A 57,538-nucleotide genomic window follows, 5' to 3' on the forward strand; every position below is an offset into this window, starting at 1 on the left:
AAACCTGGAATCGTTATCCGACCGATGCCATTGCGTTCCCCGAGTTTTGGCTCGACACCTTGGGCCAATTTGATGCCGCCCCCGACTCCCTCGATCTTGAGCAAGTTCAGGATGAATTGCTCGAACGCATGAGCCGCTTACTCGGACAGTCCTACCGCATGTTGGCTCTTGAGCTGAGCGATACACAACGGCTCATCCGAACGCCTGTCACGCCCTCAGAGAACACCTATCCGCCAAGCTCTGCTGAAACCACGGCAGACCCTCTCTCACCCAAATCAACTGAGACCAGAACCCAGACCGAAACAGCGCAAGAGGAGCAGCTCATGCTGCCCGAAACAAATGTCGCATCAGCAGTCAACCCTACGTCACGTGTCCAGCAGATCCGCGAACAGATTGATCGCGCCACTGCCTCCGAACCAGCACAGACCGTCGCAACCTGCCCGACCGAAGACATCTGGATCATCGCACCCACACTGGATACCCCCGAACAACTGCGTTTAGCCATTACCGGCCTGACTCGGGAAATGGCGGCCTATACCGGACATCCCGAGAGCATCATCGACCAAAAGCACGGCCTGGGTTTCGCCCTCAGCATCGAGCAGCTTGATCTTGCAGACCCTCGTGCGGCCGGCGTCCACCTGCTGCTCTTGGCCCTGCTGCGTGCCCAAGACGAAGTGAACTGGGCGGATCGCAAGCAATTGCCCTCAGCCCTGTTCGGGCAACTGCTATTGGGGGTTTATCAACTCCCGCTGGCAGATCGTCCAGCCGTGGACGTAGGACTGGAGCGACTGCCCGACTATCTGTTAATCAAACTGTATCGCCTCATTCGCTTAGCCCGGCGCCTGATCGACTTAACGCTTACCCATGAAGACGATTCACCAATGGAGCTGCCATGAACCTGTCCTTCAATGTGCTCAACCAGGCCATGCTGACCCAGGTCCTTCACGAGTTGCGCCTGGGTAATCTGCAACGCTGCAAAGCACTCGGACTGGGTGAAGAGGACATCTACCTGTTGCAATCATTACCGCCGACCACACTGTCACGCCTGGCACATGCCACCGTTCCCTGGGTTGAGGTCAAGATTGATTCGCCGGTATTGCATCGGTTGATCGACCAGGCCGAACGTGACGAACAGAACGAGCGCCTGATCAACCGAGCGCTCAAGCTCGGTGCCAGCAGTACCATCATGTATCAGTACTTCGGTTTGGCGCATTCGGAAACCGCCCTGCGCCGACGTCTGCTCAAGATAGAAACCCGTAAGGGCCGCCCCCAGAACTTGAGCGAAGCGCAGGAACATGCACTCTGGCAGCGTTGGTGCCAACTACGCGCTGAGGACGGTGCTGAGGATCAGCTCGACGCCATGATGATGTTGGCAGAAGAGCAACAGATCAGCTTGACCATCGTTTGGCAGCAGATCGACCATTACAGCAACGGAACATGAACACTACCCCTTCCAGTCGCTGGCAGCGTGTTCTGCAGCAATGCACCCAACAACTAAGTGAACGTTGGCCCGCACGCCTCACCACTGAACATCCTTCCAACCAGGCCCTGCAGGCGGGCTTTTTGTTCAGTGGCCAATCTCACGAAGTCGTGCCGCGTCGACTACTGCTGGATAGTCGGCTAACGCCATTGGAACGGAATGCCTGGCAAGTATTTCGACTCATGCTGCAAGGCCAGAGCGTGATCACTCCGCGCTATGAAGATCTGCAGCCTTACTTGTCGAGCGTGCCCTACGGTGCGTCAGCCTCCCGTGAAACCATCGCTCGCGTGTTGACGATGCTCAGGCTGACTCGCTGGCTCAGTTTGGTGAGTCGTGGCCGCGATCAGCTCAGCGGGCGCCTACAAGGTTCTCTGTACGTCCTGCACGATGAACCGTTAACGCCCGCCGAAGCCATGGAGCTGGATCAGGATTATCTGGAGCTGGTCGGACATGCCCTCTCTCACGCGACCAAGGCTGTGCGAATTGTCGCTCGGCATGTTTTGGAAGAAATTCGTCAGGACACCGATATCGATTTGGGTCGACTCCCCACCCGGCTCGACAGTTGGGGCGACCATTGGACAAAACAAGGATTGAATAACGCGCCAAATGAAGCGTTACACGATTACGAACTGGGTGGCGACCACCTCGTTCGGAATCGTGTGGAACCACGTTCGGATTCCGAACCGGGTCTGAACGCTAAGGTTTCCGGCAGCGTTCGGAATCCGAACACTGCCTGTACTGTATTAAAAGAAAGTAGTTGTACTGTACCGCGCGCGACCCCAGCGGTGGACAACCTGCACTGGCCTGATCCGCTGCACCTGAGTCCGAGCGAGCGGCAGGCCGTCACCGTGACGCTGAACAAGCTGAAACCAGCGGATCGGCAGGCGGTGCTCAACGAAGCTGGGGCGCGATGTGCGGTAGGAAGCGTTCGCAAACCGGCGGCGTATCTAATGGGCCTGATACAGCGGGCGTTGAAAGGCGATTTCCGCCCATGGGCAGGTCAGGCTGAATCGTTACCCATTGCAGAACCGCCACCCGCTCCCCCGCGCCAGCTTAGGAAAAAGGGCGAACCCGCCTCTGCCCTCGCCCAAGCGTGCCTGGATGAACTGCGCCAGCTGCGCAGCAAACGCTCTGGACGTCAGTAGATTTGATGCCACTGGCATCACTGTCGAGCGTGTCAAAAATTAACCGTCTCGAACCAAACCGAACATACCGCATTCAGCTTTTCGGCTGTCCTTGACCTTCATCTGTCGCAACGTCTCCGCCCATGCCTATGCGAGGACAACACCGTGGCCGATCACTATCAGCTCAACCTGGGCTCATTGCGCAGCAGTATCACCCTGACCCTGCATACCCACCACGCCGCCCGGATCTGGCAAGGCCGGACCGCACGTGAAGGAGTGCACTCGATCATGGGCATGGCCGGCTACATCAGTGTCACCAACCTGATCAAACAAACTGCGGCCCAGGACGACCCCTATGCCGATTGGGCCATTGTGCAACTCGAAGAAAAATTGATGCAGGCCAAAGCTGGGATGCTGGAACTGACCCGGCAGTTGGACCGGATCAGACAAGACCTGCCGACGCAGATCGACATGAGCGATAACCTCAATATCCACCCCGTCACTTTACCCTTGTACATCGGCAGTCAACTGGGGTTTCTCGCCGTCTACCTGCTGACTGACTACGACACGCTGGTGCGGCATACCCTGTTGGCCCATCACACCGCCTTGATCGGTCGCCGAGACATGGAAGCCTGGATCGACGACGGCGCCCATCTGCTGCGCAGCCTGTTCGGTCAGGCGCAGCGCTACCGGCATGCTGGCGTTACCCGTGATGATATGGCGGCGAACAACGCTCGTGCTCTGGCGGCCATGGAGAAGTTTGGATTACCCCCTATGGACATCCTTGAGGGGCATCGCCGCTCCCAGTTCGCGCCACCTATCATTCGTCGTGGTGCTCTGCCAGTGGATAACGCTGACGCGTTGGCAGAGGAAGCTGTCGAGCCATCTGCGACAGTCGATGAGCCGGAGGACGAAGTATGAACCCCCTGATCGCGACTCAACCAATGCCCATCGAAACATTAACAACGGATGCCTATCGACAGCTCGAACACGCTGCCTCCCTAAAAGGCCTTTTAAAACCTTTTAAGGGTAAGGGGGAGCTGGAATACCTGGCGCAGGTGGCGAGGGAAACCGAGGCGCAGTTACGTCGTCTGATGGAGGCTGTGGCGCAGCAGGCCGGACAACCGACTTACTCGCTGCTGGATATTCGATTGGTGCTGCAGAACACCAGTGCGGGCAGCACCTTTTTGCGATGGCGCACCCGTGATTTCGCCCGTATGGGCGTTGCGGTCTGGGAACGCCAAGCCTCCAACAAGGCCCTGCCGCAAGCCGTACGCGAGGGATTGCACCGTTTCGAATGCGAGCGCATTGCACTGAACTTGCAGATGAGCGTGCTGCATTCGCTCTACCGTCAGGCTTCAACCTGCGCGATCAAAATGGCCAGCGCCGAACGGCTGCTGCGCCAATTCATACCAGCAGCGGAGATATCACGATGAGTACTTTTTTCGTCGGCGAAGGCAATATCGGCAGTGCGCCAGAATTCCAGGAGTTTCCATCAGGCAATGACGAGCCACGGCGCTTGCTGCGCCTGAATGTGTACTTCGACAACCCCGTGCCACGCGATGGCAGCTATGAGGATCGAGGCGGCTATTGGGCGCCGGTCGAGCTCTGGCACCGCGAGGCTGAACACTGGAGCGCGCTGTACCAGAAAGGCATGCGTGTACTGGTCGAAGGCCGCACAGTGCGTGATGAGTGGGAGGACAGCGAAGACAATGCGCGGGTTACCTTCAAGATCGAGGCGCGTCGTGTCGGCATCCTGCCTCATCGCGTGCAGAACGTGGTCATGCGGGAGCGCGCCAGTGAATCAGCCTCATCTGCGGCTCACGTCGGGCAGGCTACAGACCAGGCCAGTTCGCCTGCGGCGAAGTCCAAAAGGCGCAGAGGGCAGCCACCATCGACATGACTGACTTGAGGCATAAAAATTGCGCCTTTTCTCGAGATTTCTGGTCTGCCACTACTCGCTGCTCGTGAAGCACTGTCGTCCACGCGACAAGGAAGTAGCAGCCCCGCCCCATTCAAGACCGCCCTCACCGACTAATATGAGGAGTCTGCCATTCAGGTTTCTCATAGCTCGCCACTGCTGTTGCCAACGAGGCTGCTCCGAACTCAACCCGGAGCAGTTCTATGCGTCTCTTTCTCTGCGAGAAACCCTCCCAAGGTCGTGACATCGCCAAGGTCCTCGGGGCCACACGGCGTGGCGATGGCTGCCTAATCGGTACCGAGACAACCGTCACCTGGTGTGTCGGCCATTTGGTGGAGGCAGCACCGCCTGAAAGCTATGGCAAGCAATTCAAAAGCTGGTCACTGGATCATCTACCGATCATTCCCGCTCAGTGGAGGGTTGAGGTCAAACCCAAGACTGTCGCGCAGTTCAAAATCATCAAACACCTGCTCAGCGAAGCTACCACCGTCATCATCGCCACCGACGCCGATCGCGAAGGTGAAATGATTGCCCGCGAGTTACTGGAGCTCTGCAACTATCGTGGCTCTGTTGAGCGCCTCTGGTTATCCGCACTCAACGAGGCGTCGATTCGCAAAGCACTGTCCTCGCTGAAGTCTAGTCAGGAGACCTTCCCGCTCTATCACTCAGCCCTGGCGCGCAGCCGTGCCGACTGGCTTATCGGCATGAACCTCAGTCGTTTGTTTACCCTCCTAGGACGGCGGGCGGGCTATGACGGCGTACTGTCGGTTGGACGCGTCCAAACGCCCACTTTACGCTTGGTGGTTGATCGAGATCGCGCGATTGCCAGCTTCGTCTCGGTGCCGTATTGGGTGGTGGATGTGCACCTGTCCTCAATGGGGCAACCATTCCAAGCGTCGTGGAAACCGCCAAGCTCAGGACGTGACGAAGCCGGGCGCTGCCTGCAGCAGGCGCTTGCCAGTCAGACCGTCCAAGCGATTTCTAGCAGCAAGACCGCCACCGTAGTCTCGCTGAAGACTGAGCATTTCCGCGAAGCGCCACCCCTGCCCTTCGACCTGAGCACACTGCAAGAAGTCTGTTCACGCAAGCTGGGACTCGGCGCTCAGGAAACCCTGAACATCGCCCAAGCCTTGTATGAAAACCACAAAGCCACCAGTTATCCGCGCAGCGATTGCCGTTATTTGCCAGAGAGCATGTTCAACGAGGTAGCCTCGGTATTCGAGGCCCAGCTCAAAATGGATCCCGCGTTACGCCCAGCGCTCGGAAGCGTCGATCGATCATTGCGCTCACGAGCATGGAACGATGCCAAGATCACCGCGCACCACGCCATCATCCCCACCACCGAGCCGGCGAACCTTGCGCGGATGTCTGAACAAGAGCGCCAAGTCTACGAACTGATTCGTAGCCACTACCTAGCGCAATTTCTGCCGCATCACGAGTTTGATCGAACCGAGGTCGAACTGGAGTGCGGCGCCGAGCGTTTGAATGCTGTTGGCAAACAGATCCTCGCCCAAGGCTGGAAAGGCTTACTCTCCGACAACGCCGAAGACGATGAACCTAGTCAAAAGACCCAAGTGTTGCCCGCCCTACAACAGGGTAGGCAGTGCGCAGTGGACGATGTCGAACTCAAGTCCATGCGCACCGCTGCGCCCAAATCGCTCACCGAGGGCGAACTGATCAAAGCGATGAAAAACGTCGCCAAGCTGGTCAACGACCCGCGTCTTAAACAGAAACTTCGGGATACCACCGGTATCGGCACCGAAGCCACGCGAGCAGGCATCATCAAGGGTTTGATTGATCGCGGTTACCTGCTGAAGAAAAAACGCGCCTTAATGGCCTCCGCAGCGGCCCATACGCTGATCGAAGCGGTACCCGCTGCAGTCGCGGATCCGGGTATGACAGCGATCTGGGAGCAGGCTCTGGATGAAATCGAAGCGGGACGTCTAATGTTGGATGAATTTGTTGCCAAGCAGGCGCAATGGATTACGCAGCTGATCGCTAACTGCAGAGCGCTCACTTTGTCGGTACCGGTCGAAGCCGGGCCGGCTTGTCCCATTTGCAATGCCTCAATGCTCAGACGGAAGGGAAAATCAGGACCGTTCTGGTCATGCTCCCACTACCCGGACTGCAAAGGCACTCAGCCGATCAGCAAAGGTTCGCGACACCCATGACGTGCCATTGGTGATCACCAAAATCTTGGAGTTGATGGATAGGGTCAGTGCGTCATCAATGGAGGCTGATCTTTATCCAAGTCATTTAGCGGTTGTCCGATTTCACGGGCCAAAGCGATGCCTGTCGCGATCCATATCTGCCCCAGTTCGTTGAACGCTTTCAGGTGAGCAGGATCTTCATTAAGCCAATGAACAAGGCTGTCGAGGTGTGCGGGGTTATCAGGGCAATCATGGATCTTGATGAACAGCTCCAGTGTTCGATCCCAAATCAGATCCATTTCGTTCTCGCGCTGCTCATCCATGCTCAACCTTGCCTTCATTTGGTCCTATCAGACTGCTCAGTCTCACTGGTCACTACGGGCTCTGATTCCTGGAGGAACATATGTCACGTCGCGACAAACAGGCATTTCAGTCAATAAAACAACCCTATAAGTCGATACTCAACCGTTAAGGTTGTTCATGTCAATGGGGCTTTGCTCAACCATTCGGGTTGAATTGGAGAACTCATCACTTGGCACATAAACATCCAACCCAAGCCCAAATCGGCCGAATGATCGCGAAGCACCGCACCCAGCGTAATCTGACCCAGGAAGAGGTGGCTGAACGCCTGGGGATTGGCAGTGAAGCCATCTCGCGCCTGGAACGGGGTGTGGTGGAGCTCTCCGTGGTCAAGCTGATGCAGTTGGCGGATATTTTCGACTGCCGGATGGATGAACTGCTGACGGAGTCGAGCAATCGTCCCAATGACCAGGGTCAGATGATCGCGGGTCTGCTGAACGGTTTGAAACAAAGTGACCGTGCCTTTATCCTGGCTACCGTCGAACAATTGGCTGCTCATCTTGCCAACAAATAAGCCATTCACTCGTATTCGATCTAGAGGCCTTGAGGGTTGCCCTCAGCCTTGACGTCACCCTTGCCACTCTGCTGTAGTGCCTTCGGATCATCGCCAACGGCGACCCAAGACCGATGCGCTCCGGGTAGCTCGGTCGGACTCCTAGAGTTCGGGGCCTTCTCTATCAACGGGATTTCATTCCTGTTTGTGCTCGACCTGATCAATTTGGCGGATGACCGCTGTTGCCTCCGCCAGGCAACAGCGGTCATCCGCCACGGCGATCATATTCAGTCCCGGAGTCCACCGGGGAAACACTGGGCACCCTTTGTACGCGGATGCGTGCCAGCATGTTCCGACCCAGGCCACGACAAGGGTCGGTTGGCTAATCATGGCGCAGTTAAATCAAGGTTTGCGAGGAGCTTGTCGACTGCGTCAGACCGCCTAAGGTGGCTTTTCTGTTCCTCGCCTGGCACCCCGCCAGGCCCACTCTTCACTTTTTTCAGTCCAGTAACTGCCACTGCATTCCGGCCATAAAAAATCAGCTTGCGGCGTCTTGACCCTTCCCTGTGTCAGGCTTATACAAAGGGCGTGGTTCGCTGTCGTTGACAGCCCAGCCCAGGTAGCTTGAACCTTCAAGGCTACGCCACGCTTGTGGTGGTTTACACAAGTGCGATCAGCATTCGGAGGCTCGCACGATTACCGCTTCAGCGGTGATGAATGCCCACTATCCCCAGATCCGCAGACCAATACTGCGGATCCTCTTTTGCTGCATCGCTATTCCCCAGGCGCATCGTTCTGATTGTCATCGGCTGCCGGTGGAGAGTCGTTCATCGATCAATTTCACCTTACCCACCCTGACGGGGGCTCACTTCCCCGTCAGGGACTGTGCGTCGCCGTTTTCCCTTGAAACAGGAGAACTACCATGGCCCACGCCAACCAATCCCAAGAAGCGACCACCTACTTCAACCTGCACACCGTCGGTATCGGTTACCTCAACCGTGTTCGTGAAGTCCAAGTCCGCCGCGGCCAGCCGTTCATGGCCTGCGATATCGCCGCCCTGCACGGTGCCTCCGATGCGGTCGAGTACACCCGTTTCGACTGCAAAGTCGCGGGGGGCGAAGCTGAACGCTTGATTCGTCTCTATACGGACGCCGTCAAGGCCGAGAAAAAGGTCTTGCTGTCGTTCCGTATCGGCGACCTGTGGATCGATCCGTTTCTCTACGAGAAAGGTGATAAACAAGGTCAACCAGGCGCCAGTCTGAAAGGTCGTTTGCTGTTCATCGACTGGATCAAGGTCGACGGCACATTCGAGTACAAAGCGCCCGCCAGGCAGGAAGCACCAGCACCTGCTGAGCAAGCGCCCACCAGTGAGTAATCCCCACCATCGGCTGATGCCGACGCTGAGGAGATCGACAATCCAACAGAGGCTCGGGTTGAACCTGACTCTCCACCCACTCCCCGCACGGCCCGTCGTGATGCCCTCCGTACCGTTCAGTCCGTCTGAACAGTCCACGATGTTCCTCATCAAGGCGCTCCCTCGAGCGCCTTTTCTTCAATCAGCACAGGAGAACCAACATGGATTCCTTCTGGCTTTGCGATGACTGCCTGTTCGCTGTGGCGTACGAGGACTACAGCACGTTATCGCTCTACTACACGATGGATGAAATCGAGAAGCGCATCGCCCGCATCCATCGTGGACTGATTCGGTTAATGCCCATCAGTGCCGACTTCGATCCCGAAGCCGGCTGGGGCATAAAAGCCTTTTCCCCATTGCCCTGCGACAGTTGTGGTTCACACCTACACGGTCAACGCCATCGATTCACTCGCCTGTAAACAGCGCGTCACCTGCTAATGCCCACGACTCCACACCCACCTTGGGGATACCACTCCCCTCGGGCGTGTCCCCCTGATTGTTCCCTTCGGAGGTACCGCCATGAACACCCAACTCACACTGATTGAGACCTCGGATTTCGAGGCTGATCGTATCGTCCAAGAAAACCAGGTGATCGACGAAGCACTGCAGATTCTGGATCGTCGGCTGTTCGCCCGCGGCCCTAACCTGACGTCCCCTGGCGCTGTGGCCTCCTACCTAAAACTGCATCTTGTGCAACAAGAGCATGAAGTCTTCGGTGTGGTATTTCTCGATGCCAAACACCGGGTGATGGCGTTCGAAGTCCTCTTTCACGGCAGTATCGATGGCGCCAGCGTTTACCCCCGCCAAGTCGTCAAGCGCTCCCTCGCGCATAACGCTGCGGCCGCCATTTTTGTTCACAACCACCCTTCAGGTTGTACAGAACCCAGCCAGGCGGATCGCGTCTTGACCGCACGGTTGAAAGAGGCCTTGGCCTTGATCGAAGTGCGCGTACTGGATCACTTCATCGTGGGTGAAGGTCGTCCACTTTCCCTTGCCGAACATGGCTGGCTTTAACCCTCACAGGCGTCTTCGGGCGCCTTGTCCATTATCATTCTGGAGAACCTTCATGAACCCCACACCCCAAGATCCAGCCCTGCCGACAGCCTCCAACCCATTTGCTCACGGCTACGACAACCTTCACATCGAACGACTGCTACTGATCACCTACGAAGACGACTGCCCTCCCTGCTTTCGACCCGTACACGACTCACAGGCCCATCTTCCCGACGATGAACTGCAACTGTTCCCCTGCCTGTTCAATGACGATTTCGCCTTGATCAGCGAAGGCCAATCCATTCCGAATGATTTGGATGAACGCTGCCAGTCCACCGGCCTGGTGCGCCAAGTGATTTACGCCGTGATTGGCGAAGTGCTCAACGAACGGCATCACCTCGGTGATCTGTACTCCCTGGAAGAGGCCCAAGCCATGGTCCATCGCTTGAGCTTCGAAACGGGACACTACAGTCGGGCTTGGGAAATCAGTACCGCGCACCTTCCCGAAGAAGCGATGCTTTATCTGGAGGAGTGGGTCAGTCACTTCGCTCTGCGGCAAACCGGCCTCTTGTTCGAGCTTTTTACGCTGCCAGATTGCTGCGGTATCGGTTGCAAACTGATCGGCACGCCATGGACGGACGAGAACTTGCTGAACATTGAGGGCAATCGTTATTCGAGCTTGAGACAAGAACAACTCGACGCAGGCACACCGAAAGCCTTGGTCAACGTACTGTATTTGGCGGCATTGGCGGATCTGCGATTGTTGATCTTCGACCCCGACGCTGCCGTTTTGGATGGGCTCGCCATTTTTGATGAATAGCAGCGCGTTCGGCTTTAACACGACCCGCCTTGAATCAACTTTCTCACTGAATTGCTCCTTCACCTCATGTCAGGTTCTGCACTGAATCTGACATGAGGTTTTTTCCATGGAGCGTTTTTTCACGCCTGTCTGCCTGCTGGGTTTGCTGAGCGCCTGCACCGCGCAAATCCCCAACCCATTGCCGACCAATCCAGAGATCGACAGCGGCTCCAATCGGGCCCAGCACTCGAGGGGCACAACTGAAGAAAGTCATCCGCCAGAACTTCGCTATGGCCGCTATACGCTGGTCAGCACCGAGCCCGCCACGGAACAACGCGATCTTCTCGCCCAGATCATCGACGTGAGTATCCCGTCCAACCTGAATCCTTCGGTACAGGAGGCGATGCACTACGTGCTGCAGCGCTCGGGCTATTCGCTCTGCCCTGCTGCCGACCCAGTGAAGGTACTTTTTACCCGGTCTCTACCCGCAGCTCATTACCGGCTCGGCCCGATCTCTTTGCGACGCGCGCTACAAGTGCTGGCTGGCCCCGCCTGGCAACTCACGACCGATGAGGTCAGCCGTTCGGTCTGCTTCGAACAGCAGAAACCGGAGGCCGGCATCGTGCGGGTCACACCCGTCTCGTCCCATCAGTCGGAAGCACGTCCATGAAAGCCTCGACGTTTCAAAGCCTCATTGTCGGCTTACTTTGCCTGGCGGCCGCCGGGCTGAGCGGTGGTTTGTATAACCAGTATCAACGCATGGCTGAGCTACAGAGCACGAACACGCAATACCGACAAACCCTGGACACCCTGCAACGTGATGCAAGCGCCCTCAAGGACACACAGGAAAAACTGCAGTACGCGCTGAAGGACCTGAAGCAGGTGGTCGATTCCGGCGAGCAACAGACCAATACCCTCGATCCGATGTTGGATCAATGGGCACAAGAGATACAGGAGCTGCGCGATGGTTTGGCAGCCCGCGCCACCACGGCCGACATGACAGCGCTACGTGCACGCCTTGAGCACGTCGAGCAGCAGTTTCTGGAGCTTAAGAGTCCGCCATCAACCTCACCACCGACGTCTTCCGCAACCAAGCCAAAACAGAGGGCTCACCCCAAGCCCGTCCCGCTCTCGCCACCGTTTTCAGTGTTGAGTGTCGAGTCCCGCGGGGGGGAGCGCTTTCTGGCAGTCGCACCTCATGACAGTCGCTCGCTCATGGAGGTTCGGCTGCTGCACAGCGGCGAGCAGCTCGACACCTGGCACCTAAAAGTGCTGGAACCGAACTCAGCCATCTTCGCAGTGGCCGATCAGCCAGACCAGACCGTGCACCTCCCTTGAGAAGCAATCATGACCAGAGCGTCACTCCTCCCCGTCGTCTGTCTCGTTTCGCTCCTAACCGCGGGCGCTGCGATGGGCAACCCCGTCGCGGCACAATCACGGATCCAGGACACGCAGTCCGCGCCCTTGGGGCGCTCTCACTCTGAACAGGCAGCGAGCTGGGGTCTGACCGAGCAGGAGTGGACGCGTTTCGAACAGATCCAAGCCGGCCCACGCGGTTTCTGGAGCCCGAGCCTCGATCCGTTGACCGCACTTGGGGTCGAGGCCCAGACCGATCAAGAGCGCCAGCGCTATGCCGAATTACAAGTAGCGCTGGAAGCCAAACGCGCCGAGCTCGAGTTGGCCTATCAAAACGCTTACACCGCGGCCTGGGCCAAGCTGTTTCCCGGACTGCTGCCGATCCAGGGCATGGCATCCCCAGCCCCTGCCAACTCGGCGGTCGCGCTGCGCCAAGCTCTGTTTGTGGAGGACCATTGCCCAGCGTGCACCGCCGAAGCGCAGCGTCTGCAAAGCAGTGACACGGCATTCGATATCTACCTGCTGGGCAGCCAAGGCGAGGATGAACGCGTCCGTCGCTGGGCTCGGCAAGCGGACATCGATCCGGTCATGGTTCAACGCCGGAAGATCACACTGAACCATGACCGTGGCCGCTGGTTCAGTCTGGGGGCCCCGGCACCATTGCCCGCCACGTTCCAACAGGTGAATGGACAATGGCAACGCCTCGACTGAGTGGTATTGCGCTCATGCTGACAATGCTCGCCGTCCAGGCTGACGAACTTCCGCCTCCTGCCTACCAACTGGCGGCGCATGACGCCGACATCCCTTCTACGGTGCTGTTCGCGATTGCCCTGCAGGAGAGTGGTACCCGCGTCCGTGGTCGACTGCTGCCCTGGCCTTGGACCCTGAACATCGCCGGAACACCCTACCGCTTCGCCACTCGCCAGGCCGCCTGTCACGCCTTGCTTCAGGCACTCGCCCGACATGACGCCAAGCGGGTCGATGCCGGTCTCGGGCAAACCAACCTGGGTTACCACGGACAACGTTTTTCCAGCCCTTGCGAAGCCCTTGATCCCTACCGAAATCTCGCCGTGACCGCCGCGCTGCTGCAGGAGCATCACGCCGCCACCGGTGATTGGGTCTTAGCTGCCGGGCGCTATCACCGTCCGGCAGGAGGCGCTCCGGCCGCACGCTACCGTGCTGGCTTTTCCCAGAGACTCGAACAGCTGCTGATTTCCTTTGAACAGGGCACACCACCATGAAGCCCATATCTCTTACCTGCTATTTCCTCCTGCTCTTGGCACCTTACGCCCAGCCGGAACTGACCGTTGCCAAGGATCAGCCTAGCGACTTCACCCGACTCCATTTTCAAGTTTCCGGGCCGCCCATAAACAACAAGAGCCAGCCTGATCGGGCCATGCATGCGGACCTGTCCACGTTTGCCGATGAAGCCTGGATATTGCCCGTCCGCAGCTCTCACTTGAGCCCCGGCCAGATCACGTCTTGCGCCCTGAACATGCCGGGCTTGCGGCCATTTTTCCTGGTAGGTGAGGATCCCCAGTCACTGGCTTGGTTGCATCAACGCGCGACTGAACTGCAGGAAATGGGCGCGGCCGGTCTAGCGGTTGAAGTAACCGATACCGGAGCTTTGGCCCGAATTCGAGCAGCCGCTCCGGACATCACCATCCTGCCGGTCAACGGCAACGACATCGCCACCCGCCTGCAGATTGAGCACTACCCCGTCCTGATCACCGCCACCTCATTGGAACAGTGAGTCAGGTCATGGCCGAGCATGCGATGGAGTCCAAGCTCCGGCCAGCAGTGGAACTGTACACCGTAGCGATCTGCATCGCCGCCGGGGTGTTGTGCGTGTACTCGCCCTGGGCTGTGTCCCTCTCACCCGAGATCGGCCTGGCTGCGGCGCTGGCCTATACCCTGTTCGGCCTTATCCGCCTGCGACAAGCCTGGGAGGTCCTGCGCTATCGGCGCAATATCCGCCGGCTGCCCCGCTACGAACTGACCAGCAAGCAGATTCCGGTCAGCCGTAAGCGTTTGTTTATGGGGCGCGGCTTTCGCTGGACCCGCCTGCACACCCAGCGCTTGGTCGAGGCCCAGGATCCGGCGGTCGCCCACTATGTCGATCAATCGACCAGCTATCGCCTGGCCCGTGAACTCGAACGACGCCTGGAACATGCACCGTTTCCGCTCTCGACATTAGCCCAAGTCACGGCTTGGAACAGTGCCTTCAATCCGTTGCGCCCTTTGCCCCCGGTAGGTGGCTCGTCGCTGTTGCATGGGGTCGAGCCCGACGAAATGGAAGTCAGTCTGCCGCTGGGCGAACGGGTCGGGCACACACTGGTGATGGGTACCACTCGTGTAGGCAAGACGCGACTCGCCGAGGTCTACATCACTCAGGACATTCACCGCGTCGACCATGAGGTGGTCATCGTCTTTGATCCAAAGGGCGACGCCGACCTGCTCAAGCGCATGTACGTCGAAGCCAAACGCGCCGGCCGGGAAAAGGAGTTCTATGTTTTCCATCTGGGCTGGCCGGAGATCTCCGCTCGTTACAACGCCGTGGGACGTTTCGGACGCATCTCGGAAGTGGCGTCGCGCATCGCCGGGCAACTCAGTGGCGAAGGTAACTCGGCGGCGTTCCGTGAGTTCGCTTGGCGTTTCGTCAACATCATCGCCCGGGCTCTGATCGAGTTAGGTCGACGTCCGGACTACCTGCAAATCCAACGGCATGTGGTCAACATCGACGCATTGTTCATTGAGTACGCACAGCATTTTTTCGCCAGAACCGATCCGAAAGCGTGGGAAGTGATCGTCCAGCTTGAAGGCAAGCTTACCGAGAAAAATATTCCCCGGCATATGGTGGGACGCGAAAAACGCGTGGTGGCCATCGAGCAGTACCTGGCGGTGAAGCGGGTATTTGATCCAGTAATGGACGGGCTGCGTTCGGCGGTACGCTACGACCGTACTTACTTCGACAAAATCGTTGCCTCGCTACTGCCGCTGCTGGAGAAACTCACCACCGGCAAGACCGCCCAGTTACTGGCCCCCAACTACACCGATTTAGATGACCCGCGGCCAATCTTCGACTGGATGCAGATCATCCGAAAACGCGGCATCGTTTACGTCGGCCTGGATGCACTGACCGACGCTGAAGTCGCCGCAGCTGTGGGCAACTCCATGTTCGCCGATCTGGTCTCGGTGGCCGGACATATTTACAAGCATGGCATCGACCATGGCTTGCCTCAATCGGGTAACAACAGTTACAAGTTGCCGATCAACCTCCACGCCGATGAGTTCAACGAGTTGATGGGCGATGAGTTCATCCCGCTAATCAACAAGGGCGGTGGCGCCGGAATCCAAGTGACGGCCTACACCCAGACCCTCAGTGATATCGAGGCACGCATCGGCAACCGGGCCAAGGCCGGCCAGGTGATCGGCAATTTCAACACCCTGCAGATACTGCGGGTCCGCGAGACCGCCACCGCGGAGCTGCTCACCCAGCAGTTGCCCAAGGTCAACGTGCTAACCAGAACCCTGGTGTCGGGTGCCACCGACACCTCCGATCCTGAAGCCAATACAGACTTCACTTCGTCTTCGCAGGATCGCGTCAGCAGCACCAGCGTGCCGTTGATCGAGCCCGCTCACATCGTCAGCTTGCCCAAGGGGCAAATGTTCTCCTTCCAGGCCGGTGGGCAGCTCTGGAAAGTCCGCATTCCGTTGCCGAAACCCTCCAACGACGATGCCATGCCCAAGGACCTGCAGGATCTTACCCAGCGGATGCGGGCCACTTACAACGAACAGGCGGGCCAATGGTGGAGTGCGAGCGGTGGCGGCCCAACAACCAACTTCGATCTGGATCAGGTGGGGTAGCCCGCCCCGTTACAGGTTTTGATTCAGCAAACACGTATTCGGCAGGCGCCGTGGCAGCATCAACTTAACGGCGCGCAATGGAGTAAAGGATGGTGACTTCCGTACAGAACACGCCGCCACAACCGTTACAGCGTCCGGGATTGATCGTCTCGGTTATTGGCTTGGTCTTACGCATTATCGGTTTGCTGATCGCCTCGTTGCTGTTCTCGATACTCATCGAGTTCGCCGGTTTGCTGCTGTTCTGGGGCGATCAGGGTTGGCGGCACAGCCAAGCCATGTTGGCGAACGAACTGGGCTGGCTGAGTGGGCACTTCAAATCTTCTCCCATCCTCCAACAACCTGGACAGAAGATTGTCCACTGGCTTGATTTTCTCAATCAATGGTTATTGGTCAAGACTGGCTTTGCGGACTTCGCTAGGCAGGCGCGGGTATCGAGCCAGGGCAACGGCTTCTGGAGCTGGATTACCCAGCTCTACTTGAGCATCGAGGACTTCGTAATGGCCGCTGTGTATGTGACCTTGACCTTCGTGGTGCGACTGACCATTCTAATCCTGGCCACGCCACTATTTTTGTTGGCGTCTTTCACCGGTTTTGTCGATGGTTTGATGCACCGTGACCTTCGCAAATTTGGTGCGGGTCGAGAAAGTAGCTTTGTATATCACCGAGCTAAACGAGCAGTGATACCTCTGCTGATCGTGCCGTGGGTTATCTATCTGTCCCTGCCCTTTTCACTCAATCCGATGGCCATTTTTTTGCCTTGCGCGGTGACGCTCGGACTAACAACCAACATCACCGCGGCGACGTTTAAAAAATATCTATAGATAAGGAATTAATCTTTTTCCTACTTGGTGAGTATATCGGCCTGAAGCGCACATGGAGGTAGCCGAGGCCAGCCGTGTACTTTCTTACGGCTACATTCAGCACAATACGGGCGTAGCAAAAGGTAAAGCGCCGTTCGTAAATTAACTTCACAGCCACCTCAAAAATAATCCTCAATCGACGGTCCAGGTTAAATGGAGCGTCGCCCAAGAAGACTTGAAATGGCTACATGTGCATTCGTGAAGTTCTGCAGGACCGTTCACAGGCGTTGCTGGATGTGTTCAGGGTAAAAGGCAGGCAAATTATCGAGAACTAGTATGTCTTGCAACCAGACCTGAAAAATAATCGAACGCTAACAGAACATTCTAAGCTCGAAAGGTAAGCGTTGAGCTTTTCGCTGTTCAGTCAAATCGCTTTAAAACGGTCGATCAGCAAAGCAAATCCTACACTCTTATTTTTAAACAGGCGGGGCCGGTAGCAGGGTTTTTCACTTAAGCCCACCGCCTAACAGCCGTAAGCGTATGGTGATCGCGCCTTGCTACCAGCTACGTCTATGCTTGTGGCAATTTCAATCTAGCTGTCAGAGCTTTTTGCTCATAAAAATACGACTCGCACCTTCTGGGTCACAGGCTATTTCCCCAAAACGTATCCAGCCGTTCTTTTCGTAAAAACCAGGCGCCTGGAAGCTAATGGTGTAGAGCACGGCCGAGAGGCATCCCCGGCTACGCGCCTCATCCTCAAACGCTTTCAGTACTTTCGTACCCAATCCTAATCCACGGAGAGATTATGGCAGATGAAAGAGATCGAGAAACGCCAATCCTAGAGACGATCTTCCGATGATTCCTCCCAAGGCATCGTTCGTATTCGGGTCTCTGACTATCACTGTCAGCGGACTACGATCATTTGAGCCTGTGACTTGATCATTGAATGCATTCAAACCAACACTAATTGCTTCCTCAAGCTCGGGATTTGGCTCATTATCAACCACGGTGAGATTCGTTTTAATGATTTTTCTATCCTTCCTTGTTTTAAGGCATAAGCCTCTGACGAGCTCACCTTGACTGAGTTAGGCACGCTGCCAGTTATGAGGCAACCACTCGGCGATCTCACTCGCCCGCCGCGTTGGCAGACGCATCAAAACGTCTTTGGGGTTAGCTTGGATGCGCCGTGACCTGCGCAAATTTGGCGCGGGGCGAGAAAGCAGCTTTGTCTATCACCGCGCTAAGTGCGCAGTGCTACCACTTTTGATCGAGCCCTGGATCATTTACCTGTCCCTGCCCTTTTCGCTTTAACCCATTGCTGCGCTTTTGCCGTGCGCAGTAGCACTAGGAGCAACAATAGCTATCAAAGGAGAAACATTCAAAAAATATCTCTAAGTTCAATCAGGGATGCAATTCACCGATGATCAATACGGTTCTTTCCCCATGTTAGGCGCGCAATTATGCCCAACTCATTGCTGGATATTCGATTGCTGCTGCAGAACACCAGCGCAAGCAGCACCTTTTTTCGGTGGCGCACCCGTGACTTCGCCCGTATGGGCGTGGTCTGGGAACGCCAGGTCTGCAGCAGCGCCCTGCCGCAGGCTCTACGCGAGGGATTACACCCTTTGGAATGCGAGCGCATTGCATTGAACCTGCAGATGAGCGTGGCGCATTCGCTCTGCCGCCAGGCCAACACCTGCGCGATCAAAATGGCCAGCGCCGAACGACTGCTGCACCAGCTCACAACAGCAGTGAAAGCATCACGATGAGTACTTTTTTCGTCGGCGAAGGCAATATCGGCAGTGCGCCAGAGTTCCAGTAATTCCCATCCGGCAACGAAGAGCCGGTCAATTGAAAGCTCCAGGTAGAATTGCGGTGCCCTAACTCAGCGCTTCAGCAGGAAAGTCACCACCTCGATAACACGCGGACGACACTCCGCTTGCGCGACTCCTTGGAGCGCCATGAGCGGGATCTCGGCGACGGCCGCGAGAGACGACATAACTTTCATGCGCATCGCGTAGTACCTCTTCACTGAATTGACCGTAGATTGTTTTCAATAATGCGCGTGACCGTGCTCTTGAACAGTGATCCAGCGAGTGACACTGAACGCGTCTAGGCCAGCCTGACCGCCAAACCGACCATAGCCAGTGTTCTTGACACCGCCGAACGGCGCCATTGGTTCATCTGCGATGCCCTGTCCATTAACATGGATGATGCCCGTCTGCATACGATCAGCAACTTCAAGCGCTTCCGCAAGATTCTCTGATATCACGCCACCGGTCAGACCGTAGTCGGTGTCGTTCGCCAGTTCGACAGCCGCATCCGCCGATTCCACTACATGCACGACGGTCGCAGGTCCGAATATTTCCCCGTAGAAAATATCCATCTCTTTAGTGATGTCGCACAGCAGAACCGGTTCTAGAAGAGTGCCGTTGTCGCCCTCGATGTCGCCGGTGCCCGCCAATAGTGTCGCGCCCTTGGTAACCGCATCCTTAATCAGCGCCGACACGCGCTGCGCGGCGCGAGCGTTAACCAACGGCCCCACCAAGGTCTTCGGGTCAGATGGATCGCCATAAGGGATCGCTTTGACTGTCTTAGTGAACGCGGCGGTGAAACGATCAGCGATGGCTCGATGCACAATCACGCGGTCTGTCGACATGCAGATCTGTCCGGAATTCATATAGGCTCCGAAGATCGCTGCCTTTACCGCGTAGTCGATGTCGGCATCCTTTAACACGACGAGCGCGTTCTTGCCGCCCAGTTCAAGGACGGCGGGCTTCAGGTTTTTCGCTGCTTCCATGCCTATGACGCGCCCGACATTGGTGGAACCGGTGAAGTTGACCAGCCGAACGCGCGGATCGGCGATCAGCGTGCTGACGATGATCGCTGCATCTTGAAGGTCGTCGGTGATGACGTTCAGCACGCCGGCGGGCAGGCCAGCTTCCTGTAACACTTCGGCGAGATAGAGCCCGCAGCTGATGGGCGCGTCCTCGGATGGTTTCATCACCACAGTGTTTCCTGCAGCGAGTGGAATGGCGATCGAGCGGATACCGAGAATGTAGGGGGCATTCCACGGCGAAATGGCAGCGATGACACCATAGGGCATTCGCTTAGCGTACGAGCGGACACCCGGCATGTCGGTTGCCAGCACCTGGCCGATGGGTTGGGTGATGGCCGCCGCCGTTTCGCGCAGGATCTCGACGCAGAGCTCCACGTTGAATTTCGCCCAAGGCCGGGCTCCCCCGACCTCGCCAGCCATGGTTGCGATGGCATCCTCAATGCGCGCTTCCATCAGGTCGGCGGCGCGCAGGAAGATCTTGCGTCGCTCGAACGGCCGCATGGCCGACCAAGCTGGGAATGCTAACGCGGCGGCATCGACAGCAGCAGTCACGTCAGAGGGAGAAGCCGCAGCAATCTTCGCATAGACCTCCCCCGACCAAGGAGAGATATCTACGGTCAGCCGGTTGTCGGCCGATGGAACTTCCTTACCGCCGATCAAGAGGCCACGTGTCACGATTTTCATAGGATCATATCCGCTGCTAGGTTGGGCTGGCGATAACTGCCCGCCATGGTCATGATGTTTACAATTTGCCGTTGCAGTTATTCCAGTCAGCGCGAGGCGGGATCGTCTCGAGCACGAACTAATGCTCGACGATACGACGTTAGCAAAGTGGAAGAAATCGTTGAGGGCAGTCGGATTGTCGTTAGCGACCAAGACCAAACTGCCTTGGCCGAGTCGGGGGAGCGTCGCCGCCACGCCGTCTCGACATGCGGCTTGTGCGGGAAATACATGACGGGGTCGAAGTAGGACTTCATGCGTTCCATTCGCCACTGAACCAGCGCTTCCTCGCCTTCGAGATGGCCAACTGCGAGGTTCAGCGGCGAATTATTCGCGCGCAGAAGGCTGGTATAAAACATCCGCTTGACGCCCCGCGGCTTCGAAACTGCAATGACATTGACGTGCTGCAACGCGCGCTTACCAATTTCGCAGGTGAGACGCAGCGTAGCAACGCGCCCTAGCGAGGCGCCCAATCTTTCGGAACAGCTGTCATCCGCCGCATGTGTAGCGACACCCGAATCAGCAACCCTCTCCAGCGAACGGACAAGCGCGACTATGTGGGGAATGGCGGGCTTGATCTTTAGTCTATCAACGACGAATCGACCGAGCTGGCCGGTGGCACCCGAAACGGCAATGGTCATATCTACGCTCACTCAGGATAGTGATCATTTGCACTAGCGTCCGATCGTTTAATGCAGCTTCAACAGATTGTCTTGCCAAGAATTGTAGAGCTGATACACCATAGTGATAAGGACCTTGATCGTTGTAACATTTGATACTATGAGTATTAAGTTATGTCAGACCGGCTTGTCGCAATTGAAGTCTTTGTCCAAGCCATAAAATTGGGTGGGCTATCCGCTGCAGCACGATCTATGAATATGTCGCCCGCTATGGCTGCAAGGCACTTGAACGGATTAGAAGCGCGCCTGAGCACCACTCTTGTTAATCGCACGACCCGACGACTATCGCTCACTGAGGCCGGGGCTGATTTCCTAGAAAGGGCTGAGCGATTCCTAGCTGAATTGCGTGAGGCTGAGGCGATGGCATCGGCACGTTCCGTCGAGATCGAAGGCCTGCTGCGGGTGACCGCTCCATCGACTTTCGGGGGGCAGCACCTTCCCGCCCTCGTCGCGGAATTTCATCGACAATACCCAGCAGTCACTTTCGAGCTCGGCCTGACCGACCGCTATGTCGATCTCGTCGAGGAACGGTGGGACATGGCTATCCGCATTGGCGTGCTGGCCGACAGCAACCTCGTAGCGCGCAAATTAGCAAGCGTAAATCTATCGATTTGCGCATCGCCCAATTATCTCAACAAACACGGCACCCCCCGCACAATTGCCGACCTCGCAAATCACGATTGCCTAGGCTTTACGCTCGCATCGCGCACCGGAACGTTATTCTGGGCTTTCGGCACGGACGGTAGTCGGCACGTCCCTGTGAGGGGGTCCCTTCATGCAGACAGCGGCGAGGCGCTGGTCCAGGCCGCAATGGCCGGACAGGGGATCGTCTACGGTCCGCGCTACATGACCGCGAACGGCATCTCGACAGGTGCGCTCGTCAGTGTCGTACTTGATGAGCCTCTGATGGACCTAGGCGCCATTTATGCCATAACCCACCAGACGCGCCGCCCGGCCGCGAAAACGCGTGCGTGGATCGATTTCCTATCTCGGCAGCTCCCGGCTTTGGCGCGGGATTGGTAGATTTGCGAGCGCCTTCAACCCGCATTAACCTGGCGACACTACCGGCAGGACATCTGACGCCGCGATCATCTAAGAGGACAAACAAATGACTCGGCGGCGATGATTGTCCTTGAAATCGATTTGCCAAATACCAGGAATTGCTAGAAAGAAGTCGTCAGTGAGGACCTGGCGCCGACGGTAGCCAGTGTTCTGATTTGTATCGAACCGCACGTAGGGCAGAACCGTCTCCCCGAGCCGCTGCGAACCATCGACACCGCGCGGATTACACTTTTCAATCCCAGCCTTTTGTCGCGGAGCAACCTGCAAAGATGTTGGGCCCCTTAAATCACTTCAAGGCTTTTCGCCAGAAGCTTGATGGGCTTGGCACAAGACACACCAGTCATTTAACGACTTAGAAACCACGAGCGTACAGAATTACACGTCGAACCAGCACGGAGACGAGCGCTCTCAATCAACCACCAGAATCCCACTGGATAGCCTGTAATTTCCGATGAGCTCCATCCAGCACGGCGATCCAATATCCGGAAACTGCGTAACTCGCTGAGCCCTTACGTATCGGGGGACGCAGTCCGTAGAGATTGAGCGACTCTGCGGCATTGCTGACGGCACGAGGCGGCCCCGGACGGCGCCAACAAACGCGGCCTTCTCAGCGATCAGCGAGCGATAAAGCGTCCACGAGCAGGCCAAGTTACTGATCGCTTACTTGACGATTATTAGACAACTACCCTGCTCCGTGATAAGACCATCCTATACAACATCTTTTGGCTACACGCCGACGGGCCAGTCACTGAGTAATACAGAACATAAGCCCAATCGGCATCGGCAAGGCTTCAGAAATGGTAATCATCACGCAGGGCGCTCAATAAGACATATAACCCTTGAAGGTCAAAATTGTAGTGGTCAACTGATCCCGGACACTGCGTTAAGTTTTTCCTCAGCGACCGCAGGCGGTAACCCATCGTTGAACTGATGCGTCCTTTGCCAGTTGTACCGCTGCATCATGAACCGACCGATATCCTGCTGGGCCAGTGACGCGCTCATGTAGCCCACTGTCGGTATCCACTCTGTTTTCAGGCCACGAAACAAACGCTCCATCGGGGCGTTGTCATGGCAGTTTCCGCGCCGGCTCATGCTCTGTTTAAAGCGGTAGCGCCACAGCCGTTGGCGGAAAGCCCGGCTGCCATATTGGCAGCCCTGCTCGCTGTGGAATAAAACATTCTGTGGGCGGCCCCGCTGCTCATATGCCATGTCTAGGGCCTTGATCACCAGGTCGGCATCGGGCTTCGGCGAGAACGCCCAACCCACCACACGGCGTGCATACAGGTCGATCACTGCCGCCACATAGTGCCAGCGACCTTGCGCCCAGATGTACGTGATATCGCCGCACCAGACTTCGTTCGGTGCCGAAACGTTGAACTCCCGATCCAGCACATTTGGGATGTCAGGACGTTCCACCGTCGCCCTTTTATAGGCATGCGAGCCGGGCTGTTTACTGATCAGCTTCAACTCGTCCATCAGCTGGCGCACCTTGAACCGACCGATGTTTGTTCCGTCCGCACGCATCATGAACATGATGCTCCGACTACCAGCTGCGCTGCGGCTCTGGGTGAACAACTCATTCACCCGAGCGCGCAAAGCGAGCCGTTCAACATCCGGCGCTCGTCGTTTGCGACAGTGTGCGTAATAGCAAGATCGGGTGACTTCAAAGACCAAGCACAACAGATCAACTGGCTCTTCGGAACGGAGTTGAGCGACTAACGCGAGCGCTCGTGTTCCTCGGCCATCAAGAGCGCGGTAGCCTTTTTTAGGATCGACTTTTCCCGTTCCAAGCGATTAATTCGGGCTTCCAGTTCCTGGATTTTCTGCTGCTCAGGCGTCATCGCTTTGCTGGTTGGAGTGATACCGCCACGTTCTTGCTGGAGCTGGCTCACCCACCGGCGCAGGGCTGGCTCAACCAACCCAATTGAACGGGCTGCCTCGGCGTGGCTATAGCCTTGGTCGAGCACCAGGATGGCAGCTTCTCGCTTGAACTCGGGCGTAAAGGTACGGCGTTGTTTGGTCATCAGACACCTCTCTATGGCGAGCATTCTCGCCTAAATGGGTGTCCGGTTTCATTAGACCACTACAAAATAGCATGCAAAGGCAATCTAGAAGCTCAGCCGGCCGCGTGGTTCCGGGCGTGCACATCAGCAGCAAAGGCGCTCTGGCTTTCAGCAGCGGGGACTCACAATCTTCGCTCTGGCGATCCAGTTCGCTACAGAATTCCTGATTGCTCAGGTTACGGTCGAAGCGTTTTACAAATGCACACACTCGTCAACAGAAGCCTTCGTGACGCTTGGCATTCAACAAATCAGGTGAGTATCATAAAGTTACCTGGCGCCCAAAATAAACCACTGCCAGGTCACCGAATACGGGACGAAAATGAACATGACCGCTTCCCACGCCCCAACCGGAGACGACGCCCTATGACACGCATATCACCTTGGAATCCTTATGCGTCCGAATGCCCGACACGTTTCATCCTACAACGCATTGCTGACAAGTGGGCAATACTGATACTGGGGCTTCTCCATGAGAAAAAGTGGCGTTTCAATGCTCTTTTGAAGCAAATTGAAGGGCTGTCACGAAAGGTTCTGTCGCAGACACTTAAGCGACTCGAGCGCGATGGCCTAGTCAGCAGACATGCCTACCCAACAGTTCCGATTACCGTTGAATATTCGTTAACGCCTCTCGGCATAACCCTTTCACAAGCAGTGTCTGTCACCCTTCAATGGGCCGAGGAAAATGCTGATGCGGTCTTGGCAGCTCAAAAGGCCTACGATCAAGGGAATGCAGAGATAGAGGCAGAGCTTTGACAAGCGGCTCATCGCAGTACTGTCTTTTCACATAATGATGAACAAACGGGCAAACAACAGCACCATTAACCATTAGCCGTGCAGCCGATCGAAGGGCACTCCACTCGATCGCGTTACTTCGGCCTTGGGTGGGGGAGCCACGTCAGTGACGGAATGCTCCCATATGAGGATTTGGCGCACTTTCTTGAGCTGAGATAAACCTCATCAATTCATACAAACTTCCGAGAGAAACACAGCCGCCGCCTAATCAAGACTAGGAAGTAACAGGGAAGCAGGACAGCATGAATTTCCACCTATCACAACTGCGAACTGCGAACTGCGAACTGCGAACTGCGAACTGCGAACTGCGAACTGCGAACTGCGATGCTAGCAAGTCACCCTCGGGTAACCAAGTGAGCTAGAGGTTACTATCTTGCCTAAGATAAAACATCGAGTTAGAGTCCATTGCCGAAATCTGATAACTACAGTTAGGCCGTCGCTAAAAATCAATCATGTGCCCTTTCAAGGAAATTCGCCATGACAACTGTTGCAATCATATATTTCAGTGGCTACGGTCATACAGCTAAGCAGGCGGAAGCCGTTCATGCAGGCGCGGCAGCCAGTGCCAATGCCAAGATGTTCGTAATCGACGCAGAGGGTAATCTTCCGGAGAATGCCTGGGAGGAAATCAGCCTAGCGGATGCCGTCATTTACGGCAGCCCCACTTACATGGGGGGACCAGCATGGCAATTCAAAAAATTTGCCGACGCGTCGTCAAAGCCCTGGTTTGGACAAGCGTGGAAGAATAAGGTTGCGGCAGGCTTTACCAACTCTGCGTCCTTAAATGGCGATAAATTTTCTACAATTCAATATTTCTGGACTTTGTCTCAACAACATGGGCAGATTTGGGTTGGCACCGGCCTTATGCCTGCCAACACCAAGGCTAATGGCCCAGCGGATATTAACTGGACAGGGGGTTTCGCAGGTGCTTTGGCAGTTTCCCCTTCGGATGCGTCTACTGATGAGGCTCCGCTCTCTGGGGATCTGGAGACTGCAAAACTGCTGGGGCAGCGCGTCGCTGAAATCGCGGCAAAACTTACGTAATACTCGTGCTGATTGGCTCGCTCGCAGGAACGAGCCAATACTGGAATCAAACCACATTAGCCCAACTTAAATCGATTACCACTATCGTAAAGTTTTCGAACAGACAGGAGCACAAACTTGGAGAACCTAATAATCAAAAGACTTAAAAATAGCGATGCGCACCTTTGAGCAAGTCATACCAATCCAACGCCTCCGCGAAAAGTTAGCTGGAAAGTCTTGGCAGTTCTCTAGCCTGAATCGGACCACTACTAATCGAGCCTGCATATGTCCCACATAGAAAATAATCGTATGTTTTGTCGATCATTTGATACCAACTGCTGGATACGCCCACAGTTATTAATGCGAGCGACCATAATAGGTACAAACAAGCTAATTATTGGCACTTACTGAAGTCAACCGAGGAATATTTTCAGCTTTCCGAGGAAATCTGGATCCAAGACTGTTATTGGCAGGCAGTAGCTCAGATACTTTTTGTCACTGCTGAATGAGCGGGTTACCTGCGGGTAATCTCTTTACGTATTCGCTTGAACCTACTAATTTCCAGCACACCGAGAATGTTTCTTCACCCCCAGAGCTATCCGCCGAAATGTGCAGGAGGCTTTGATTCAACTACACGCAGAGAAGAGCCTGCGAAGGGTGTCCCGTTGCTGTCAACGCGCCCGCGCCGGAGAAAAAACGTCCCAACTGAGGAACAGAATATGAGAAAGGTTTTGCTTATGTCAGGTTTTCTAACTCTAGTAGGTATCACTGCTATGGCGCACGCACGAGATTCGTCCCCGATCATTGAGGTAGTGACCGCGACGCTTAAACCAGAGGTTAGCCCTAAACAGTTTTCGGTAATCGACAAACAAGTCGAAGTACAACATGTCGCGAAGCAACCTGGTTTTTTGTCGCGAGAGTCAGCTTCTACCCAAGATGGGCAATGGGTAGTAATCGTGCACTGGAGGTCTGTTCAGGACGCAGATGCATCAATGAAATTGTTCAAGCAAGCTCCAGCAGCCCAGGCATGGATGTCTAGCATCGATCAAAGCAGCATGAGCATGAAACGTTATACGGCGCCGTAAAGCGGACGCCCTAGCCCCCAGAAGATAATCCCCCAAATAGCACGAAAGCCACCTTCCAGCGCAATGGAACAGTACGAGTTCGGTTCTAGAAATGATTGCTTTGGCTGTTTGCTCGGGAGAGGGGACGCTCTTTTATCTGTTCATAAGCCCAAGATAAATCTCATTCTGCCCTCCCCCTATCAAGGCTTTATACCAACATCGCTATTGCACTTGCTCGATGAGATGCGATTTAAGGTTGGAAAACCATGCGGGATCGCCGAACCCTCTCCTCTTATTAGGAATCATACAATGTCTCGCCTCCATCGTTTGTTGCAGAGCGCCTTATTCGGCGCGTGCCTTTTCACCACAGCAGCTTTTGCCGAACCAGGTCGCGATCTGCCCCAAGAGCAGGCCAATACGCGCTTGGTGCTAGATTTTTACGAGAAATTCTTCAATCAACACCACACTGACGATGCCGCCCGCGTTGTCTCGGATAGCTATAAGCAACACAACCCCACCGTGCCGGATGGTAAAGCGCCGTTTGTGAAATTCTTTAGCGAATTCTACAAAACCCATCCTGATGCCCGGTCTACGGTAATACATACCGCGGCTCAGGGCGATCTTGTATACATGCACATACACAGCCAGCCAGACCCCTCCAGCCCAGGTACTGCGATCTTGAATATATTCCGTGTTGAGCATGGCTTGATCACGGAGCATTGGGACATCATTCAGCCTATACTGGCACCCTCGGCCAATCAGAACGGCATGTTCGGTATTACTGAAGCATCAGACACGAAGCCTCGTGACCTGACTGTTGAGGCTTCCAACCGTAAGCTTGTTCTGGACTTCTACGACCAAGTATTCAACAAGCATCAGGTAGCTGAGGCCAGCCGTGTTCTTTCTGAGGGCTACATTCAGCACAACCCGGAAGTCGCAAATGGCAAAACCCCGTTCGTAAATTACTTCAACGGATACTTTAAAAATCACCCTCAATCGAAGGTCAAGGTGGTGCGGAGTGTCGCCCAAGACGACTTGGTATGGCTACATGTGCACTCGCGTGGTTCTGCGCACGATCGCGGACAAGCGGTGCTGGAAGTGTTCCGGGTTAAAGACGGCCGAATAGTCGAGCACTGGGATGTCATTCAAGCCGTCCCTGAAAAATCAATGAACGCTAATGGAATGTTCTAAGTTCGAAAGCCGCTCCGAAGTTTCATTAGCTAGGCTCGTCACGAGATTCTCGACATTTAACATCTGGCTGGTCAGCCAGACACCTCAGATACCGTCAAGGGTCAACAGCTTGCGAATGATTGAGCCGGTGCCTTATTTGAGTGTACTCATGGGGCTCTGGCGCTAGAAAATTGAAAAGTGCTTCCCAGGATGGACCCTACGCCGAGGACTATAGAAAACCTCGGCAGGTCGTATTGCTCACAGGTGCGGATTATCTACGGACAGCGACATCCCGATCTTTTGGAAGCGTCGCCCGATCTCCGGCCACGATGCAACAGACTTTTGCCGTAGAGAGACTCAAACATTCCCTATGGAGGCTGCCTTGCTTTGGGACGGGTATCTGAAGCGCCAAAACACATACCTACTCGCCTGTAATTACTTAGCCAGCTAGCTATCAGAACGCTTTAACTTTCTCCCTATGAGGTCATGGACATGGAGCAAACAAAATTCCGATCTCGCCCCCTCCCAACCGTCATATTGGTCGGGTTAGGCCTCGTTATTATCCTGCTCGACTCCTCCTAGCCTGCGGTGGGGCTCGCCTACTCAGCCTGGAAGGCTCCCAGGTGCTTCCTGATTGGCGAAAAGTGGTAATGGTCCTCTCTGGCGTCCTGATCGCCCAGCGCAAGCCAATCGGGGCGTAGCTCTTTGCGCTGTTCCTGCTGGGTAGCGTCATTTGGGCAGTGGCGGACGCGGGAACGCTGTCGCGGCATGGCCTATTTCAACGCCACCGTGCCGCTACCCAGCCCAACAGCTCACCGATCACCGATCACCGGGGCTAGCGTACCTGCCGGCGCAACTGCCAGCGCCGCCTGCTGACCAACAACATCGATACACATCTGATTGCCGTGGATGGTGACACCGGAAAGTTGTGCCAGGGTTTCGGCACGAATGGTCAGGTTGACCTCAAAGCCGGTTTGGGCGATGTACCTGACTCCTGCTACCAACTATCCTCCACCCCGCTGATGGCCGGCACTACTGTGGTGGTTGGGTGCCGCGTCGCTGACAATGTCCAGACCTATATGCTGGGCGGCGTGATTCGCGATTTGACGTGGTGACTGGCGCCATGCGCTGGGCCTTCGACCCGGGCAAGCCGCGCAAGCAAGCGCCAACTGCCGGCAGCACCTATGTACGCAGCACGCCCAACAGTTGGGCGCCGAGGTCCTATGACCCTGCAATGAACACCAGCTTCCTGCCGATGGGAAGTTCATCAACCGACATCTACGGTATGGAACGTACCGCGTTGAACCACAAATATGGCGCTTCGGTTCTAGCGCTGAACGCAACCACGGGCGAAGAGAAGTGGTATTCCAGACCATGTACAACGACCTGTGGGACTTCGACCTGCCAATTCAGCCAAGCCTGATGGATTTCACCAAGACCGACGGTACGACCGTGCCTGCAGTGGTGACCGGTACCTAGGCCGGGTAGATACATGTGCTCGATCGCGCCACCGGCAAGCCTCTGACCAAAGTCGAAGAAGTACCGGTCAAGGCTACCAATATCCCCAACGAGCCCTACTCGCTGACCCAACCCAAGTCGGTCGGCATGCCGCAGATCGGCGCGCAGACCTTGACCGAGTCGGACATGTGGGGTGTGGGGCGCCACCCCGTATGACCAATTCCTGTGTCGTATCGACTTCAGAAAGATGCGCTACGACGGCCTGTACACCGCGCCGTTTACCGACCTGTCGCTGAGCTTCCCAAGCTCCCTGGGTGGCATGAATTGGGGCAGCATCTCCACCGATCCGGTACATGGCTTCATCTTTGTCAACGATATGCGTCTGGGCCTGTGGATCCAGATGGTGCCGCAGCAGAAAGACGCGAAAGCTTCCTCGGTGGTGAAGCGCTGAACACCGGCATGGGCCCGTATGCCGTGAACAAGAACCGCTTCCTTTCGGTCACCGGCACCCCTTGCCAAGCGCCACCGTTCGGCACCCTGACCGCCATCGACATGAAGACCCAGAAAGTCGCCTGGCATGTCCCAGTCGGCACGATCGAAGACACCGGCCCTCTGGGCATTCGTATGCACTTGCCGATCAAAATCGGCCTGCCGACTCTCGGCGGTACTCTATCGATTCAAGGTAGTTTGATCTTTATCGCAGGCTCGCAGGGACTTTTACCTGCGCGCCTTCAACAGCGGCAACGGCGAGGAAGCCTGGAACGCTCGCCTGCCCGTTGGAAGCCAGGGTGGTCCGATGACCTATGTGTCGCCGAAGACTGGTAAGCAATACATCGTAATCACCGCCGGTGGCGCTCGCCAACCGACGGATCGAGGCGACTACGTGATCGCCTACGCCTTGCCGTAAGCCAATGCGCCTGCCCTGCGGGCGGGCGTTCCGATTTCGCGCGGTGCCCCAAAGTGCCGCGCTTCCCTTTTTATCCGCCGGTCGCGATTCCTGGAAGGTCCCGCATGTCATCCGTTCGTTGCTCTAACCGTCTAACCTCGTTCATTCTCCTGGGCATGACCTGCAACGTCGCGCTGCCTGAGCTGGCCGATACCGACTCGGACCTGCTGACCCGAAACACCCTCACTGGCGACTGCGGTGGCCTGCGCCATCAGTTGGACGAAGACGGTATCAAGTTCACCGGCAACTACAGCGGCGAGACGACCTACAACGCAGATGGGGGTAAGCACCGTTCGGGTCGTTACTCACAGAACATCAAGCTGGGCGTGCAGTTCGATCTGAGCAACCGGTACGGCCTGGGCAATGGCGGCAAGGTACAGTTGACCATCAATGATCGCCGCGGCAACAGCGCCTCGGACGACTTGGTCGGCAACCGCTTGCCGATCCAGGAAAACTTCGGTGGCCTCTATACCCGCCTGACCGAACTGAGCTACGAGCGCACTTGTTCACCCCGGCCCTGAACGTCAAGCTCGGTTACATGGCCATGGGCAACGACGGCGGTGGTTTGGTCTCCGGGATCCTCTGCAACTTCATGAATGCCGGTTTCTGCGGCCACCCGCTGAACATGTCCGACTGCAGCGGCTGGACCAACTATCCGAACGCCCACCTGTGCGTGCGGGTCAAGTATGACTTCTTGCCGTCCTGGCAACTGCGCGTGGCCGCCTTTAACGTCGATCCGGAAAGCAACGGCAACTCCAGCCGCGCCTGGCACCTGGGGCCCAAGCACACCACCGGCCCCGTGGTGCCGATCGAGTTGGTGTACAAGTATCTGGGCGAGCCGCCTGGCGTGTACTAGCTCGGTTATTACTACGACAGCTCCAACGTCAAGCGCATCGGCAGCGGCGCCCGGATGTGCAATACATTATTGAGCCGGAGCCGTTTTCGGGCGAGAAAATTGATAACGCGCTGATGTTTGGGCTGCAAGTAAAAGCGACTTTCTGAGTGGATTGAGTTCGCTGTGGCTCCCGCAATGGTGCACGCCCGATTCGGCGTTTCTATCGCTGGAACCCTGACATCTGGGTAAGGGGTCATTCTAAACCAATAGCCAAAACTCCACGCAGCAGCACTTAGTATTCATCAGACAACGGCCTCTAACTGATTGTAGTTGAGACCAAACGTTTAAGTTGTCCGGTCAGGTCCATTCAGTCTAGTGCCTGGCTAGTGTAGGAAATGTTGTTCTATTCAAATGGCTTATACGGTCCTGCTTCTGTTGATGTTTCTGAGCCTCTCAAAATTTTTGGCCAGGGTGATCCAGATTCCACTGCCATTGTTGCAGAGTGCGGTGGGCGCTATTTTGACCTGGTCCACCTCCGGCTGGCACGTGGAACTGGAGCCGCGCAAATGCGCTTTACGCTTGAGCGACCTGTTTTTCTAAACCTTCACTGATCAATAGCATTCTTTGCGGTGCAGACAGAGGTATGCCCAGCTCTCGCAGATGCTCCAAAACGGTAAACAATAGGTCGCTTCGCGCGCCACTTACCGAGCGTGGGCTATTTACGTAACCGCTCGCGCTGATGATTAAACCGGTGTTGGTCAGGTCCTTGAAGGTCACTGAAGGAGCTGGCGAATCAAGCACTGCTTCGTGCTCAGTGAAGGTTTGTAACAGCAATTCGCGTATCTGCACGACGTCTGTCTCCAAAGGCAATGTCAGGGTGATACCGACCACTCCCAACGCATTGCCCATGGTGACGTTACGTACGTTTTGGGTGATGAATTGCGAGTTCGGCACGATCACCGTCGAGCGGTCGGACATCTGGATTTCCGTCGCACGCACGCTGATCCGGCGAATATCGCCCTCAACCCCGGCCAGACTCACCCAGTCACCCACTTTTACCGGCCGCTCGGTCAGTAGAATCAAACCTGAGATAAAATTCTGTACGATGGCTTGCAGGCCAAAGCCGATCCCCACCGACAGCGCACTGACAACCCAGGTCAAATTGGTAAGGCTGATGTGAAGGGTGGTCATCACCAAGGTCACCACCAGTACAAGTCCGATATAGCCGATCAACGTCACCAAGGATGCCTGCATGCCAGCATCCATGTTGGTTTCGGGCAGCAAGCTTTCTGCAAACCACGCCTTGAGTACCCGCACCGCCAGCATGCCGACGACCAAACAGCCCAAAGCCAGCAGGATGTCGCCGAGACCGATATTCAGGCTGCCTAAAAATGTGTTGGTAACTTCCAGTTGGGCAAAACTTTCGAGCAGTTCGCCCGGGCTTGAGCCCGATGGCAGAAAGGCGAGCAACACAGCAGAAAGCAAAAGCAAAGTCCGGCCGATGCCCGCAAGTATGGTGCTGGCCTGCGCCTGGTGGCGGACGGACAAGCCCAGCGCCGAACCCAGTGCCATGCCACCAGGCTGCTTGGGAGATAAAAGAGTTTCACAAATGTCCCCGAAGCAAGTGATCAGCAAGTAGGCAGTCGATGCCACCACGCTAATCCAGAGAAGCTTCACCGTCAAAAAATAAGCCAGTGTCAGGTAGCCGCTTAACAACGCCAGCAGACTCAGCCCTACCCAGACAGCAACGACAAAAGGAATCAGCCCCGCGAAGCCTCCCACACGTTCTAGCTCAAATCGGCGGCGAGTCCGGCGGTAGCGCAACAGGGCGAAGAAAAACACCAGCGAAACCGCAAGTGCCGTCAGACCATTGACAGCCACCGACAGTGCCAGACTGCTGGCTATCACGCTGTTTATCCGCTCCTGCGTGCCGATGATCAGCAGGGCCAGCGCTAACATGGCCGGGAAGCGGCCCATGACCGTAGCGATCTCGTCCGGGATTTGTAGAAGGCGCCAAGAGGGATGGGGCAACATCAGCAGTGCTCGGCCCAGGCCGAGGATGAACGCGCAGAACGTGATTAGCGTCTGGAGTTGATCGAGCAGATTGACCACGTCGTTACTAAGAACCACATTGCCGACAACGCCCCTATGCAGCAAAGAAGTGGCGGCGCTGATGGTGAGGATTGTCGACACCCCGACGGCCAATGCCAGAGCGCTGCGACGAAGGCGGCCCTTTGGCAGCCAACGGATAATCACCCAGATCAGCAAGCGCTCCAGCAAGCGTCGCACAACGACCCAGATCACAAATGCACTGAACACAGCGCTGATGAGCAGCGTACGTTGATCCGCCGACACCGCGCTTTTGAGCGCGCTATGAATGTCTACTATAAGTTCGTTCATGCGGCCGAAGTCTTCATCGGTAGGCCGGATCAGGGTCGACCAGAACGCCGGACTGAGCGGGCTCGCAGTGCGGGTGCTGATCTGCGAATCGAAGAGACTGCGGCGCAGGGTGAAAATTTGAGTCGCCAGATCCTTGGCTGACTGGCTAAGCGTATTGCTCTGACGTACATCACTAACAAGCGCGTTCTTCTGAGCCACCAGGGTCTGGCGCTGACTGGCAAGACTTTGCACCTCGTCAGGTTGCACCGGTCCGAGGATGTCGAGCTGATCGCTTAGATGTTCGATGTCGACAGCTTGCCGCGCAATCAGATCGTCGGCTTGTTTTTGCACCTGTAAAGCAGCCTGGCGCAAACCCGACAGCAAGTCATCATTGGCGCTGACCGACACTTTTTGCCGAATCTTATCGATCTGTTCGCTGAGGCTATCCAAGCTCGAAGCGTCTACTTCTGGCGATGCGCTGCCGGGGCTACTGACCTGGACAATTGGCAGGGGCTCAGCCCCGGCTGGCAGAGTGACACAAAGCAGCAACAGAGCGAGTAGTCCAGTGTAAAGGCGGTTCAACGTAGCGTGCTGCATTCTCTTTCCTTCGTTGCATTCACCAGTTTTCCGAGACAGGTACAGTTAGTTCGTGTCTTCAACATTGAGCATGACTGCTCCGGCATGGATCGGCACGTAATTAACACCCGCTGTGATGGCATCGCTAATGGCTCATCTACATTCTCTAGCTCGTAGCCAACTAGTCGCTGCCAGCCTATATGCAAGGCTGGCCGCGCTCCCCTGCCAATACAGTGATCTTCAGCGTCCCAGCCAAGCCTTGGCACCTAATTCGGCGCGCGATGCCTTGACTTGTTCAGCTGTCACTTTCGAAGCGCTGTTACCCCAGCTGTTTCGAATGTAGGTCTGCACTGCGGCAATATCTTCGTCTGCCAGTTTCCAGTCGAATCGCGGCATGCCTGCACCTGTCGGATTGCCTGCAGTTATCGGTCCGTCCGCCCCTTTCAACACCACGTTCAATAGACTCGAAGGATCCTTGACGTTGACCTGGGCATTGTTACGCAGTTCAGGGATCATCTGCCGCACGCCGGCACCGCTGGAGGTGTGGCAGGCTTCGCACTGACTCTCGAATACCAGCCGGCCTTGCACCATCTGCGGGTCAGTACTCTGCACCGCCACGGGCACCGCTGCCTTGCTGGCCGGCAGTTGCTGCAGGTAGGCAGTGATGGCGTGCAGATCGTCGTCGGTCAGGTACTGTGTGGAGTTTTCCACGGCTTCGAGCATTGGGCCCGCGGCAGCGGCCTGGCGGCTGGTGCCGGTTTTAAGGTAGCTGACGATGTCTTCGGCTTTCCATTTGCCTAGGCCGGTGTGCGGATTAGGCGTCAGGTCGGGCGCGTGCCAACCTTGCAGAGTGCCGCCCTGGAAGGTTTCGGCAACGTCGCCGCCCAGCAGGTTTTTCGCCGTGTGGCAGGCGGCGCAATGGCCTGGGCCGTTGACCAGGTAGTCGCCGCGGGAAACCAGCGGGCTGACTCCCGGTATGGCGGCGAAGCGCTCATCCTTGAAGAACAGCAGGTTCCAGCCCGCCAGCAGCATGCGCTGGTTGAACGGGAAAGGCAGTTCGTTTTCCACCACCTTTTGCTTAACCGCTGGCACCGTCTTGATATAGGCGTAAAGATCGGCGATGTCCTGGTCGCTCATTTTGGTATAGGCGTTGTACGGCATGGCCGGGTACAGGTAGCCGTGGTTGCCAACACCGTGGCGTACCGCCTTATCGAATTGCTCCAGGCTCCAGCCGCCGATGCCGGTGTCGGCATCCTGAGTTATGTTGGACGCCTTGATGGTGCCAAACGGCGTCTGCAGCGCGTAGCCGCCGGCGTAGGTCTGGCCGCCGGGCACGGTGTGGCAAGCGGCGCAGTCACCGGCTGCAGCCACGTATTGGCCGCGTTGCACCTGGGCCGTATCACCGGTCAACAGGCCGGCTTTGATGGCGGGGAAGCTCTTATGTTCGCCGTACTGGGCGAAGGCGATAAAGCCCACGCCACCGATGATCGCGCAGCCGATGACGGCGGCGGCGACAGTCTTGAACTTGCTCATGGCGATCTCCTTATCGTGTCAGCAAGCCAGGCTGGCGGATGTAGTCGTTAATGATGGCCTTGGCGGTCCAGAGCGTCAGCGCGCTGAGGGTGCCGGTGGGGTTATAGCCGCCGTTGTTGGGGTACGACGAGGCACCGCAGACGAACAGGTTGTGCACGTCCCAGCACTGTTGATAGCGGTTGAGGACCGAGCTCGCCGGGTCGAGGCCGATCACCGCGCCGCCTATGGTGTGGGAGCTGTCGTAGCCGCGCATCGGCGAGTTGGCTTGATCGGGGAAGGACACGGTCTCCCAGGATTTCGCCCCGCTCTGATAGCAGATCTCCTCGATTTTGCCCTTGACGAAGGTCGACATACGTCGGTCGTTGTCGTTGTAGTCGAAGGTCATGCGCAGCAGCGGTTGGCCATTGGCATCCTTGTAGGTCGGGTCCAGCGAGAGGTAGGAATCGACGTGGGAGTACGACGTACCCTGGCCCTGGATCTTGGCGTAGTTCTGGTAACTCTGCTGGAAAGCTTTCTTCCACTGCGAGCCCCACAGCTTGGTGCCGGTGGGTACGCGGTCGGTCATGCTGATCGGCGTGCCCTGGTCGGACAGCGCCTGGATGCCCGCGCCGCCGAGGAAGCCCAGGCCGGTGTGATCGAAGTTGTCACCGTTGTAGTCGTCGATCTGCGTCGAGAGCGCACCGGTGGAGATGAACGGGTTCATCTGCTCGTTCTCGTAGTACAGGAAACCGTACGACATGGTTTGGTAGTTGTAGGCGCGGCCGACGGTGCCGCTGCGTGTGGTCGGATCGTAGGGGGTGCCGATTTCCGACAGCAACAACAGGCGCACATTGTCCAGTTGATAAGCGGAGAACACCACGATGTCGGCAGGCTGGAAGCCAAGGTTTCCGTCGGAGTCCTTGAAGGTCACGCCGGTGACGGTCTTGCCGTCCGGGGCTTTCTCGGCTTTGAGCACGGTGCATTCGGTGAGCAGCGTGAAATTGCGACGCTGCACCAGCGCTGGGATCACGCAGGCGTTGGGCGAGGATTTCGACCAGTTGCCACAGCCATAGAACCCGCAGAAGCCACAGTAAGTGCAGGGTGCAAGGTTCACGCCCAGAGGGTTGGTGTAAGGCGCGCCGATGGTGCCAGCGGGAATCGGAAAGGGGTGCAAGCCCATCTTTTCGGTGGTCTCGCGGAATTTCTCGTTCCAGTGCGAGCGGGCCATGGCCGGGGTTGGATAGTCACCGGAGCGCGAGCCTTCGAACGGGTTGCCGCCGGACTGCTTCTGGCCATTGATCACGCCTGCCTTGCCGGCGATGCCGGCAATCTTTTCCCAGCGGTCGTAGTGCGGCTCAAGGTCGTCGTAGGTTACGCCCCAGTCCTGCACGATCAGACCGTCGGCCAGCTTCATATTGTGGTAACGCTCCTTGTGCCGGGTCGCCATCTCGAAGTCCGAGGGGTTGAAGCGCCAGGCGTTGGCGGCCCAGTGTTTGCCGGCGCCGCCGACGCTGAAGCCCATCTGCCAGATGTTGAAATCACGGCCAGGCAGCGCGGTCTGCCGTGGGTTGTTGCGGAAGGTCAGGGTTTCCACACTAGGTGGCTTGAGCGCTTCGCGACGGGCGCCGTAGCGCAGTTCGTCGGCGGCGATACTGGGTGGGTAGTTCTTGCTGGCTTCTTCCCAGACGCCTCGCTCAATGGCGACTACGTCGAGCCCCGCGCGGGTGAGTTCTTCGGCCATCAATGAGCCGGCCCAACCCAGGCCAACGACGACGACATCGGCTTTCGGTCTTGTGTAGGTCATGTGTATGCTTCCAGATCAGGCTACGCCTTGGCGGCGTTATAGGTGTGTTGCCGGCTTTCACACGCGGCCGATGATGCTCACGGGCTTAATGTGCAGTTTCTGCCCGCGTTGTTCGATGTAGTCGCGGTAGTCATAACGCGAGCCCGGAAACCCGATCATTTTCCAGCCGACCATGTCTTTGTTGCCGCCGTAGAGCGGATCTGCGAAGAAGCCTTCTTGAACGTTGGCCAGCATTTGCTTGAACAGCACATCCGGGCGCACCGAGGCGAATGCCACCTGGCCGGCTTCCATTTGCTCGAGCAGTGCGTCCTGTTGCACCACTGTCAATGCCTCGAACGAGGCATTCAGGTGCTGCTGGCAGTAAACATCCAGCTCGGCGAGTCCCTTGCGGTAAAGGTCGGCGGGGCCGTCGAGAGACTGATCGCCTTGGGCCGCAGTGCCCTTTTGCTCGGGGCCGGCTCGATAGCGCCAAGTCCCCTTGCCGTAATCTCCAGACAGTTGATGGTCGATAAACACCACACAGCCGGCCTCTGAGGCACTGACACTGACCTCGTCGGCAGGAATCAATCGGTCAAAGATGGCCTTGATCTGAGCAAACTCCTTGTCGTTGAGAAACATCCGCTTGCCAGGATCTGCCGGTATGGGTGGCAGCGTTTCCTTGGCATGCCATCGCTGCCCCCCACTAAATACGCGCAACGCGGCGCCAGCCGGACGATAAACCGCCGCCAACGCGCTGGTGGTCACCAGCACCAGGCCCGCTTTGAGGACACTTCGCCTTTTCATTTCAACTCCTTGGTTGGATTAATCGAGCATTTACCCGAAGCGGCGCTGAACAGAGCCATGGAAGCGCTTCCATTCGCATTACAAAAAAAGCTTTCCCAAATGATCGTGTTAGACAGTCAGTTGGGATAGCTGGTGGGGCGGATGGTAAATGCGGCGTTTTGTCACGTCAAATGAATACGTTGGCTGTAAGTCTCGCGGTCAATCGGATTTGAAACTCGGCACAGCGGATGAGCGTCGCAGGATCAGCTCCACCGGCATGACCTGCCGCCCAACCGCATTACTAGGATTGTTGATCAGCATCTTCAGCGACGCCACGGCGGTTCGCGCCTGCTGATCGGTGTCTTGACGCAGTGTGGACAAAGAGAAGATTTCGCTGGCAGCCGCCGGGATATTGTCGAAGCCTATCACGGATACATCCTGAGGCACCGCCAGCCCCATACCCTTGAGCCTGTCGATAACCCCCAATGCGATGAAGTCATTGGAGGCGAATATCGCAGTGGGTGGGGAACCGTCCGCAAACAGCAGGTCGACGCCCCGCCGTCCTGAGGCTGCGTCGTGGCTCCCGCGAAAGAACCGCGGTTTGAGGCCGGCTTCGCGCATACACCTGCAATAAACTTGGGTGCGCTGTCGCGCCGACGCTTCGCTGCCGCCGCCCAAATGAGCGATCTGCCGGTGCCCCAGTGATATCAGATGCGCTATCGCCATTCGTACGCCGGCCTCGTCGTCCACGGCGATTGTCGTCACCCGCGGGTGATCGATGTGTTTGCTGCCAATGTAGACGCAGGGCAGCTTGGCAGCGATTTCCCCGATAGCCTTACTTGTGTGCGGAGTTGCCAGCATGATCACACCAGCCGCTCGCAGCTTCAGCAGACGATCAGACTCATGCAGCGCGGAGGCCTGTTCCACGGCCCGCAGCGATACCACCGGATCGAATCCGGCCGCCGAGAGGTGTTGATCGACCGCTTGGGCCAGTTGGATGTGAAAAGGGTTGTTGGGGTCGCCAATAACCAAACCGACAATTGATGAGCGTGCTGATACTAGGCTACGGGCTGCCAGGTTTGGCTTGTAATCTAACTCGGCCGCAACTGCCTGAATGTGCTGCAACGTTTGCGGGAGCACACCCGGTTTGCCACTCAATGCCCGCGAAATTTGGGCCCGGGACAGTCCAGCGGCTTTGGCTACATCGTCGAGGGTTGCAAATCGCTTTGGAATTGTGGGCTGAGTCATGATCGTGGGCTGTAAGTTCGCATATAGCTCTAAATGGACACGAAAAGGTCGAGCTTTCATTACGTCAAAGGCATTGGACGACCTTGAGGCATTTCATTGTCGCTGTACGATTGCGCTGACACAACAGCCGCGGACGTTTCTGACTTCCGATTGGGTGGAACAGTAATGAGTGGTGAGAGTAATAACGAGGCTATTCGATAGTGGGTTTCTCTAGGTACTCAGCCACTCTTCCCTCCAAACATCGAAAAAACACGTCAGCTGTATGCCCTCCTCAGCCCATCCCAAATAAAGCGATTCATCAGACCTCAGGTTTCTTACGGAATAATTCGACCTCTGACTTGATTCTGCTCCCAGATCCATATGGGCCAGCATCATGCCGACTACCGTCTTTCGCTGCTTACTACTCTCGCTGGCTATCGTCGATGGCAGCAGCTATGCCGCATCTGGTCATGAGCAGGATCAGCTCAGCCTGGTCCAGCAGCAACTCAAAATTATCGAACGCCTAGCGACGCAAGCTGAGACAGCTAGCACGGCTGAACCCAGCGATCGCTATCGATTCGACTACCCCCGACTGACCCAGGACATTCAGCGCATCCGCCACGGTGTACAGAGCTATCTATTCCCTTCCCGTGCGCAACCCCGAGATCCCAGTGAACTGGTCGGTGATTACCGCCTCGACACTCCGCCTGCGGAGCCCTCGCCATGAGCATGACCGACGCTCAAACCGCCGCCTTCCAAAACGCCTCCGGCTTTTCGGCACAGAGCAGTTCGACGCTGTGGCTATCCCTAGTTCTTGTCCTGGCTTTGCTTTGGTGCGCCTGGGTGATGTGGACGGCTTACCGAGGTTGGGCAGTCGGCAGCGTGCGCTTCGGTGCTTTCGGCGGCAGTGCCGCGCGCGTCGTGCTCGCCCTGCTCGTCCTCATGATCTTCACCCTGTCCTAATCCAGGAGATCGCCGTCATGCTCAAGTGCCTTGTCCCCCTGAAAAACAACCTGCGAGATCGTGCGAGCCAACGCCTGATCGGCCTGCTCCTGATACTCGGCCCTGGCCTAGCTTTTGCCGAGCTTCCCACCATGGAGGCTCCTTCACGTGGTGAAGGTTCCGGGTTGATCGAGACGATCAAAAACTACGCCTACGACGGCGGCATCCTGCTCGGCCTGTTGATCGCCCTGCTCGCTTTTCTCGGTGTTGCCTGGCATTCCCTGACCGTCTATGCCGACGTGCAGAACCAGCGCAAGACTTGGAAGGACTTGGGTGCTGTAGTCGGCATCGGAGCCTTGTTGGTGGTGATCATCATCTGGTTCCTGACCAAGGCTGCCGCGATTCTGTGAGGTCGACATGAACGATGCGATCGAACGCCTTGCTGACGGCACCCTGGTCTTTCTCCCAGAGCGACTCAATCGTGATCCCGCCGTATTGCGCGGTTTGACCAATAATGAGATGTGGGTCGCGCTCGGCATCGGCGCCGGCATTGGCCTGCTGTTGGGCGTTCCTCTGGCGATCGCCACCGCCTCCATTGCCGTAGCGCCGACCAGCATTATCGCAGGCATGACGGTGGTGCTATTTGCCGGTGGCACACTACTGCGTCGGGCCAAACGAACCCGCCCTGAGACCTGGTTGTACCGTAAACTCGAATGGGTACTGGCAAGCCGTTGGCGCCTGGGTCGCGGAGTTTTGATCCTCCACTCCGGCGCTTGGACGGTCCGCCGTTCGTATCGACTGCGCCCTGCGCTGTCCCGGTGGCAGTCATGAGCCGATTTCGAAACAAGGTCGATGCCCAACAGGCCCATATCTTCAGCCTGCGTCTGGCGGTAGTGATCCTCGCCCTACTCTGTGCCGGACTCTGGTATGGCTGGCGCTCGGCACCTACCGACCTGACCGTGCATGTTCCCCCGGATCTGCGTTCGGGTAGCACGCGCAAATGGTGGGATATTCCGTCAGAGAATGTCTATGCCTTTGCCCTTTATATCTTTGGTCAGCTCAATCGCTGGCCTTCAGATGGCGAGCAGGACTATCGCCGCGCCATCTATGGCTTGCAGTCCTACCTGACACCCGCGTGCAAGGCCTTCCTCGATGGCGACTACGAGTACCGCAAGGCTGCCGGCGAACTGCGGCAGCGAGTGCGTGGTGTCTACGAAATTCTGGGCCGAGGCTACAGCGAAGATCCGGACCTTAGGGTCAAGCAACTCGACCGTGACAGCTGGCTGGTCAAGCTCGACCTCAACGCCGATGAATATTACGCCGCTGAACCGGTGAAACGGGTGGTGGTGCGCTATCCATTGCGCGTGGTGCGTTTTGACCTGGACCCCGAGCGCAACAAGTGGGGGCTGGCGCTGGACTGCTACCAAGGCACTCCTCAAAAAATCTCCCTGCCTGGAGGTGAACCATGAAGCGGATGTCTACCCTGGGACTTACCGTCGCACTGATGCTATGCGGAGCTGCTGCGCAGGCCGTCGAATTGATGCACTGGGAACGCCTCCCCCTCGCGGTCTCACTGGTGATCAATCAGGAGCGGGTAGTCTTTGTTGATGAGGATGTTCGAGTCGGCGTGCCCTCAACCCTGACGGGCAAGCTGCGCATTCAATCAACCGGCGGCACGCTGTACCTGCGAGCGTCGGAAGCCATTGCACCGACCCGACTGCAACTGCAATCGGTCGCAACGGGCGAGATTATCCTCCTGGATATCGCAGCCACGCCCGGCGATCAACCTCTGGAGCCCGTGCGTATTCTCAAGAATGCTCAGGTGCAATCTACCGAGGCTGAATCTAGCACTGTCCCTGTTCCAGAACGCACGCCGATTCCGGTCGCTTTGACGCGCTATGCCGCACAGAGCCTGTACGCGCCGCTGCGCACCGTGGAGTCCCTGCCCGGCGTACACCGCGTACCGCTCAAGCCGCGCACCGGACTACCGCCCCTGCTGCCGACCGAAAACGTGTCCAGCATCCCTATCGCCGCCTGGCAACTCGATGATTACTGGGTGACGGCGGTGAAGTTGCGCAACCGTGGTTCAGCAACGGTGCAACTCGATCCACGTCGGCTTCAGGCCAAGCTGTTCGCCGCGGCCTTCCAGCATGCGTTCCTCGGGCCTGTCGGCAGTGCTGAAGACACCACGATTGCCTACCTCGTCACCCGCGGTGCCGGCCTCGAGCAAGCCGTGCTGCTCCCTCCCGTTGCGCGAGGGGCTGACGATGAAAGCTAACGCCTTGCTCAAATGGCTGGTACCGGCTGCGCTCCTGGCCGTGGTGTTGATCATCCTGAAAACCTGGGTCGCGGGTGGCAGCACGCGCGCTCCAGAGAGTCCGGTTGATCAGGGCAACCTTCAGTTATCTGCCGAGCAAGCCAAGTCGCTCGGCATTGCGGGCGATACCCCACGCGACACGGTCGCCACTCTGGTCGGCCAGGTGAAAGCCATGCGCAGCGACATGCTCGGTTTGAAAAAAAACAATGATTCGCTGCAGACGGAAAACAATCACCTGCGCGAGCGAGAAAACAGTGTTGATTCGCGCATCCAGACCGCGCTTGGCAGCGTGACCCAGCAGGTCGACGAGGGCCGTCGCCAAGCCAACGAAGCACGGCTCAAAGCGGAACAAGATAGTCGTCAGGCTCGCGGGCTGCTGACGCAATTGCAGGAACAGTTGTCGGGGCTAACCGGCAAAGGCAGGGACATGCCAATCGGATTGGGGCTTGAGCCCGGCGACGGCGCTCAGTTCGACGGGCGGCATTCTGCCAATGATGCGCTGCAGTGGATTGAACCCTCGGATGCTCCGTCCACCGACGCCCGAGGCAAAACCAAGACATCCCCCGCATTGAGTCTGCCTACCGCTTTCAACTCACTGGAGGGCTTGAAAGATAACGCTATTGATCGCAGCCAGAAACAGCTACGTACAGTCACCAAGGGTGAGCGTGACCTGACACGATCCGCTGATCATACCGAAGGCGCGAAGCCGGTCTACACCATTCCCGAAAACGCGACATTGATGGGCTCGATCGCCATGACCGCGCTGATCGGCCGAGTCCCGGTGGACGGCACAGTGAATGATCCCTATCCCTTTAAGGTGCTGGTCGGTCCGGAGAACCTGACTGCCAACGGCATCGACCTGCCGGACGTCGCAGGGGCCGTGATGAGCGGCACAGCCTCCGGTGACTGGACCCTGTCTTGCGTACGCGGACAGGTCGAGTCGATCACCTTTGTGTTTACCGATGGCACCATCCGCACGGTGCCTCAGCCGAAGGCGGTAGCCAACCGCACTGCCTCCACCACCCAGAGTTCGAACACCGACAAGATTCGTGGCGGACTCGGTTACCTGTCCGATCCGTATGGCATTCCGTGCATTGCCGGTGAGCGCCACTCGAACGCCCAGCAGTACCTCGGCAGCCAGAGTCTGATCACTGCGGCCGGTGCCGGTGTCGCTGCTCTGCTTGGGGATGAGCAGAACAACAGCAGCGTGATCAGTTCGGGCGGCAGTGCCTTCGGGGTTACCAACAGCACGGGCAACAGCGCGCTGAATTCAATTCTCAGTGGTGGGGTCAGCGACATCCGCGAGTGGATCAACAAGCTGTATGGCGAAGCCTTTGCTGCCGTGTACGTACCACCGGCCGCGCAGGTTGCGTTGCACCTCGACCATGAGATCACCATCGACTACGAGCCCAAGGGCCGGAGCGTTCGCCATGAAAAAGACCCTGCCTCTCTGCCTGACCTGGATTAGCGTGTTCTGCTGGGTCCTGGCGGGGTGTTCCACCGACAAGGACACGCTGCTGCCCCATGGCGAGCAAACCATGCTGGACATCTGGAACGGCGCCGGTTCGCAAGGCACTCAGCAGCAACTGCTGGAGGCTCGACAGCAGTTACGCCGCCCGCTGGCTCAGGCAGATGTCTCCGCGGCTCTCCAGGAACCGTACACGCGCACAGCGGCGAACGAGATCCGCAACCTGCTCCCGCGCCTGCCCAATCCCGATCTGGTGCTGTACGTGTACCCGCATTTGAGTGGTACCGAGCAGGCACCGGTTCCGGGTTACTCGACCGTCTTTCCATTCTACCAACGGGTGCAGTACGCATTACCCGGTGAACGTCAGGAAGACTTGTAGTGCGTACCAGCGATGCGGGCAACCGCACTTCTGCATGGAAAGCCTGGCGCCACCCATTGCGCCCTCGCGCCACCTTGGCCGATGAAGCTGCACTCTATGCGCATAACCCCAGCTTCACCGATCACCTGCCATGGGTCGAATACCTCGACACCGAGCAGTGTTTTCTACTGGATGACAACCGCTCGGTGGGTGCCGTGTTCGAGTTGCTGCCCATTGGCACTGAAGGTCGCGAACCCGATTGGTTGATGACCGCCCGCGATGCCCTCGAGGATGCCCTGCAGGATAGCTTTGACGAGCTGGACCAAGCGCCGTGGGTGGCGCAGTTTTTCTGTCAGGACGACAACGACTTCACCCCCTACCTGACCCGGCTCACCGATTATATCCAGGACAGCGCACGAGCCACGGTCTTCACCGAGGCGTATTTAGAGCTCAGCCGCCGGCATCTGCAGGCCATCGCCAAGCCCGGTGGTCTGTTTGAGGATAAGGTGGTGACGCGCCTGCCCTGGCGCGGCAATAACCGTCGGGTGCGACTGGTGGTCTATCGCTGGCTTGAGTCTGACGCTGAGGAGACAGGACTCAACCCGGTGCAATCCCTGCATCAGGCTTGCGAACGTATTGCTGCTTCGTTGCAGGCATGCGGGGTGCAAACAACGCGAGTCGATGGCCGAGGTCTGTATGCCTGGTTAGTGCCCTGGTTCAATCCGGCACCCACGCTCACCGATGAGGAGCCCGAGGATTTCTACCGCCGCGTGGCCAATCCGGAGTCGGGCGACGGTGAGTCGCTGGAACTGCCCTTCGACCATGACTTCGCCGAGCGGCTATTTTTCAATGAGCCGCGCTCGGATGTGCAGCGCGGACTCTGGTATTTCGATGATCAGCCCCACCGGGTGATGGTAGTGGACAAGCTGCGCCGAGCGCCCTTGATTGGTCAACTCACTGGCGAAACCCGCAAAGGCGACGCGGTGAATGCCCTGTTCGACCAGTTACCCGAAGGTACGGTGATGAGTCTGACTTTAGTGGTCAAACCACAGGATGTACTCGAGGATCAGTTGAACCGCCTGTCCCGAAAAGCCATCGGTGAAAACCTGGCCTCGACCCAGACTCGTCAGGATGTTGAAGAGGCTCGTGCGATCATCGGTCGCCACCACAAGCTATACCGCGGCACCCTGGCGTTTTACGTACGCGGTCATGATGAACAGCAACTGCACCAGCGCTCCGTCAGCCTGGCCAACGCGCTGCTGGGTGCGGGCCTACAACCGGTACGCGAAGGCGATGAAGTCGCCGCCTGCAACAGTTACCTGCGTTGGTTACCAATGGCTTACAACCCGGCCCGCGACACGCGCAACTGGTACACCCGCCTGATGTTCGCCCAGCACCTAGCGAACCTCGTTCCAGTCTGGGGCCGCAGCACCGGCACCGGCCACCCGGGTATCACCCTGTTCAATCGGGGCGGCTCGCCGTTAAGTTTCGATCCGTTATCACGCCTGGACCGGGCCATGAACGGCCATCTGCTGTTGTTCGGCCCCACCGGTGCCGGCAAGTCGGCCACCCTAGTCACCCTACTGATGCAGGTCATGGCCGTATACCGCCCTCGCCTGTTTATCGTCGAGGCCGGCAACTCATTCGGCTTGCAGGGCGACTACTTCGCGACGCGAGGTCTCTCGGTCAACAAGGTCCAATTGAAACCTGGCGCCTCGGTCAGCCTCGCACCGTTCGCCGACGCTTGGCGCCTGGTCGAGCAGCCGGATCAGGTAGCGAGTCTGTCTATCGATGAGCTGGACGATGAGGTGGTAACCAGTCGCGAAGACCAGCGCGATGTTCTCGGCGAACTGGAAATCACCGCCCGCCTGATGATCACCGGCGGCGAGGCCAAGGAAGAGGCGCGACTGAGTCGAGCCGATCGCAGCTTGATCCGCGAGTGCATTCTCGATGCAGCACAAACCTGCATCGCCGCCGACCGCCAGGTACTGACCTGCGACGTGCGCGACGCCTTGCTGCGCGTCGCCGCCGACCCGCACTTGCCGGAGAAACGCCGCGAGCGCGCCCAGGAAATGGGCGAGTCCATGGACTTGTTCTGCCAAGGCTTCGAGGGCGAACTGTTCGATCGCGAAGGTACGCCCTGGCCCGAAAGCGATGTGACCATTGTCGATCTGGCCACTTACGCTCGCGAAGGCTACGAGGCACAGATGTCCATCAGCTACATCAGCCTGATGAACACCGTGAACAACCTCGCCGAGCGCGATCAGTATTTGGGTCGGCCGATCATCATGGTCACCGACGAGGGTCATATCATCACCAAGAACCCGCTGCTGGCGCCATTCGTGGTCAAGGGCACGAAGATGTGGCGAAAGCTCGGCGCTTGGTTCTGGCTCGCCACACAGAACCTTGCCGACTTCCCCACGGCCGCGCAGACCATGCTCAACATGATCGAATGGTGGATTTGTTTGAACATGCCGCCCGCGGAAATCGAAGAAATCGCTCGCTTCAAGAAACTCACGCCGGCACAGAAAGCCTTGTTGCTCTCCGCCAGTAAGGAGCCGGGCAAATATACCGAGGGGGTCGTGCTGTCGAAGAAGCTCGAAACGCTGTTTCGAGCCGTGCCGCCCAGCCTTTACCTCGCCCTGGCCATGACGGAGCCCGAGGAAAAGGCCGAGCGTTGGACACTGATGCAAGAGAATGGCTGCTCAGAGTTGGAAGCGGCTTATCGCGTAGCTGAACGAATCGATAGAGCGCGAGGAATAGAACCAGCATAGGAGAATATTCAGGCCTCGCGCCCTAAAGCGAGTGACCAGTTATTGCGCTACGCCCCGGAGCCGTTGCTGAATCCTCAACAAGAATCCGGCTTCAAAGGCATCCTGGCAGTCACCGACAGGGAAGGTCTTGCGGGTTTGCGCCAGCTCCCACCACAGTGGAATCTCACCCGGCGTATCAAGCCAAGCTTGGGCACATTGCACGCCACGTTCAATCATTGGGGCAAATTCGTTGCCCCAAGGTGTCAGAAGACTTGGGCAACCATCCGCCGCAGGAATTGAAATGTAGTTTTCGTCCATACCCACCCTAGATTTCTGATTTATTTATTGTTAGACGCAGAGTCCAGCCTCGAAAATCCTAACGACACCAAATGAACGCTCAATAACAGGCATGAACATCAAATGGCCTAAATCAGTACCAATGTAGACTATATCCCGTGGATTGAGAGTCCCTCAAGGCGCAGTTTGCGCGCATGACTCAAGACTACGAACAGATTCGTCTGCAACTGGCGGAAAACATACGCTGGATGCGACGCGTGAAAAACCTGACCCAAGAGCAACTGGCGCTCATGGCCGAGGTGGATCGCACCTACGTCAGTCAAATCGAACGATGCACGGGCAATCCATCGCTGTTGGTCCTGTGCAAGCTTGCCAATATTTTCGAAATTACCGCAGATCAGTTACTTGTGGACCCCGACATCCTGCGCAGCTCCGTTCCCGTCAAATAATAGTCTCACATCTCACAAACCCGATAGATCCGCCTTCATAATTTCCACTGACAGTCTTCAGTCCCTAACCGAACCTGCCCAGGCCATACACCGAGAGCCTGGATCATGCCTGTTGACTGCTCGTATATCCCGCCCACAAAGCTACGGCCTTTGGCGCTGAGCGTCCTGCTGGCGTGCGGCCCAAGCATGGCGCTGGATACCGGCAGCATCACCGCCTCTGTGCTTTCTCAAAATTGCCTCGCATACAAGGTCGTCGGCATTTGTTTCTGGCTGCTCTGCACGCCCTTCGGCTGCACAGTCAAAACCTCGACCAAGGTTCGTCATTTCATTCCTGAGCTGGTGGTCTCGAGCTACGCCACCACCGGCAATAACCCCTGGACCGAGATGACCACCCTCTCCGCTCCCATCAGTGGTGCGGAAGGTGGCGGTAACCTGATCACGCCGAACACTCATCGCGACAATCTACCCCGTTTCAAGAACGTCGATGGCATCGGCCACCCCGGTGGCTGGGCTGCCACGCAACTGGCTTCGCAATCCGGCTATGCCTGCGCCAGCGGTGCTGCTGCGTTCATGCCCTACTACCTGAGCACCCTGGACTCGCTGGCGTGGCGTCATGGCATCCCGGAAAGTCTTTACCCCGAGTCGCTCATGCCGGGGATCCGTGAAATCGGACGTCAGGCTTCGGGAAACATGTGGGGCAACGTTTATCCCCGGCAGGGCTTTCTGGTACAGCCCGACGATTTCAAGGCGGCCGCAGTCATGGCGCAACGGGCCGGCGATGTGATTACCCGCAACTGGCAGCCGCATGTGTACTTACCACTCACACCCGCCAAACGCGACGGCTACTGGCCGCCGGGTCCGATCGTTGAAAACGACGCTTCGACCCACAAATGGCAATTGCTCTACCCCCAGGTGCAGCCCACGTGCGCCATCTTCCCCAGCGATCCGGTACAGAGCGCGGATGGTGGCTACGCCTGGTCGCTGTGGCGTCCCTATAGTTGCTGCAAACGTGAGGGACAGACCTTCCTGTTCAGCATCGACTTTGAAAGAGGTGCGTCATGAGTCGGCTTCTCGCGCGACCCTGGTTGGGCACTATGAGTCTGTTGCTCTGTGGACTGCTCGCCATGGCCACGCATGTCCATGCCGCCGAGGACAATTACCGTCTGGGCACTCAAGGCGAAGTGCTCGACGACCGAGTGATGTACACCATCGGTGGCGGCTCGGCAGTGGGCTCACCGAGCTCGCTCTACCGACCCAGCGGTCTCGGGGTCGGCGGGTCCTGGCGAGCAAACATGATGTGCGGAAACATGAGCCTCACCAATACCCTGCAGAACCAGTTGAACGGCGTCACCGAAGGTTTCCAGCAGATCATGGGCAGCATCGTGCAGAACGCGACCCAAGCGGTGATGTCACTGCCGGCGTTGATCATCCAGCGCGCCAACCCTGGTCTCTATGAGTTGCTCAGTAACGGCGTGATGCAAGGTCGTATCGACTTCGACCGCTCCAAGCTGACCTGCCAGGCCATGGCCGAAAAGATGGCGGACAAGGTCGGTCAAGCCGGTTGGGGCGCGCTGGCCAAGAACCAGGAGATGCAGGGCTATCTGGAGCAAACCGGCGGTGATGCAGTGGCTGCGGTGAAAAACACCGAGGCCCGTAACGGCAACAATGGGGTGTCCTGGGTCGGCGGTTCGAAGGCTGGAGGCAGCGGGCAGACACCCATTCGGGTGACTTCCGACGTTGTGCGCGCGGGCTATAACCTGCTGCATAACCGTTCGGTGGATGACAGTGCCTCGATCAGTAGCAGTGATTGCCTAGGTGGCGCTATTTGCCAGACCTGGACCTCGCCCCAGGAGGAATCCGAATGGGCCATTCGCGTGTTGGGCGAGAGCGAAGTCGCGACCTGCGACAGCTGCGAAACCCTTCGTGCTACCGCTGGCAGCGGATTGACGCCGCTGATCCAGGAGGCCTACAGCGAACGCCTCAAGGCCCTCCAAGGGTTGTTGTCTCGCTCACTGCCGCCTACCCCTGACAATCTGACTAAAGCGTCCAGCTCAATGCTGCCGGTGACCCGGGGTGTGGTTGAAGCTCTGCGCGAAGATCCCGACCAGGATCTGTTGGCACGCCGCCTGGCCAGTGAGACGGCCTTGTCCAGCGTACTCGACAAGGCACTGCTGCTACTGCGCACCCTGCTGGCGGGCAGTCACGAACCGAACATCGCCTCCGCCGAGCCGGCCCAAACTGCCTTGACGAAAAACATCGACGCTCTGGAGCGCGAAATACGCCTGCTGCAGACCGAACTGCAGGTCCGGCAGATGTTGGCCACCAACACCGCCAGCCTGGTGCTCGATCGGCATGCCGGTGGTGCCGATGCTTCGCGTACCGTCGAGCAAGGCGACCCCGAGCCTGGTCGACTCAATGACGCTGACGCCCGGCGTAAGTGAGCCATGAAACGCTCACCACTACTCACTTTGCTTTCGAGTCTGGGAATTGCTGCGGCGATGGTCCTGACCGCCGCACTGGTCGCCTGGATCGGCCGCACTGCGCTGGGTAGCCTAGAGTCCTGGCAGCAGGCATTCGATTCCGTACGGCCCTATCTGCGGTGGTGGCGTGCCCTGCTCTACGGCGCCCTCTTTGCGCTCTGGTGGGATCTGCTTCGGCGCTACCGACATCGTCCACAGGATCGACTGCGCGTGAGGCGCATCGGGGCATTAGGGCTCGTGCTTTTTACCTGCGTCGAACTCACCCGACTGTGAGGTCACCGTCATGCTCATGAGCACCAACAGCTACCTGGAGTTTTACCTCTCCCTGCTGGCCTGGATCATCAACAACGGCCTCTGGGGCGTCCTGTCCGACACTGGACTGTTCGCCGCGCCCTTTGGCGCAATCATTTTGCAAGAATGGTTGTCGGCCCGTCAGCAAGGCGCGGATGAAGGCAACAAGGGCCTGCTCTCGGTACCTCGGATTGAAAACCGGCTGTGGCTGGCCTACATCGTCGTATTGTTCGGCTGCGCGCCGGTCTTTCCGCTGAGTCTCACGTCAATGGCATTCGATGATGTGGCGAGCCAGCGCTGCGGCATTAGTGTGGCTAAGCCAGCAGAAACCGCCTGGGGGACCACCTTCAATACCATCGGAGAACTCTCCGCCAATGTACCGATCTGGTGGTTTCTGGTGCATGCTTTGAGTAAAGGGGTGACCGCTGCGGCCACCGCTGCCATCCCCTGTGCACCGGATATCCGGCAGATGCGCATGGAGATCGACAGTTCGCGCATCGACAGCCAGGTACTGCTGCAAGAAGTCGCCGACTTCACCCGCGACTGCTATGGCTACTCCCGCTCCCGGCTGTTCACCAACCGTCCGCAGTTGGACAGGGCACAAAGTCACGACGCGTCCTGGATCGGCTCAAGCTATTTTCTCGAGACGCCCGGCTACTACGATACGGATCGCTCACGTACACCACGAGTCAGTTGGCCGTATGACGAAAGCCGCGATATTTCCTTACCGCGGCTAGAGAATGGCGCGGGCTATCCCACCTGCAAACAGTGGTGGAGCGATAGCGGTGTCGGGTTGCGCGAGCGCTTGATCGAGCAGGTTGATCCTTCGCTGCTGACTCAGTTGAAAGGTTGGTTGACTGGCCGTTCGAGCAACGAGATCGAGGATGCCACCCTGCGTGAGCTGGTCAGCCCGCGCCAGCAATCGATGTCCATGTCGCCCGGGCAGGTGTACCAGGACTATGGCTCCAGTGCCCGCGGCGGCTCGATCAATCAGCGTCTCAATAACCTGGCCACCAATACCGGATTGGCCCTCGGTTCTTTCAGTAATTTTCCCGCAATGAATGCGCTACGCGCCGCCCTACCGATGGTGCAGGCTTTTCTGATCATGGGCGTCATCATCAGCTTGCCGCTGATTCTGTTGGTCAGTACCTACCAGTTGAAGACCGTCATGACGGTGACGTTCGCACTGTTCACACTGCATATGCTGAGTTTCTGGTGGGAACTGGCCCGCTGGGTCGACTCCAGCATGCTCGATACCTTGTACAACCAGGTTTCGGCGTCCAATCAGCTGCTGTTGTCGCTGCCCACATCCGGACTTATGGATGGCACGGTCACCGCGCAGGTGATCGAGTACGTGATGGGGGCAATGTTCGTCGTGCTTCCGATGTTGTTTTTGGCTGCAATGAGCTGGGCAGGATATAGCGTTGGCTCAATTGCCGACGGCATGCTTAGCAAAGGAGCAGTTCAAGCGCAGGACGCTGGTGCAAGGGGCGCTGGAGCTCTGATATCTGCTGGAAAGGCCTTAAGGAAGCGGTGACGAACTCGACTACAGGTCTTTTAAATCAGGCTGACCGGGTGCTCGACCATACTTATATTCACCATATGGATCACCATATGCTTTGTACCGGCGAGCATCCTTAGGTTTAATAGCCGTTCCATTGGCGATGGCACAACACAAGACAATAAGGATCATCATCGACACTGTGAACCATATGCTAACTAATAAGAGTCCGGTGGCTGTTGCCAGCTTTATAACTAAAAAACTCCCCCGAACAAGTAATTTACCTGCGGGCAGTCCTGCCGTCTCGGCACGCTCAACCACGCGAGATTCAAACGTTTTCAACATACGGTTACCCCGCTTCACCGACAGACCACAGGCATATGCCCAGCGGTGGGCACGTGAAGTCTGAACAACTTGCTGAGTCGGCATGATCTCGCCCTCTTCTGAGCGTTTCATGGTTGAGACAAGAATAATAGCCTACTACTGATTACGGCCCGTGCCTGACCGTTTATCAGTTTGCTCAGACGGCACCGTGGGGTTTGATAGGGGCGCCGCGTTGACCACAGCACCCGTATATCGCATTCCGCCAGGCATAAGATCTGTAAAACGACTAGTAACGTTTTGGTATGCGATAGGTCTTGCCCTTTGTGCGGTCCCCCAAAATGTCCGTCTATTTCGTCCGTGCGTATGCAATCGCGCGTCTGACCGTTCCCAAGAATGCATTTCGACTGTTCAGGGCAAGATGGTGCCTGGTTGGCTGGAGCTTCTATGAGGCGAATTCCCTACCCGCTGTAATGTCGACTCATTATCTACGCAGGGCTCAGTTCAGCCGGCGTGCAGCGACTGGCTCCGACGCCGCCATTGTAAGAAGCAACTGAGTCATCTTGAACTCTCGCATTGCTAGTAAAAACCTTACATGCACCGGCCCGATCAGGAACGCTAACGTATTTTCAGCCGTCTACCCGACCATTAATCAAACGCCGAAAGCCAAGGGGATTTTCGGAACGCAGCGCCTCAGGAACCAACTCGCCAGGTAAATCCTGGTAGCAGACCGGCCGGAGGAACCGGTTGATCGCAGCCGCGCCGACCGAAGTCGAGCGCCCATCCGATGTGGCCGGAAATGGTCCGCCATGTACCATGGCATGAGAAACTTCGACGCCTGTTGGATAACCGTTGCAAAGGATCCGGCCCGCTTTTCGCTCGAGTACCGTAAGAAGCCGGGACGCCTGAGCGTAGTCGCTCCGGTCAAGCTGCAACGTTGCAGTCAATTGCCCCTCGAGACTTTCCGCAACGCGGACGAAGTCCTGTACGTCACGGCAACTAACGACCAGTGCAGCCGCACCAAACACTTCGTCACGCAGTGTGTGATCATTAATAAACGATTGCGCACTCGCGTTGAGGACGGCGGCCCGACACTGGTTGGGGCCAAGCTCGGTCTGACCGAGTGCCAAAGTCTGTGTAGCGGGATGACCTTGTAAAGCCATCAGACTCTGGGTGTAAGCGGCATAAATCCCTGGCGTCAGCATTGTCTGGGCAGCAATGCCATCCAGGGCCTGCGCCGCGACCTGAATGAAGCTGTCGAGATCAGGGCCCTCAATGCCTACAATCAAACCGGGGTTAGTGCAAAACTGCCCTGCACCCATGGTCAGTGAGCCTACCAGATTTCTAGCCATTGAATCGCCGCGAGCGGCCAATGCACCCGGCATCAAAAAAACGGGATTGATTGAACTCATCTCGGCGTACACCGGGATTGGCTCAGGCCGGTTGGCGGCGATCTCCATGAGGGCTGTGCCGCCACTACGAGAACCGGTGAAGCCCACCGCTTTGATCAATGGATGCTTGACCAACTCGGCCCCCACTTCGTTACCCGAGCCGAACAAGAGTGAGAACACGCCTTCCGGCAATTCTGAAGCAGCAACCGCTTTCTGGATCGCTCGCCCCACCAGTGCAGAGGTGCCCGGGTGGGCAGAGTGGGCTTTGACCACGACCGGGCAACCGGCAGCGAAAGCCGAAGCGGTATCTCCACCGGCGACTGAGAATGCCAGCGGGAAGTTACTGGCTCCAAACACCGCCACAGGTCCCAGTGGAATCATCCGGTAGCGCAGATCAGGGCGTGGAAGTGGCTGACGTTCAGGGAGTGCCTGATCGATGCGCAGGTCGAGATAATCGCCGGCCCGTACGACCTCTGCAAAAAGACGTAGTTGTGCGACGGTGCGATTACGCTCACCCTCTATACGCACCAACGGCAGGCCAGACTCCAGCGAGGCCCGTTTGATAAGTGTTTCGCCCAGCGCTAGGATTTGCTCAGCACAGGACTCAAGAAAACGTGCTCGCTTTTCGGGAGCGGTGTTGCGAAAAGTGTCGAACGCCGCCCAAGCCAATTGAGCAGCCTCGGCGACATCGGCCGCGGTTCCACCAGCGAACGTTGGTTCGAGGCGTTCATTGGTTCGCGGATTCACTGCTTGAATCGGCTTGCTGGTGCCAGTCTTGTGACGAGATCCGATCAGCATTTGGCCCAAAATTGACATGGTTACCACTCCAGAGACGTGGAGCTCCCACTTCTGAAAGCTCCATCAAAAGCATGTTACAAACGGACGGTGTCGACGAATGCGACGAGACGAAACTCAGCCGGTTTGGTCAGCGGCCAAGCAGAGGGGGGGCGTGTTGCTCCGCAGTCATGACCGAGCAGTTGCAGCGCCGCCTTGACCACGGTTACGTTGGTCCCGTTGTTCTCTTGCGCACGAAGTTCTTCGAACACCGATATCTTGCGGATCAACTCATTGGCCAGCGCATAATCCCCGGCTTCCAGTGCGTTGTAGACCGCAACGGAATGCGCTGGAAACACGTTGATCAAACCGGAAGTAAAGCCACGCGCGCCGACGGCATAAAACGCCGGCGCCCAGGTTTCTGCCAAGCCGCCGACCCACGCGATGTCCAGATCACGGGTAGTATTAATCGCCTCGCCCAACAGTAATGGTGAAGCAGACGCCCACTTGACCCCGACCACCGAAGGGATGCGGCAAAGCGCTTCAAGAGTTTTCAAGCCTATATTTTCATTGCGCATGTACAGGACCAACGGCAAGCCATCGGCTGCGTCGGCAATGCGCGAAACATATTCCAGCACGCCACGGGGAGAGACAAACGGGTCAGGCGGCTGATGCACCATCAAGCCATCAGCCCCTGCTGATGCGGAGACTTTTGCCAGGCTGCAGGCTTCTTTGATATTTCTCCCTACCCCGCCCAAAAGCGGGACTCGGCCGCCGATCAACTCAGCCGCCTCGGTGACGAATCGCTCGGTTTCAGCCGTGGTCAGCCCGTAGTATTCACCCGTGTTTCCATTGGCAACCAAAACGTGCACTCCAGCGCTGATGGCCTTGTCGATGATGGGCCGCAACAATGCTGGTGCCAGTTCGTCGTTTTGATAAGGCGCGACCAGGATTCCGGAGATGCCGTCCAGGGCCCGGCGCAGTCGGCTCTGTTTTTCTGTCGTGTTCATATACGCAGCTCTTGTTTTGAAGTTTTAGATCACAGCGCCCAGAATCCATGGCGCAAATTCAGATTGGCCAAAGTCCATCTTTTCACTCAGCGTGCGATCTCCAGAGGCCACGCTGAGCATCATTTCGAAAATGCGCTGACCGCATTGCTCGACCGTTTCCTCACCATCGATGATGGTGCCGCAGTTGATGTCCATGTCCTCGGGCATATGCTCGTAAAGCGGTGTGTTCGTCGCAAGCTTGATTGAAGGCACAGGTTTGGCCCCGAAGACGCTACCGCGGCCTGTCGTGAAGGTAATGAGGTTGGCCCCGCCAGCGATTTGCCCGGTGACCTGCACAGGGTCGTAGCCCGGCGCATCCATAAAGACGAAGCCTTTCTCAGTGGCTGCTTCGGCGTATTCAACGACCTGACGCAAATTGGTCGTGCCGGCTTTGGTCATTGCACCCAACGACTTTTCCAGAATGGTTGTCAGCCCACCGGCCTTGTTGCCGGGCGACGGGTTGGCATTGAGGGATACGTTTTCACGCTGGGCGTATGCATCCCACCACTTCATCCGCTGGACGAGTTTCTCGCCCACATCACGGCTCTCGGCACGCCGAGTCAGCAGATGCTCTGCACCGTAGGTTTCCGGTGTTTCAGAGAGAATCACAGTGCCACCGTGGCGCACCAAAAGGTCACTGGCAGCACCAAGAGCTGGATTGGCAGAGATACCAGAGTACCCGTCAGATCCGCCGCAAATCAGCGCGATGGTCAACTCACTGGCAGGTACGGTACTGCGGGTGACTTTGTTCGCCTGTGCTAGCGCAGCGGTGACTTCTCGAATCACGGCCTGAGCTGCTTTGTTGCTACCCCCTTCGCTCTGAATGGTCAGGCCGACGGCCTTAGCGCTCAGATCATGCTTGTCGATAAGACGATTGACCTGATTCACCTCGCAGCCCAAGCCAAGCACGATGACCTTGGCGAAATTCGGATGATTGGCGTAGCCAGCCAGGGTTCGTTGCAGAATGGTCAACGGTTCGCCTGAACTCATGCCGCAACCAGTCTTGTGAACCAGAGCAACGACCCCATCGACATTTGGATACTCCGCTAATGGATCGTGCCCCGTCAGCGGATTGCGCTCAAAAGTCCGGGCCACCATGTTGGCAACGTGAGCACTGCAGTTCACCGTCGTCAGAATGCCGATGTAATTGCGCGTTCCAACCTTGCCATCGTCACGAACGATCCCCTGAAAGGTTGCAGGCAGAGAGACCTGTTCAGTGATTTTGCGTTCCTCACAAAAGGCGTAGTCTTTGGCAAAATCGCCCACCATGAGGTTGTGCTCATGGACATGATCACCAGCACGAATCGGCTGCGCGGCAAAGCCGATGATCTGGCCGTACTTCCTGATCTCGGCGCCCTCGGCAATGTCACGTAAAGCCACTTTGTGGCCGGCAGGAACATCCTGGGTCGCGATGACAATGTCGGAGACCGGCTCCCCCTTCGCCATTGCACTGCGCACCACGGCGACGCTGTCGATAG

51 protein-coding genes and 6 pseudogenes (2 of these 57 cut by a window edge) are annotated in these 57,538 nt (G+C 57.3%); 42 read left to right on the forward strand and 15 right to left on the reverse strand.

Going from position 1 to position 57,538, the window contains the following annotated elements; genetic code table 11:
* The 7 genes from KGB21_RS12950 to KGB21_RS12980 form a co-directional block, all read left to right on the forward strand.
* Positions 1-896 carry the 3' portion of a ParB family protein gene (locus KGB21_RS12950; RefSeq protein ID WP_223505322.1) on the forward strand. It extends 667 nt beyond the left edge of the window, so 896 of the gene's 1,563 nt are visible here — the last part of the coding sequence; the start codon falls outside the window, past its left edge; it ends in the stop codon at positions 894-896.
* Positions 893-1,441: a DUF2857 domain-containing protein gene (locus KGB21_RS12955; protein ID WP_068934431.1), complete on the forward strand. Its 549-nt coding sequence runs from the start codon at positions 893-895 to the stop codon at positions 1,439-1,441. Before KGB21_RS12950 ends, KGB21_RS12955 begins: the two co-directional genes overlap by 4 nt.
* Positions 1,438-2,625, forward strand: a complete 1,188-nt coding sequence (locus tag KGB21_RS12960) for an STY4528 family pathogenicity island replication protein (RefSeq protein WP_223505323.1) — start codon at positions 1,438-1,440, stop codon at positions 2,623-2,625. The genes KGB21_RS12955 and KGB21_RS12960 overlap by 4 nt, the downstream gene beginning before the upstream one ends.
* Positions 2,626-2,769: 144 nt before the next feature.
* The gene (locus KGB21_RS12965) at positions 2,770-3,525 is read left to right on the forward strand and encodes a PFL_4669 family integrating conjugative element protein (RefSeq protein WP_223505324.1); all 756 of its coding nucleotides are present in this window, start codon (positions 2,770-2,772) and stop codon (positions 3,523-3,525) included.
* Positions 3,522-4,040, forward strand: coding sequence for a DUF3158 family protein (locus KGB21_RS12970; RefSeq protein ID WP_223505325.1), 519 nt, complete (start codon positions 3,522-3,524; stop codon positions 4,038-4,040). The genes KGB21_RS12965 and KGB21_RS12970 overlap by 4 nt, the downstream gene beginning before the upstream one ends.
* A complete protein-coding gene (locus KGB21_RS12975) occupies positions 4,037-4,507 on the forward strand; it encodes a single-stranded DNA-binding protein (protein WP_223505326.1) in 471 nt (156 codons plus the stop codon). The genes KGB21_RS12970 and KGB21_RS12975 overlap by 4 nt, the downstream gene beginning before the upstream one ends.
* A gap of 221 nt (positions 4,508-4,728) precedes the next feature.
* Positions 4,729-6,696, forward strand: coding sequence for a DNA topoisomerase III (locus KGB21_RS12980; protein ID WP_223505327.1), 1,968 nt, complete (start codon positions 4,729-4,731; stop codon positions 6,694-6,696).
* A 44-nt stretch (positions 6,697-6,740) separates the two neighbouring features.
* Here KGB21_RS12980 and KGB21_RS12985 read toward each other — a convergent pair whose 3' ends face one another.
* Positions 6,741-6,998 carry a hypothetical protein gene (locus KGB21_RS12985; RefSeq protein ID WP_223505328.1) on the reverse strand — a complete coding sequence of 86 codons (258 nt, stop codon included), beginning with the start codon at positions 6,996-6,998 and terminating at the stop codon, positions 6,741-6,743.
* A gap of 209 nt (positions 6,999-7,207) precedes the next feature.
* Between KGB21_RS12985 and KGB21_RS12990 the strand changes: the two genes are divergently transcribed.
* The 12 genes and pseudogenes from KGB21_RS12990 to KGB21_RS13045 all read left to right on the forward strand — a co-directional run bounded on the left by KGB21_RS12990 (position 7,208) and on the right by KGB21_RS13045 (position 16,778).
* Positions 7,208-7,549: a helix-turn-helix domain-containing protein gene (locus KGB21_RS12990; RefSeq protein WP_223505329.1), complete on the forward strand. Its 342-nt coding sequence runs from the start codon at positions 7,208-7,210 to the stop codon at positions 7,547-7,549.
* A 901-nt stretch (positions 7,550-8,450) separates the two neighbouring features.
* Positions 8,451-9,032: pseudogene (locus KGB21_RS12995) on the forward strand (STY4534 family ICE replication protein).
* A 71-nt stretch (positions 9,033-9,103) separates the two neighbouring features.
* Positions 9,104-9,361 carry a hypothetical protein gene (locus KGB21_RS13000; RefSeq protein ID WP_223505330.1) on the forward strand — a complete coding sequence of 86 codons (258 nt, stop codon included), beginning with the start codon at positions 9,104-9,106 and terminating at the stop codon, positions 9,359-9,361.
* Between the two features lie 100 nt (positions 9,362-9,461).
* The gene (gene radC / locus KGB21_RS13005) at positions 9,462-9,956 is read left to right on the forward strand and encodes a RadC family protein (protein ID WP_223505331.1); all 495 of its coding nucleotides are present in this window, start codon (positions 9,462-9,464) and stop codon (positions 9,954-9,956) included.
* Positions 9,957-10,008: 52 nt separating this feature from the next.
* A complete protein-coding gene (locus tag KGB21_RS13010) occupies positions 10,009-10,755 on the forward strand; it encodes an ABC transporter substrate-binding protein (protein ID WP_223505332.1) in 747 nt (248 codons plus the stop codon).
* Between the two features lie 106 nt (positions 10,756-10,861).
* Entirely contained in the window at positions 10,862-11,404 is a 543-nt protein-coding gene (locus KGB21_RS13015; protein WP_223505333.1) for a PilL N-terminal domain-containing protein, read from the forward strand.
* Positions 11,401-12,072 (forward strand): chemotaxis protein, encoded by a 672-nt coding sequence (locus KGB21_RS13020; protein WP_223505334.1) that lies wholly within the window; start codon positions 11,401-11,403, stop codon positions 12,070-12,072. Before KGB21_RS13015 ends, KGB21_RS13020 begins: the two co-directional genes overlap by 4 nt.
* A gap of 9 nt (positions 12,073-12,081) precedes the next feature.
* Entirely contained in the window at positions 12,082-12,801 is a 720-nt protein-coding gene (locus tag KGB21_RS13025; protein ID WP_223505335.1) for a TIGR03759 family integrating conjugative element protein, read from the forward strand.
* The gene (locus KGB21_RS13030) at positions 12,783-13,331 is read left to right on the forward strand and encodes a lytic transglycosylase (RefSeq protein WP_223505336.1); all 549 of its coding nucleotides are present in this window, start codon (positions 12,783-12,785) and stop codon (positions 13,329-13,331) included. Before KGB21_RS13025 ends, KGB21_RS13030 begins: the two co-directional genes overlap by 19 nt.
* The gene (locus KGB21_RS13035) at positions 13,328-13,843 is read left to right on the forward strand and encodes an integrating conjugative element protein (protein WP_223505337.1); all 516 of its coding nucleotides are present in this window, start codon (positions 13,328-13,330) and stop codon (positions 13,841-13,843) included. The genes KGB21_RS13030 and KGB21_RS13035 overlap by 4 nt, the downstream gene beginning before the upstream one ends.
* A gap of 8 nt (positions 13,844-13,851) precedes the next feature.
* Positions 13,852-15,957: a type IV conjugative transfer system coupling protein TraD gene (gene traD / locus KGB21_RS13040; RefSeq protein ID WP_223505338.1), complete on the forward strand. Its 2,106-nt coding sequence runs from the start codon at positions 13,852-13,854 to the stop codon at positions 15,955-15,957.
* Between the two features lie 89 nt (positions 15,958-16,046).
* Positions 16,047-16,778, forward strand: a complete 732-nt coding sequence (locus KGB21_RS13045) for a TIGR03747 family integrating conjugative element membrane protein (protein ID WP_223505339.1) — start codon at positions 16,047-16,049, stop codon at positions 16,776-16,778.
* A gap of 578 nt (positions 16,779-17,356) precedes the next feature.
* Here KGB21_RS13045 and KGB21_RS13050 read toward each other — a convergent pair.
* Positions 17,357-17,764, reverse strand: a pseudogene (locus KGB21_RS13050) (GNAT family N-acetyltransferase).
* 172 nt (positions 17,765-17,936) lie between these two features.
* Between KGB21_RS13050 and KGB21_RS13055 the strand changes: the two are divergent.
* Both KGB21_RS13055 and KGB21_RS13060 read left to right on the forward strand, forming a co-directional pair.
* Positions 17,937-18,152: pseudogene (locus KGB21_RS13055) on the forward strand (DUF4400 domain-containing protein); the annotation flags it as partial.
* Between the two features lie 68 nt (positions 18,153-18,220).
* Positions 18,221-18,526, forward strand: a pseudogene (locus tag KGB21_RS13060) (DUF3158 family protein); the annotation flags it as partial.
* A 284-nt stretch (positions 18,527-18,810) separates the two neighbouring features.
* On the opposite strand, the gene KGB21_RS13065 reads toward KGB21_RS13060, so the two are convergent.
* Both KGB21_RS13065 and KGB21_RS13070 read right to left on the reverse strand, forming a co-directional pair.
* On the reverse strand, positions 18,811-20,280 hold the full coding sequence (locus tag KGB21_RS13065) for an aldehyde dehydrogenase family protein (protein WP_223505340.1): 1,470 nt from the start codon (positions 20,278-20,280) through the stop codon (positions 18,811-18,813).
* 86 nt (positions 20,281-20,366) lie between these two features.
* A complete protein-coding gene (locus KGB21_RS13070; RefSeq protein ID WP_223505341.1) occupies positions 20,367-20,957 on the reverse strand; it encodes an NmrA family NAD(P)-binding protein in 591 nt (196 codons plus the stop codon).
* Positions 20,958-21,110: 153 nt separating this feature from the next.
* On the opposite strand from KGB21_RS13070, the gene KGB21_RS13075 reads away from it, so the two are divergent.
* Positions 21,111-22,019, forward strand: coding sequence for a LysR family transcriptional regulator (locus KGB21_RS13075; protein ID WP_223505342.1), 909 nt, complete (start codon positions 21,111-21,113; stop codon positions 22,017-22,019).
* A gap of 900 nt (positions 22,020-22,919) precedes the next feature.
* Here KGB21_RS13075 and KGB21_RS13080 read toward each other — a convergent pair.
* Positions 22,920-24,082, reverse strand: a protein-coding gene (locus KGB21_RS13080; protein WP_223505343.1) for an IS3 family transposase whose coding sequence is annotated in 2 segments (ribosomal slippage) — positions 22,920-23,827 and positions 23,827-24,082 — 1,164 coding nt in all. Because the reading frame shifts where the segments join, the coding sequence is not laid out codon by codon here.
* A 402-nt stretch (positions 24,083-24,484) separates the two neighbouring features.
* Here KGB21_RS13080 and KGB21_RS13085 point away from each other — a divergent pair.
* The 6 genes and pseudogenes from KGB21_RS13085 to KGB21_RS13110 all read left to right on the forward strand — a co-directional run.
* A complete protein-coding gene (locus tag KGB21_RS13085; protein WP_223505344.1) occupies positions 24,485-24,874 on the forward strand; it encodes a winged helix-turn-helix transcriptional regulator in 390 nt (129 codons plus the stop codon).
* Positions 24,875-25,390: 516 nt separating this feature from the next.
* Entirely contained in the window at positions 25,391-25,957 is a 567-nt protein-coding gene (locus KGB21_RS13090) for a flavodoxin family protein (RefSeq protein ID WP_223505345.1), read from the forward strand.
* Positions 25,958-26,655: 698 nt separating this feature from the next.
* Positions 26,656-27,021 carry an antibiotic biosynthesis monooxygenase family protein gene (locus tag KGB21_RS13095; RefSeq protein WP_223505346.1) on the forward strand — a complete coding sequence of 122 codons (366 nt, stop codon included), beginning with the start codon at positions 26,656-26,658 and terminating at the stop codon, positions 27,019-27,021.
* Between the two features lie 288 nt (positions 27,022-27,309).
* Complete coding sequence (locus tag KGB21_RS13100) at positions 27,310-28,191, forward strand: nuclear transport factor 2 family protein (RefSeq protein WP_223505347.1); 882 nt, start codon at positions 27,310-27,312, stop codon at positions 28,189-28,191.
* 732 nt (positions 28,192-28,923) lie between these two features.
* A pseudogene (locus KGB21_RS13105) lies at positions 28,924-30,535 on the forward strand (membrane-bound PQQ-dependent dehydrogenase, glucose/quinate/shikimate family); the annotation flags it as partial.
* A 155-nt stretch (positions 30,536-30,690) separates the two neighbouring features.
* Positions 30,691-31,427 (forward strand): annotated as a pseudogene (locus KGB21_RS13110) (carbohydrate porin); the annotation flags it as partial.
* Between the two features lie 555 nt (positions 31,428-31,982).
* On the opposite strand, the gene KGB21_RS13115 reads toward KGB21_RS13110, so the two are convergent.
* From KGB21_RS13115 to KGB21_RS13135, 5 genes are all read right to left on the reverse strand, one after another.
* Positions 31,983-34,385, reverse strand: coding sequence for a DUF3772 domain-containing protein (locus KGB21_RS13115; protein ID WP_223505348.1), 2,403 nt, complete (start codon positions 34,383-34,385; stop codon positions 31,983-31,985).
* Between the two features lie 219 nt (positions 34,386-34,604).
* Entirely contained in the window at positions 34,605-35,897 is a 1,293-nt protein-coding gene (locus KGB21_RS13120; RefSeq protein WP_223505349.1) for a cytochrome c, read from the reverse strand.
* A gap of 10 nt (positions 35,898-35,907) precedes the next feature.
* The gene (locus tag KGB21_RS13125; protein WP_223505350.1) at positions 35,908-37,680 is read right to left on the reverse strand and encodes a GMC family oxidoreductase; all 1,773 of its coding nucleotides are present in this window, start codon (positions 37,678-37,680) and stop codon (positions 35,908-35,910) included.
* Between the two features lie 57 nt (positions 37,681-37,737).
* Complete coding sequence (locus tag KGB21_RS13130; protein WP_223505351.1) at positions 37,738-38,463, reverse strand: gluconate 2-dehydrogenase subunit 3 family protein; 726 nt, start codon at positions 38,461-38,463, stop codon at positions 37,738-37,740.
* Positions 38,464-38,661: 198 nt separating this feature from the next.
* Positions 38,662-39,690, reverse strand: a complete 1,029-nt coding sequence (locus tag KGB21_RS13135) for a LacI family DNA-binding transcriptional regulator (RefSeq protein WP_223505352.1) — start codon at positions 39,688-39,690, stop codon at positions 38,662-38,664.
* A 373-nt stretch (positions 39,691-40,063) separates the two neighbouring features.
* Between KGB21_RS13135 and KGB21_RS13140 the strand changes: the two genes are divergently transcribed.
* The 9 genes from KGB21_RS13140 to KGB21_RS13180 are packed head-to-tail and all read left to right on the forward strand — an operon-like array spanning position 40,064 to position 47,528.
* Positions 40,064-40,396: an RAQPRD family integrative conjugative element protein gene (locus KGB21_RS13140; RefSeq protein ID WP_223505353.1), complete on the forward strand. Its 333-nt coding sequence runs from the start codon at positions 40,064-40,066 to the stop codon at positions 40,394-40,396.
* Complete coding sequence (locus KGB21_RS13145; RefSeq protein WP_223505354.1) at positions 40,393-40,632, forward strand: TIGR03758 family integrating conjugative element protein; 240 nt, start codon at positions 40,393-40,395, stop codon at positions 40,630-40,632. Before KGB21_RS13140 ends, KGB21_RS13145 begins: the two co-directional genes overlap by 4 nt.
* A gap of 17 nt (positions 40,633-40,649) precedes the next feature.
* Complete coding sequence (locus KGB21_RS13150) at positions 40,650-41,021, forward strand: TIGR03745 family integrating conjugative element membrane protein (RefSeq protein ID WP_223505355.1); 372 nt, start codon at positions 40,650-40,652, stop codon at positions 41,019-41,021.
* 7 nt (positions 41,022-41,028) lie between these two features.
* Entirely contained in the window at positions 41,029-41,442 is a 414-nt protein-coding gene (locus KGB21_RS13155; RefSeq protein WP_223505356.1) for a TIGR03750 family conjugal transfer protein, read from the forward strand.
* Positions 41,439-42,080 (forward strand): PFL_4703 family integrating conjugative element protein, encoded by a 642-nt coding sequence (locus tag KGB21_RS13160; protein ID WP_223505357.1) that lies wholly within the window; start codon positions 41,439-41,441, stop codon positions 42,078-42,080. Before KGB21_RS13155 ends, KGB21_RS13160 begins: the two co-directional genes overlap by 4 nt.
* On the forward strand, positions 42,077-42,889 hold the full coding sequence (locus KGB21_RS13165) for a TIGR03749 family integrating conjugative element protein (RefSeq protein ID WP_223505358.1): 813 nt from the start codon (positions 42,077-42,079) through the stop codon (positions 42,887-42,889). Before KGB21_RS13160 ends, KGB21_RS13165 begins: the two co-directional genes overlap by 4 nt.
* On the forward strand, positions 42,879-44,396 hold the full coding sequence (locus KGB21_RS13170) for a TIGR03752 family integrating conjugative element protein (protein ID WP_223505359.1): 1,518 nt from the start codon (positions 42,879-42,881) through the stop codon (positions 44,394-44,396). The genes KGB21_RS13165 and KGB21_RS13170 overlap by 11 nt, the downstream gene beginning before the upstream one ends.
* Positions 44,359-44,775 (forward strand): TIGR03751 family conjugal transfer lipoprotein, encoded by a 417-nt coding sequence (locus KGB21_RS13175; RefSeq protein ID WP_223505360.1) that lies wholly within the window; start codon positions 44,359-44,361, stop codon positions 44,773-44,775. Before KGB21_RS13170 ends, KGB21_RS13175 begins: the two co-directional genes overlap by 38 nt.
* Positions 44,775-47,528 carry a conjugative transfer ATPase gene (locus tag KGB21_RS13180; protein WP_223505361.1) on the forward strand — a complete coding sequence of 918 codons (2,754 nt, stop codon included), beginning with the start codon at positions 44,775-44,777 and terminating at the stop codon, positions 47,526-47,528. Before KGB21_RS13175 ends, KGB21_RS13180 begins: the two co-directional genes overlap by 1 nt.
* A 39-nt stretch (positions 47,529-47,567) precedes the next feature.
* Here KGB21_RS13180 and KGB21_RS13185 read toward each other — a convergent pair whose 3' ends face one another.
* The gene (locus KGB21_RS13185; protein WP_223505362.1) at positions 47,568-47,825 is read right to left on the reverse strand and encodes a LasR-specific antiactivator QslA; all 258 of its coding nucleotides are present in this window, start codon (positions 47,823-47,825) and stop codon (positions 47,568-47,570) included.
* A 173-nt stretch (positions 47,826-47,998) separates the two neighbouring features.
* Between KGB21_RS13185 and KGB21_RS13190 the strand changes: the two genes are divergently transcribed.
* From KGB21_RS13190 to KGB21_RS13210, 5 genes are all read left to right on the forward strand, one after another.
* Positions 47,999-48,253 (forward strand): helix-turn-helix domain-containing protein, encoded by a 255-nt coding sequence (locus KGB21_RS13190; protein WP_223505363.1) that lies wholly within the window; start codon positions 47,999-48,001, stop codon positions 48,251-48,253.
* A gap of 105 nt (positions 48,254-48,358) precedes the next feature.
* On the forward strand, positions 48,359-49,315 hold the full coding sequence (locus KGB21_RS13195) for a TIGR03756 family integrating conjugative element protein (RefSeq protein ID WP_223505364.1): 957 nt from the start codon (positions 48,359-48,361) through the stop codon (positions 49,313-49,315).
* Positions 49,312-50,694, forward strand: a complete 1,383-nt coding sequence (locus KGB21_RS13200) for an integrating conjugative element protein (RefSeq protein ID WP_223505365.1) — start codon at positions 49,312-49,314, stop codon at positions 50,692-50,694. The genes KGB21_RS13195 and KGB21_RS13200 overlap by 4 nt, the downstream gene beginning before the upstream one ends.
* A gap of 3 nt (positions 50,695-50,697) precedes the next feature.
* Complete coding sequence (locus KGB21_RS13205; RefSeq protein ID WP_223505366.1) at positions 50,698-51,006, forward strand: hypothetical protein; 309 nt, start codon at positions 50,698-50,700, stop codon at positions 51,004-51,006.
* Between the two features lie 10 nt (positions 51,007-51,016).
* Entirely contained in the window at positions 51,017-52,561 is a 1,545-nt protein-coding gene (locus tag KGB21_RS13210; protein ID WP_223505367.1) for a conjugal transfer protein TraG N-terminal domain-containing protein, read from the forward strand.
* A 9-nt stretch (positions 52,562-52,570) separates the two neighbouring features.
* Here KGB21_RS13210 and KGB21_RS13215 read toward each other — a convergent pair whose 3' ends face one another.
* From KGB21_RS13215 to KGB21_RS13230, 4 genes are all read right to left on the reverse strand, one after another.
* On the reverse strand, positions 52,571-52,981 hold the full coding sequence (locus KGB21_RS13215; RefSeq protein WP_317846724.1) for a DUF3742 domain-containing protein: 411 nt from the start codon (positions 52,979-52,981) through the stop codon (positions 52,571-52,573).
* Positions 52,982-53,475: 494 nt separating this feature from the next.
* Positions 53,476-55,053 carry an aldehyde dehydrogenase (NADP(+)) gene (locus KGB21_RS13220; RefSeq protein ID WP_223505368.1) on the reverse strand — a complete coding sequence of 526 codons (1,578 nt, stop codon included), beginning with the start codon at positions 55,051-55,053 and terminating at the stop codon, positions 53,476-53,478.
* A 56-nt stretch (positions 55,054-55,109) separates the two neighbouring features.
* Positions 55,110-56,021, reverse strand: a complete 912-nt coding sequence (locus tag KGB21_RS13225; protein WP_223505369.1) for a dihydrodipicolinate synthase family protein — start codon at positions 56,019-56,021, stop codon at positions 55,110-55,112.
* A gap of 24 nt (positions 56,022-56,045) precedes the next feature.
* A protein-coding gene (locus tag KGB21_RS13230; RefSeq protein WP_223505370.1) for a UxaA family hydrolase crosses the window boundary here: on the reverse strand, positions 56,046-57,538 show its 3' portion. 58 nt of this gene lie beyond the right edge of the window; only the last 1,493 of its 1,551 coding nucleotides appear in the window; its start codon lies off the right edge, out of view — the gene reads right to left on this strand; the stop codon is at positions 56,046-56,048.

Source organism: Pseudomonas sp. GL-RE-29 (assembly GCF_019947275.1).
Lineage (GTDB): Bacteria > Pseudomonadota > Gammaproteobacteria > Pseudomonadales > Pseudomonadaceae > Aquipseudomonas > Aquipseudomonas fluorescens_A.

Excerpts from the sequence above, each read along its gene's own strand:
- KGB21_RS12955 (WP_068934431.1), top strand. The coding sequence starts at position 893 with ATGAACCTGTCCTTCAATGTGCTCAACCAGGCCATGCTGACCCAGGTC.
- KGB21_RS12960 (WP_223505323.1), top strand. The coding sequence starts at position 1,438 with ATGAACACTACCCCTTCCAGTCGCTGGCAGCGTGTTCTGCAGCAATGC.
- KGB21_RS12970 (WP_223505325.1), top strand. The coding sequence starts at position 3,522 with ATGAACCCCCTGATCGCGACTCAACCAATGCCCATCGAAACATTAACA.
- KGB21_RS12975 (WP_223505326.1), top strand. The coding sequence starts at position 4,037 with ATGAGTACTTTTTTCGTCGGCGAAGGCAATATCGGCAGTGCGCCAGAA.
- KGB21_RS12980 (WP_223505327.1), top strand. The coding sequence starts at position 4,729 with ATGCGTCTCTTTCTCTGCGAGAAACCCTCCCAAGGTCGTGACATCGCC.
- KGB21_RS12985 (WP_223505328.1), bottom strand. The coding sequence starts at position 6,998 with ATGGATGAGCAGCGCGAGAACGAAATGGATCTGATTTGGGATCGAACA.
- KGB21_RS13000 (WP_223505330.1), top strand. The coding sequence starts at position 9,104 with ATGGATTCCTTCTGGCTTTGCGATGACTGCCTGTTCGCTGTGGCGTAC.
- radC (WP_223505331.1), top strand. The coding sequence starts at position 9,462 with ATGAACACCCAACTCACACTGATTGAGACCTCGGATTTCGAGGCTGAT.
- KGB21_RS13010 (WP_223505332.1), top strand. The coding sequence starts at position 10,009 with ATGAACCCCACACCCCAAGATCCAGCCCTGCCGACAGCCTCCAACCCA.
- KGB21_RS13015 (WP_223505333.1), top strand. The coding sequence starts at position 10,862 with ATGGAGCGTTTTTTCACGCCTGTCTGCCTGCTGGGTTTGCTGAGCGCC.
- KGB21_RS13020 (WP_223505334.1), top strand. The coding sequence starts at position 11,401 with ATGAAAGCCTCGACGTTTCAAAGCCTCATTGTCGGCTTACTTTGCCTG.
- KGB21_RS13025 (WP_223505335.1), top strand. The coding sequence starts at position 12,082 with ATGACCAGAGCGTCACTCCTCCCCGTCGTCTGTCTCGTTTCGCTCCTA.
- KGB21_RS13030 (WP_223505336.1), top strand. The coding sequence starts at position 12,783 with ATGGCAACGCCTCGACTGAGTGGTATTGCGCTCATGCTGACAATGCTC.
- KGB21_RS13035 (WP_223505337.1), top strand. The coding sequence starts at position 13,328 with ATGAAGCCCATATCTCTTACCTGCTATTTCCTCCTGCTCTTGGCACCT.
- traD (WP_223505338.1), top strand. The coding sequence starts at position 13,852 with ATGGCCGAGCATGCGATGGAGTCCAAGCTCCGGCCAGCAGTGGAACTG.
- KGB21_RS13045 (WP_223505339.1), top strand. The coding sequence starts at position 16,047 with ATGGTGACTTCCGTACAGAACACGCCGCCACAACCGTTACAGCGTCCG.
- KGB21_RS13065 (WP_223505340.1), bottom strand. The coding sequence starts at position 20,280 with ATGAAAATCGTGACACGTGGCCTCTTGATCGGCGGTAAGGAAGTTCCA.
- KGB21_RS13070 (WP_223505341.1), bottom strand. The coding sequence starts at position 20,957 with ATGACCATTGCCGTTTCGGGTGCCACCGGCCAGCTCGGTCGATTCGTC.
- KGB21_RS13075 (WP_223505342.1), top strand. The coding sequence starts at position 21,111 with ATGTCAGACCGGCTTGTCGCAATTGAAGTCTTTGTCCAAGCCATAAAA.
- KGB21_RS13085 (WP_223505344.1), top strand. The coding sequence starts at position 24,485 with ATGACACGCATATCACCTTGGAATCCTTATGCGTCCGAATGCCCGACA.
- KGB21_RS13090 (WP_223505345.1), top strand. The coding sequence starts at position 25,391 with ATGACAACTGTTGCAATCATATATTTCAGTGGCTACGGTCATACAGCT.
- KGB21_RS13095 (WP_223505346.1), top strand. The coding sequence starts at position 26,656 with ATGAGAAAGGTTTTGCTTATGTCAGGTTTTCTAACTCTAGTAGGTATC.
- KGB21_RS13100 (WP_223505347.1), top strand. The coding sequence starts at position 27,310 with ATGTCTCGCCTCCATCGTTTGTTGCAGAGCGCCTTATTCGGCGCGTGC.
- KGB21_RS13115 (WP_223505348.1), bottom strand. The coding sequence starts at position 34,385 with ATGCAGCACGCTACGTTGAACCGCCTTTACACTGGACTACTCGCTCTG.
- KGB21_RS13120 (WP_223505349.1), bottom strand. The coding sequence starts at position 35,897 with ATGAGCAAGTTCAAGACTGTCGCCGCCGCCGTCATCGGCTGCGCGATC.
- KGB21_RS13125 (WP_223505350.1), bottom strand. The coding sequence starts at position 37,680 with ATGACCTACACAAGACCGAAAGCCGATGTCGTCGTCGTTGGCCTGGGT.
- KGB21_RS13130 (WP_223505351.1), bottom strand. The coding sequence starts at position 38,463 with ATGAAAAGGCGAAGTGTCCTCAAAGCGGGCCTGGTGCTGGTGACCACC.
- KGB21_RS13135 (WP_223505352.1), bottom strand. The coding sequence starts at position 39,690 with ATGACTCAGCCCACAATTCCAAAGCGATTTGCAACCCTCGACGATGTA.
- KGB21_RS13140 (WP_223505353.1), top strand. The coding sequence starts at position 40,064 with ATGCCGACTACCGTCTTTCGCTGCTTACTACTCTCGCTGGCTATCGTC.
- KGB21_RS13145 (WP_223505354.1), top strand. The coding sequence starts at position 40,393 with ATGAGCATGACCGACGCTCAAACCGCCGCCTTCCAAAACGCCTCCGGC.
- KGB21_RS13150 (WP_223505355.1), top strand. The coding sequence starts at position 40,650 with ATGCTCAAGTGCCTTGTCCCCCTGAAAAACAACCTGCGAGATCGTGCG.
- KGB21_RS13155 (WP_223505356.1), top strand. The coding sequence starts at position 41,029 with ATGAACGATGCGATCGAACGCCTTGCTGACGGCACCCTGGTCTTTCTC.
- KGB21_RS13160 (WP_223505357.1), top strand. The coding sequence starts at position 41,439 with ATGAGCCGATTTCGAAACAAGGTCGATGCCCAACAGGCCCATATCTTC.
- KGB21_RS13165 (WP_223505358.1), top strand. The coding sequence starts at position 42,077 with ATGAAGCGGATGTCTACCCTGGGACTTACCGTCGCACTGATGCTATGC.
- KGB21_RS13170 (WP_223505359.1), top strand. The coding sequence starts at position 42,879 with ATGAAAGCTAACGCCTTGCTCAAATGGCTGGTACCGGCTGCGCTCCTG.
- KGB21_RS13175 (WP_223505360.1), top strand. The coding sequence starts at position 44,359 with ATGAAAAAGACCCTGCCTCTCTGCCTGACCTGGATTAGCGTGTTCTGC.
- KGB21_RS13185 (WP_223505362.1), bottom strand. The coding sequence starts at position 47,825 with ATGGACGAAAACTACATTTCAATTCCTGCGGCGGATGGTTGCCCAAGT.
- KGB21_RS13190 (WP_223505363.1), top strand. The coding sequence starts at position 47,999 with ATGACTCAAGACTACGAACAGATTCGTCTGCAACTGGCGGAAAACATA.
- KGB21_RS13195 (WP_223505364.1), top strand. The coding sequence starts at position 48,359 with ATGCCTGTTGACTGCTCGTATATCCCGCCCACAAAGCTACGGCCTTTG.
- KGB21_RS13200 (WP_223505365.1), top strand. The coding sequence starts at position 49,312 with ATGAGTCGGCTTCTCGCGCGACCCTGGTTGGGCACTATGAGTCTGTTG.
- KGB21_RS13205 (WP_223505366.1), top strand. The coding sequence starts at position 50,698 with ATGAAACGCTCACCACTACTCACTTTGCTTTCGAGTCTGGGAATTGCT.
- KGB21_RS13210 (WP_223505367.1), top strand. The coding sequence starts at position 51,017 with ATGCTCATGAGCACCAACAGCTACCTGGAGTTTTACCTCTCCCTGCTG.
- KGB21_RS13215 (WP_317846724.1), bottom strand. The coding sequence starts at position 52,981 with ATGAAACGCTCAGAAGAGGGCGAGATCATGCCGACTCAGCAAGTTGTT.
- KGB21_RS13220 (WP_223505368.1), bottom strand. The coding sequence starts at position 55,053 with ATGTCAATTTTGGGCCAAATGCTGATCGGATCTCGTCACAAGACTGGC.
- KGB21_RS13225 (WP_223505369.1), bottom strand. The coding sequence starts at position 56,021 with ATGAACACGACAGAAAAACAGAGCCGACTGCGCCGGGCCCTGGACGGC.